This window comes from Salipiger sp. PrR007 (assembly GCF_010499845.1).
Taxonomy (GTDB): Bacteria; Pseudomonadota; Alphaproteobacteria; order Rhodobacterales; family Rhodobacteraceae; genus Salipiger; species Salipiger pacificus_A.
Genome location: NZ_JAAGOZ010000030.1, coordinates 1 through 54,903, shown reverse-complemented (window position 1 = coordinate 54,903; position 54,903 = coordinate 1). Strand labels below are relative to the sequence as shown.

General features: G+C 66.7%; 55 protein-coding genes and 1 pseudogene (1 of these 56 only partly in view). 23 read left to right on the top strand and 33 right to left on the bottom strand.

Annotated elements, in window-relative coordinates:
• The 3 genes from G0Q01_RS14685 to G0Q01_RS14675 form a co-directional block, all read left to right on the top strand.
• Positions 1-304, top strand: partial view of a TetR/AcrR family transcriptional regulator gene (locus G0Q01_RS14685; protein ID WP_164196171.1) — the 3' portion only. Its footprint begins 296 nt before the window's first position; only the last 304 of its 600 coding nucleotides appear in the window; its start codon lies off the left edge, out of view; its stop codon occupies positions 302-304.
• 29 nt (positions 305-333) lie between these two features.
• The gene (locus G0Q01_RS14680; protein ID WP_164196170.1) at positions 334-1,314 is read left to right on the top strand and encodes a zinc-binding dehydrogenase; all 981 of its coding nucleotides are present in this window, start codon (positions 334-336) and stop codon (positions 1,312-1,314) included.
• A 243-nt stretch (positions 1,315-1,557) separates the two neighbouring features.
• Positions 1,558-2,370 (top strand): sulfite exporter TauE/SafE family protein, encoded by an 813-nt coding sequence (locus G0Q01_RS14675; RefSeq protein ID WP_164213590.1) that lies wholly within the window; start codon positions 1,558-1,560, stop codon positions 2,368-2,370.
• A gap of 112 nt (positions 2,371-2,482) precedes the next feature.
• Here G0Q01_RS14675 and map read toward each other — a convergent pair whose 3' ends face one another.
• Positions 2,483-3,310, bottom strand: a complete 828-nt coding sequence (gene map / locus G0Q01_RS14670; protein WP_164196168.1) for a type I methionyl aminopeptidase — start codon at positions 3,308-3,310, stop codon at positions 2,483-2,485.
• A 239-nt stretch (positions 3,311-3,549) separates the two neighbouring features.
• On the opposite strand from map, the gene G0Q01_RS14665 reads away from it, so the two are divergent.
• Positions 3,550-4,446 (top strand): mechanosensitive ion channel family protein, encoded by an 897-nt coding sequence (locus G0Q01_RS14665; protein WP_164196167.1) that lies wholly within the window; start codon positions 3,550-3,552, stop codon positions 4,444-4,446.
• Between the two features lie 96 nt (positions 4,447-4,542).
• Here G0Q01_RS14665 and sfsA read toward each other — a convergent pair whose 3' ends face one another.
• Positions 4,543-5,250: a DNA/RNA nuclease SfsA gene (sfsA, locus tag G0Q01_RS14660; protein ID WP_164196166.1), complete on the bottom strand. Its 708-nt coding sequence runs from the start codon at positions 5,248-5,250 to the stop codon at positions 4,543-4,545.
• A gap of 42 nt (positions 5,251-5,292) precedes the next feature.
• The gene (locus G0Q01_RS14655) at positions 5,293-6,060 is read right to left on the bottom strand and encodes a DeoR/GlpR family DNA-binding transcription regulator (protein WP_164196165.1); all 768 of its coding nucleotides are present in this window, start codon (positions 6,058-6,060) and stop codon (positions 5,293-5,295) included.
• 233 nt (positions 6,061-6,293) lie between these two features.
• Here G0Q01_RS14655 and glpD point away from each other — a divergent pair, with 233 nt between their 5' ends.
• The 8 genes from glpD (at position 6,294) to glpK (ending at position 15,602) form a co-directional block, all read left to right on the top strand.
• On the top strand, positions 6,294-7,889 hold the full coding sequence (glpD, locus tag G0Q01_RS14650; protein WP_164196164.1) for a glycerol-3-phosphate dehydrogenase: 1,596 nt from the start codon (positions 6,294-6,296) through the stop codon (positions 7,887-7,889).
• A gap of 36 nt (positions 7,890-7,925) precedes the next feature.
• On the top strand, positions 7,926-9,014 hold the full coding sequence (locus G0Q01_RS14645; protein WP_164196163.1) for an ABC transporter ATP-binding protein: 1,089 nt from the start codon (positions 7,926-7,928) through the stop codon (positions 9,012-9,014).
• A 12-nt stretch (positions 9,015-9,026) separates the two neighbouring features.
• Positions 9,027-10,109 (top strand): ABC transporter ATP-binding protein, encoded by a 1,083-nt coding sequence (locus tag G0Q01_RS14640; protein WP_164196162.1) that lies wholly within the window; start codon positions 9,027-9,029, stop codon positions 10,107-10,109.
• Positions 10,109-10,978 carry a carbohydrate ABC transporter permease gene (locus G0Q01_RS14635; protein WP_164213589.1) on the top strand — a complete coding sequence of 290 codons (870 nt, stop codon included), beginning with the start codon at positions 10,109-10,111 and terminating at the stop codon, positions 10,976-10,978. The genes G0Q01_RS14640 and G0Q01_RS14635 overlap by 1 nt, the downstream gene beginning before the upstream one ends.
• Position 10,979: 1 nt before the next feature.
• Positions 10,980-11,831, top strand: coding sequence for a carbohydrate ABC transporter permease (locus G0Q01_RS14630; RefSeq protein WP_164196160.1), 852 nt, complete (start codon positions 10,980-10,982; stop codon positions 11,829-11,831).
• 12 nt (positions 11,832-11,843) lie between these two features.
• The gene (locus G0Q01_RS14625) at positions 11,844-12,116 is read left to right on the top strand and encodes a DUF2160 domain-containing protein (RefSeq protein ID WP_108969264.1); all 273 of its coding nucleotides are present in this window, start codon (positions 11,844-11,846) and stop codon (positions 12,114-12,116) included.
• A gap of 79 nt (positions 12,117-12,195) precedes the next feature.
• A complete protein-coding gene (locus tag G0Q01_RS14620; protein WP_164196159.1) occupies positions 12,196-13,899 on the top strand; it encodes an ABC transporter substrate-binding protein in 1,704 nt (567 codons plus the stop codon).
• 191 nt (positions 13,900-14,090) lie between these two features.
• The gene (gene glpK / locus G0Q01_RS14615; RefSeq protein WP_164196158.1) at positions 14,091-15,602 is read left to right on the top strand and encodes a glycerol kinase GlpK; all 1,512 of its coding nucleotides are present in this window, start codon (positions 14,091-14,093) and stop codon (positions 15,600-15,602) included.
• 16 nt (positions 15,603-15,618) lie between these two features.
• Here glpK and G0Q01_RS14610 read toward each other — a convergent pair whose 3' ends face one another.
• The 5 genes from G0Q01_RS14610 to G0Q01_RS14590 are packed head-to-tail and all read right to left on the bottom strand — an operon-like array spanning position 15,619 to position 20,429.
• The gene (locus G0Q01_RS14610; protein ID WP_108969269.1) at positions 15,619-16,374 is read right to left on the bottom strand and encodes an SDR family NAD(P)-dependent oxidoreductase; all 756 of its coding nucleotides are present in this window, start codon (positions 16,372-16,374) and stop codon (positions 15,619-15,621) included.
• 22 nt (positions 16,375-16,396) lie between these two features.
• The gene (locus G0Q01_RS14605; protein WP_164213588.1) at positions 16,397-17,203 is read right to left on the bottom strand and encodes an ABC transporter permease; all 807 of its coding nucleotides are present in this window, start codon (positions 17,201-17,203) and stop codon (positions 16,397-16,399) included.
• A gap of 16 nt (positions 17,204-17,219) precedes the next feature.
• Positions 17,220-18,077 (bottom strand): ABC transporter permease, encoded by an 858-nt coding sequence (locus G0Q01_RS14600; RefSeq protein ID WP_164196156.1) that lies wholly within the window; start codon positions 18,075-18,077, stop codon positions 17,220-17,222.
• Between the two features lie 22 nt (positions 18,078-18,099).
• Positions 18,100-19,254, bottom strand: a complete 1,155-nt coding sequence (locus G0Q01_RS14595) for a PotD/PotF family extracellular solute-binding protein (RefSeq protein WP_164213587.1) — start codon at positions 19,252-19,254, stop codon at positions 18,100-18,102.
• A 41-nt stretch (positions 19,255-19,295) separates the two neighbouring features.
• Positions 19,296-20,429 carry an ABC transporter ATP-binding protein gene (locus tag G0Q01_RS14590; protein WP_164196155.1) on the bottom strand — a complete coding sequence of 378 codons (1,134 nt, stop codon included), beginning with the start codon at positions 20,427-20,429 and terminating at the stop codon, positions 19,296-19,298.
• A 149-nt stretch (positions 20,430-20,578) separates the two neighbouring features.
• On the opposite strand from G0Q01_RS14590, the gene G0Q01_RS14585 reads away from it, so the two are divergent.
• Positions 20,579-21,379: a helix-turn-helix transcriptional regulator gene (locus G0Q01_RS14585; RefSeq protein ID WP_108969276.1), complete on the top strand. Its 801-nt coding sequence runs from the start codon at positions 20,579-20,581 to the stop codon at positions 21,377-21,379.
• Positions 21,380-21,483: 104 nt separating this feature from the next.
• Here G0Q01_RS14585 and G0Q01_RS14580 read toward each other — a convergent pair whose 3' ends face one another.
• From G0Q01_RS14580 to G0Q01_RS14530, 12 genes and pseudogenes are all read right to left on the bottom strand, one after another.
• The gene (locus tag G0Q01_RS14580; RefSeq protein ID WP_164196154.1) at positions 21,484-22,728 is read right to left on the bottom strand and encodes an MFS transporter; all 1,245 of its coding nucleotides are present in this window, start codon (positions 22,726-22,728) and stop codon (positions 21,484-21,486) included.
• A gap of 12 nt (positions 22,729-22,740) precedes the next feature.
• Entirely contained in the window at positions 22,741-23,055 is a 315-nt protein-coding gene (locus G0Q01_RS26600; protein ID WP_370526741.1) for a glutaredoxin domain-containing protein, read from the bottom strand.
• Positions 23,056-23,201: 146 nt separating this feature from the next.
• A pseudogene (locus tag G0Q01_RS14575) lies at positions 23,202-24,239 on the bottom strand (PLP-dependent cysteine synthase family protein); the annotation flags it as partial.
• A gap of 167 nt (positions 24,240-24,406) precedes the next feature.
• Positions 24,407-24,844, bottom strand: coding sequence for a globin domain-containing protein (locus G0Q01_RS14570; RefSeq protein ID WP_164196152.1), 438 nt, complete (start codon positions 24,842-24,844; stop codon positions 24,407-24,409).
• A 92-nt stretch (positions 24,845-24,936) separates the two neighbouring features.
• A complete protein-coding gene (locus G0Q01_RS14565; protein ID WP_164196151.1) occupies positions 24,937-25,635 on the bottom strand; it encodes a response regulator in 699 nt (232 codons plus the stop codon).
• Complete coding sequence (locus G0Q01_RS14560) at positions 25,632-27,539, bottom strand: ATP-binding protein (protein ID WP_164196150.1); 1,908 nt, start codon at positions 27,537-27,539, stop codon at positions 25,632-25,634. Before G0Q01_RS14560 ends, G0Q01_RS14565 begins: the two co-directional genes overlap by 4 nt.
• A 1-nt stretch (position 27,540) precedes the next feature.
• Positions 27,541-28,590 (bottom strand): adenylate/guanylate cyclase domain-containing protein, encoded by a 1,050-nt coding sequence (locus tag G0Q01_RS14555; protein ID WP_164196149.1) that lies wholly within the window; start codon positions 28,588-28,590, stop codon positions 27,541-27,543.
• Positions 28,591-28,594: 4 nt separating this feature from the next.
• Positions 28,595-28,951, bottom strand: a complete 357-nt coding sequence (locus tag G0Q01_RS14550) for a group 1 truncated hemoglobin (RefSeq protein ID WP_164196148.1) — start codon at positions 28,949-28,951, stop codon at positions 28,595-28,597.
• A 252-nt stretch (positions 28,952-29,203) separates the two neighbouring features.
• Positions 29,204-30,340 (bottom strand): NAD(P)/FAD-dependent oxidoreductase, encoded by a 1,137-nt coding sequence (locus tag G0Q01_RS14545; protein WP_164196147.1) that lies wholly within the window; start codon positions 30,338-30,340, stop codon positions 29,204-29,206.
• 16 nt (positions 30,341-30,356) lie between these two features.
• Positions 30,357-31,604 (bottom strand): NAD(P)/FAD-dependent oxidoreductase, encoded by a 1,248-nt coding sequence (locus tag G0Q01_RS14540; RefSeq protein ID WP_164196146.1) that lies wholly within the window; start codon positions 31,602-31,604, stop codon positions 30,357-30,359.
• A gap of 186 nt (positions 31,605-31,790) precedes the next feature.
• The gene (locus tag G0Q01_RS14535; protein ID WP_164196145.1) at positions 31,791-31,961 is read right to left on the bottom strand and encodes a hypothetical protein; all 171 of its coding nucleotides are present in this window, start codon (positions 31,959-31,961) and stop codon (positions 31,791-31,793) included.
• 97 nt (positions 31,962-32,058) lie between these two features.
• Entirely contained in the window at positions 32,059-32,637 is a 579-nt protein-coding gene (locus tag G0Q01_RS14530; protein WP_164196144.1) for an OsmC family protein, read from the bottom strand.
• 374 nt (positions 32,638-33,011) lie between these two features.
• Between G0Q01_RS14530 and G0Q01_RS14525 the strand changes: the two genes are divergently transcribed.
• Complete coding sequence (locus G0Q01_RS14525) at positions 33,012-33,305, top strand: DUF1330 domain-containing protein (protein WP_164196143.1); 294 nt, start codon at positions 33,012-33,014, stop codon at positions 33,303-33,305.
• A gap of 296 nt (positions 33,306-33,601) precedes the next feature.
• Here the strand turns inward: G0Q01_RS14525 and G0Q01_RS14520 are convergent, their stop codons facing one another.
• The gene (locus G0Q01_RS14520) at positions 33,602-34,447 is read right to left on the bottom strand and encodes an amidohydrolase (RefSeq protein ID WP_164196142.1); all 846 of its coding nucleotides are present in this window, start codon (positions 34,445-34,447) and stop codon (positions 33,602-33,604) included.
• Positions 34,448-34,485: 38 nt separating this feature from the next.
• Positions 34,486-35,283, bottom strand: coding sequence for an IclR family transcriptional regulator (locus G0Q01_RS14515; RefSeq protein ID WP_164196141.1), 798 nt, complete (start codon positions 35,281-35,283; stop codon positions 34,486-34,488).
• Between the two features lie 110 nt (positions 35,284-35,393).
• On the opposite strand from G0Q01_RS14515, the gene G0Q01_RS14510 reads away from it, so the two are divergent.
• Complete coding sequence (locus G0Q01_RS14510; RefSeq protein ID WP_203595031.1) at positions 35,394-35,906, top strand: dehydratase; 513 nt, start codon at positions 35,394-35,396, stop codon at positions 35,904-35,906.
• A 17-nt stretch (positions 35,907-35,923) separates the two neighbouring features.
• On the top strand, positions 35,924-37,195 hold the full coding sequence (locus G0Q01_RS14505) for an L-fuconate dehydratase (protein WP_164196140.1): 1,272 nt from the start codon (positions 35,924-35,926) through the stop codon (positions 37,193-37,195).
• Between the two features lie 205 nt (positions 37,196-37,400).
• Here G0Q01_RS14505 and G0Q01_RS14500 read toward each other — a convergent pair whose 3' ends face one another.
• The 3 genes from G0Q01_RS14500 to G0Q01_RS14490 form a co-directional block, all read right to left on the bottom strand.
• Complete coding sequence (locus tag G0Q01_RS14500; protein WP_164196139.1) at positions 37,401-38,525, bottom strand: aminotransferase class V-fold PLP-dependent enzyme; 1,125 nt, start codon at positions 38,523-38,525, stop codon at positions 37,401-37,403.
• 110 nt (positions 38,526-38,635) lie between these two features.
• Positions 38,636-39,091, bottom strand: coding sequence for an Lrp/AsnC family transcriptional regulator (locus G0Q01_RS14495; protein WP_108969306.1), 456 nt, complete (start codon positions 39,089-39,091; stop codon positions 38,636-38,638).
• Positions 39,088-39,543: an Lrp/AsnC family transcriptional regulator gene (locus G0Q01_RS14490; protein WP_164196138.1), complete on the bottom strand. Its 456-nt coding sequence runs from the start codon at positions 39,541-39,543 to the stop codon at positions 39,088-39,090. The genes G0Q01_RS14495 and G0Q01_RS14490 overlap by 4 nt, the downstream gene beginning before the upstream one ends.
• Before the next feature lie 177 nt (positions 39,544-39,720).
• Between G0Q01_RS14490 and ilvC the strand changes: the two genes are divergently transcribed.
• On the top strand, positions 39,721-40,743 hold the full coding sequence (gene ilvC / locus G0Q01_RS14485; RefSeq protein ID WP_164196137.1) for a ketol-acid reductoisomerase: 1,023 nt from the start codon (positions 39,721-39,723) through the stop codon (positions 40,741-40,743).
• A gap of 143 nt (positions 40,744-40,886) precedes the next feature.
• Here ilvC and G0Q01_RS26595 read toward each other — a convergent pair whose 3' ends face one another.
• The 5 genes from G0Q01_RS26595 to dctP form a co-directional block, all read right to left on the bottom strand.
• Positions 40,887-41,051 (bottom strand): hypothetical protein, encoded by a 165-nt coding sequence (locus G0Q01_RS26595; protein ID WP_193989074.1) that lies wholly within the window; start codon positions 41,049-41,051, stop codon positions 40,887-40,889.
• Between the two features lie 88 nt (positions 41,052-41,139).
• Positions 41,140-41,514 carry an OsmC family protein gene (locus G0Q01_RS14480; protein ID WP_164196136.1) on the bottom strand — a complete coding sequence of 125 codons (375 nt, stop codon included), beginning with the start codon at positions 41,512-41,514 and terminating at the stop codon, positions 41,140-41,142.
• 16 nt (positions 41,515-41,530) lie between these two features.
• Positions 41,531-42,820 (bottom strand): TRAP transporter large permease, encoded by a 1,290-nt coding sequence (locus tag G0Q01_RS14475; RefSeq protein WP_108969312.1) that lies wholly within the window; start codon positions 42,818-42,820, stop codon positions 41,531-41,533.
• Between the two features lie 29 nt (positions 42,821-42,849).
• Positions 42,850-43,368, bottom strand: a complete 519-nt coding sequence (locus tag G0Q01_RS14470; RefSeq protein ID WP_235940156.1) for a TRAP transporter small permease — start codon at positions 43,366-43,368, stop codon at positions 42,850-42,852.
• Positions 43,369-43,377: 9 nt separating this feature from the next.
• Positions 43,378-44,391 carry a TRAP transporter substrate-binding protein DctP gene (dctP, locus tag G0Q01_RS14465; protein WP_164196134.1) on the bottom strand — a complete coding sequence of 338 codons (1,014 nt, stop codon included), beginning with the start codon at positions 44,389-44,391 and terminating at the stop codon, positions 43,378-43,380.
• A gap of 185 nt (positions 44,392-44,576) precedes the next feature.
• Between dctP and G0Q01_RS14460 the strand changes: the two genes are divergently transcribed.
• Positions 44,577-45,866, top strand: coding sequence for a sorbosone dehydrogenase family protein (locus G0Q01_RS14460; protein WP_164196133.1), 1,290 nt, complete (start codon positions 44,577-44,579; stop codon positions 45,864-45,866).
• Positions 45,867-45,972: 106 nt separating this feature from the next.
• Here G0Q01_RS14460 and G0Q01_RS14455 read toward each other — a convergent pair whose 3' ends face one another.
• Entirely contained in the window at positions 45,973-47,799 is a 1,827-nt protein-coding gene (locus G0Q01_RS14455; protein ID WP_164196132.1) for a serine protease, read from the bottom strand.
• A gap of 199 nt (positions 47,800-47,998) precedes the next feature.
• Between G0Q01_RS14455 and G0Q01_RS14450 the strand changes: the two genes are divergently transcribed.
• Together G0Q01_RS14450 and G0Q01_RS14445 are read left to right on the top strand one after the other, a co-directional pair.
• Entirely contained in the window at positions 47,999-48,958 is a 960-nt protein-coding gene (locus G0Q01_RS14450) for a glycine--tRNA ligase subunit alpha (RefSeq protein WP_164196131.1), read from the top strand.
• A complete protein-coding gene (locus G0Q01_RS14445; RefSeq protein WP_164196130.1) occupies positions 48,955-49,467 on the top strand; it encodes a DUF6446 family protein in 513 nt (170 codons plus the stop codon). Before G0Q01_RS14450 ends, G0Q01_RS14445 begins: the two co-directional genes overlap by 4 nt.
• A 57-nt stretch (positions 49,468-49,524) precedes the next feature.
• Here G0Q01_RS14445 and hemC read toward each other — a convergent pair whose 3' ends face one another.
• Positions 49,525-50,499 carry a hydroxymethylbilane synthase gene (hemC, locus tag G0Q01_RS14440; protein WP_164196129.1) on the bottom strand — a complete coding sequence of 325 codons (975 nt, stop codon included), beginning with the start codon at positions 50,497-50,499 and terminating at the stop codon, positions 49,525-49,527.
• Between the two features lie 107 nt (positions 50,500-50,606).
• On the opposite strand from hemC, the gene hemE reads away from it, so the two are divergent.
• Positions 50,607-51,644, top strand: coding sequence for a uroporphyrinogen decarboxylase (gene hemE / locus G0Q01_RS14435; protein ID WP_164196128.1), 1,038 nt, complete (start codon positions 50,607-50,609; stop codon positions 51,642-51,644).
• A gap of 7 nt (positions 51,645-51,651) precedes the next feature.
• On the opposite strand, the gene G0Q01_RS14430 is transcribed toward hemE, so the two are convergent.
• Positions 51,652-52,656 carry a DMT family transporter gene (locus tag G0Q01_RS14430; RefSeq protein ID WP_164213586.1) on the bottom strand — a complete coding sequence of 335 codons (1,005 nt, stop codon included), beginning with the start codon at positions 52,654-52,656 and terminating at the stop codon, positions 51,652-51,654.
• Positions 52,657-52,891: 235 nt separating this feature from the next.
• On the opposite strand from G0Q01_RS14430, the gene G0Q01_RS14425 reads away from it, so the two are divergent.
• Both G0Q01_RS14425 and G0Q01_RS14420 read left to right on the top strand, forming a co-directional pair.
• Positions 52,892-53,824 (top strand): ABC transporter ATP-binding protein, encoded by a 933-nt coding sequence (locus tag G0Q01_RS14425; protein WP_164196126.1) that lies wholly within the window; start codon positions 52,892-52,894, stop codon positions 53,822-53,824.
• The gene (locus G0Q01_RS14420; protein ID WP_164196125.1) at positions 53,821-54,582 is read left to right on the top strand and encodes an ABC transporter permease; all 762 of its coding nucleotides are present in this window, start codon (positions 53,821-53,823) and stop codon (positions 54,580-54,582) included. Before G0Q01_RS14425 ends, G0Q01_RS14420 begins: the two co-directional genes overlap by 4 nt.
• Positions 54,583-54,903: the final 321 nt, after the last annotated feature.

Sequence of the window (54,903 nt, the reverse complement as noted above, 5' to 3'; positions counted from 1 at the left end):
GGCGGGACTGGCGTCACGCTGCCTTGTGGTCAAGCTCGCCGCCGAGATCGCCGATCTCTCGGACGACATGCGCCGGGTGCTCGACGACGGGGTCTCTGACCTTGTTGCGCGCCTCGCCGCGCTGCTGATTGAAGGCGCCGAGGACGGCTCGCTGCGGCCGCTGCCCGACCCCGAGGGCGCGGCGGGCGGAGCCTACGCGCAATGGCTTGGCGCGGCGATCCTTGCCAAGCTCTCGCAAAGCGACGCGCCCCTTCGGCAGGCCCGCGCCGACACCGTGCGCCGCCTCTTCCCCGACACTCCCTGACCCCTGTTTTTGACACGAAGGACCCCGACATGCGTGCTGCATATCACGACGTTTTTGGCGACCCCGCCGATGTGATGCTCTTTGGCGAGATGGAGACGCCCAAGCCCGGTCCGGGCGAGGTGCTGATCAAGACCATCCTGTCGCCGATCCACAATCACGACCTGTGGACGATCCGCGGCCAATACGGCTACGTCCCCGAGCTGCCCGGCGAGATCGGCGGCTCCGAGGCGGTCGGCATGGTCGCCGCCCTTGGCGAGGGCGTCGACAAGGCGTTGCTCGGCCAGCGCGTTTCGGTCGGCGGCGTGCACGGCAGCTGGGCCGAATTCTTCGTCGCCAAGGCGGCGACGCTCGTGCAGCTGCCCCAGAGCATCCGGGACGAGGACGCGGCGCAGCTCATCGCCATGCCGTTCAGCGCCATCGCCCTGCTCGACTCGCTCAAGGCCGGCGAAGGCGACTGGCTTGTGCAGACCGCGGCCAATGGCGCTGTCGGCAAGATCATGGTGAGCCTTGCGAAGGCGCGCGGCATCAAGCTGTTGAACCTCGTGCGCCGCGCCGATGCAGTCGAGGAGATGAAGGCGCTCGGCGCCGAACACGTCCTGTCCACCGCCGACGAAGGCTGGCTCGACACCGCCAAGGCGCTGATCGGTCCCGCGGGCGCGGTCTCGGCCATCGACTCCGTCGGCGCCGAGCTGGGCATGGCGCTGGCCGCGCTGCTGGGCAAGGACGGGGAATACGTGGTCTTCGGCACGGCGACCGGCGCACCGCTTCAGCTGCCGAGCGGTGAGATGATCACCAAGCACTTGGCCGTTCGCGGCTTCTGGGCCTCGCGCGTGTTCGGCGAGATGAGCAGCGAGACGCAGGTGCGCCTGCTGACCGAATTGGTGACCCTGGCGGCGCAAGGCAAGCTGGCGCTCGACGTGGGCGGCGTTTTCGACCTGGCGCAGGTCACCGAGGCGATGCACGCAGCCCAGACGCCCGCCCGCAGCGGCAAGATCCTGCTGCGGGCCTGACCCGCGGCGCTTCCCCTGATACAAGGCCCCTCGCCCGGACCGGCGGGGGGTCTTTTTCTGTGACGCGCCGCTCGGCCCTGCCTGGCGCGGGGCGCGGCATTCGGAGCGCAGTCGCCGCGTGATCCCCGAGGCGCGCACCGCTTCCCCTTGACCTTCGCCCCGGCGCCGCGTTTCTCCGGCAGGCGGCCTCCGCGCCGCCGGGTCCACGCCCCGCCGCATCCGCCGCACAGCAGAAAGAGCCCCATGGATTACGTCACGCTATTCGCCGTCATCGCCGCCGCCGGCGCGGTGGCCGGAATCATCTCGGGTCTTCTGGGCGTGGGCGGGGGGATCATCCTCGTGCCGGCCTTCTATTACGTCTTCATCGGCCTCGGTTATCACCCCGAGCAGCTGATGCAGATCTGCGTCGCCACCTCGACCGGCACGATCATCGTGACCTCGCTGCGCTCGGTCACCTCGCATCACAAGCGGGGCGCGGTGAGCCTCGAGTTGATCAAGGGCTGGGGGCCGTTCATCGCCATGGGCTCGGTGCTGGGCGTTCTGGCAGCGACCGTGCTGCACAGCGACCAGCTGCTGCTGGTCTTCGGCGTGATCGGCGTCTGCCTCGGGCTTTACATGTTGCTCGGCAAGAAGACCTGGCGGATCTCCGAGACCCTGCCGGGGCGCGGGCTGAGCGCGCTCTACGGCGGCATCATCGGCTTCTTCTCGGCGCTGATGGGCATTGGCGGAGGCAGCTTCACAGTGCCGCTACTAACCGCCTACAACGTGCCGCCGCACCGTGCCGTTGGCACCTCACCCGGCTTCGGGCTGCTTATCTCGATCCCCGGGTTCATCGCTTTCCTGCTGACCGGCTGGGGGATCACCGGCAAGCCGCCGGGGACCGTGGGCTACGTCAATTTGCCCGCCGTTCTGCTGATCATGGTGACCTCGCTGCTCACCGTGCCGATCGGTGTGAAGCTGGCGCACAGCCTGAGCCCGGCCCGGCTCCGGCTGGTCTTTGCGATCACCGTGTTGGTGCTGGCCGGGAACATGCTCCGCAAGGCGCTGATGGGCTGAGCCTGTCGGGCCGACGCCTCATCCCTCGGCGAGGCGCTGGACCAGCCAGGCATCCAGACAGCGCTGAGGCTGGCGGACTGCCCCTCGCCCGAGGTCGCGCCCGGCCAGCCCTTTAGCCCCAGGTCGGGTGGAACTTACCGCCCGGAGAGAGGGTGAAGATCTCGGCCCCGTCGGCGGTCACGCCAACCGAATGCTCGAACTGCGCCGAGAGCGACTTGTCGCGGGTCACGGCGGTCCAGTCGTCGGCGAGCACCTTTGTCTCGGGACGGCCGAGGTTCACCATCGGCTCGATGGTGAAGAACATGCCTTCCTCGAGCATCGGCCCGGTTCCGGCTCGGCCATAGTGCAGCACGTTGGGCGCGGCGTGGAATACCTGGCCGAGACCGTGACCGCAGAAATCGCGCACCACCGACATGCGCTGCGATTCGACATAGCTCTGGATGGCATGGCCGATGTCGCCGAAGGTGTTGCCCGGCTTCACCGCCTCGATGCCCATCATGAGCGAGTCATGGGTCACCTGGATCAGCCGCTCGGCCTTGCGCGAGAGCTTGCCGGCCACGTACATGCGGCTGGTGTCGCCGTACCAGCCGTCGACGATCACCGTGACATCGACGTTAAGGATGTCGCCATCCTTCAGCTTCTTGTCGCCGGGGATGCCGTGGCAGACCACGTGGTTGATCGAGATGCAGCTGGCGTGCTGATAGCCCTTGTAGCCGATCGTGGCCGAGACCGCGCCCGCCTCTTCGACCGCACCGCGGATGAAGTCGTCGATCTCGGCCGTGGTGCGACCGGGCTCGACCAGCGGCGCGAGGTCGTCGAGGATCTTCGCAGCCAGCGCGCCGGCCTTCTGCATGCCGGCAAAATCGGCGGTTTCGTGAATGCGGATGCCGTCGCGGGTGAGACGGCCGCTCGTGTCATTTCGCAAGACGGGGCGCTCCATGGGTCTCTTCCCTTCAATACTTAATGCGTATTGCGCTCCATTGCCAGAGGATGGCAGGGGAACGCAATGGCATGTCCCGGAGTTAAATCCCGCGATGCGGGCCGCGGCGCCGATCCTGCCAGCCAGGGCATCGCCCGAAGACCGCCTGAAGGGGATCAGGCAGACCCGACCCAAAGACGTGCCGGACGCAGCGGCGCGCAAGAAAGCCGCAAGGCGCAGAAAAGGACCGACGAGGGACAATGGACAGTATCAACGAAGTCATGAACACCGAGATCTACAACGGCACGTCGCTTTCCGACGTGTTTACGCTGGACTTCATGGCCAGCGTTCTCGGCAACGTGGTGGCAGCCATCGTGCTGCTGCTGGTGGGGCTTTTCATCGGCCGCTGGGTCAAGGGCCGGATCACCGCGATGTCGGCGCGCAGCGCCCGGCTCGATGACACGCTCTTCAACTTCCTCGGAAATATCGCGCGCTACGTGGTGTTGATCTTCACCATCCTTGTTGTGCTCAACACGTTCGGCGTGCAGACCACCTCGATCATCGCGGCGCTCGGCGCTGCCGGCCTTGCCGTCGGGCTCGCGCTGCAGGGCACCCTGTCGAACGTCGCAGCGGGGGTGATGATCATCATCTTCCGCCCGATCAAGCTGGGCGATTTCGTTTCGGTCGCCGGGGTCTCGGGAACGGTCAAGGACATCACCCTCAACACCACCGAGCTTGCCAGCCTCGGCAACACGCAGATCATCGTGCCGAATTCCGAAGTCTGGGGCAACGTCATCGAGAACTATTCGATCTACAAGACTCGCCGCGCGGAATGGACCTTCGGCGTCGGTTACGGTGCAAACCTCGCCACTGCCGAGCGGGTGATCCGCGAGACCATCATGGCCGATCCGCGCTCGCTGAACGATCCCGAACCCTTCATCCAGGTCAACGCGCTCAACGACAGCTCGGTCGATTTCCTTGTGCGCGTCTGGGTCGGGAGCGGCGACTATTTCGCCTATCAGGCCGACATGAAGCGCAAGGTCAAGGAAGCGCTGGACGCCAATGGCGTAGACATCCCCTTCCCCACCCGCACGCTGCACCTCTCGCGCGACGGAGATGCCGAGGTGGCCGCGGAACCGCGTTCGCGACTGGCCTGAGGCCCTTGAGGGCATCCACGGATGGGGGCTTCGCCCCCGTCCGCTTTGGAAGACTCCCGCGGGACGTTTGAACCTAGCGGGGCCGCGCCGGACGCTTCAGGGCGCGCGGAACGGCAGTGGCGCGCCGAGGGTGATTTCCTCGGGCGTGATCCGGCAGCCGAGCGCGAGCACCTCGACCCCCGCCGCGCGCGCGCTGGCGAAAGCCGCGGCATAGGCGGGATCGATGTCGGAGGCGAGCGTGACCACCTCGGCATCGGTGCGCTGCACCAGATAGAGCATCACGGCGCGGTGGCCCTGCCGGACCATCGCGGCGAGCTCCGCGAGATGCTTGGCCCCGCGCGCCGTGACGCTGTCAGGGAATTCGGCCAGACCCGGGCTGCGCGAAAGGGTCACCGATTTCACCTCCACGTAGCAGTCCCGGCGGGCCGCCCCGGTGAGCAGGAAGTCGATGCGGCTCTTCTCGCCATATTTCACCTCGGGGCGGACGGTCTCGTAGCCCTCCAGTCCCCCCACCTGCCCGGCCTCGAGCGCGGCGCGCAGCACGCGGTTGGGCACGCCGGTGTCGACGCCGATGAAGGCGCCGCCCTCGTGCTCGATCAGCCGCCACGCGTATTTCAGCTTCCGCTTCGGATCCTCGTTTGGCTCGAGCCAGATCCGGCTCTCGGGCTCGGCCATGCCAAGCATACTGCCCGGATTGGCAACATGGGCAGTGATCTCTGAGCCATCCTCGAGCCGGCAATCGGCGAGGAAACGCTTGTAGCGGCGCAGCAGGCGGGCGGGGATGAGCGGGGTCTCGAAACGCATGGGCGTGCTATAGCGGGACCGGTGACGGGCGCAAGCCGACGGTCAAGTCCGCGCGGCCACCACCACCTCGCAGCCCCAATCGGCGCAGGCCGCGGCGAGGCCGGGCTCGAGCGGGGCGTCGGTGAGGAACTTGTCTATCTCCGCCAGCGAGGCAATGCGCGCCGGGGCGCTGCGCTTGAACTTCGACTGGTCGGCCACAAGGTAGGTGCGGCGCGACTGTCGCAGGATGGCGCGGCTGACGCCGACTTCCTGCAGGTCGAAGTCGAGGATGTCGCCCTCGGCGTCCAGCGCCGAGCAGCCGATCACCGCGAGGTCGAACTTGAACTGGCGGATGCTCTCGGTCGCCAGCGCGCCGATGAGCCCACCGTCGGTGCGGCGCAGGCTGCCGCCGCTGACCAGCACCTCGCAATCGGGATTGGCGACGAGGATATTGGCGACGTTCATATTGTTGGTCACCACCATCAGCCCCTTGTGATGCAAGAGTTCGCGCGCCACCGCCTCGGTGCTGGTGCCGATGTTGAGGAACAGCGAGATGCCGTGCGGGATGCGCGCGGCGCAGGCACGGGCGATGCCGGTCTTTGCCTCCATGTTGAGATGGCGCCGTTCCTCATAGCCGATGTTCATCGTACCCGAGGGCAGCACCGCCCCGCCGTGCACCCGGTCGAGCCGCCCGGCGTCCGCCAGATCGCTCAGGTCGCGGCGGATGGTCTGCAGCGTGACGCCAAAGTGCTGCGCCAGCCCCTCGACGGTGACCTTGCCGTCGCGGCGGGCGATCTCGAGAATCTCCGGGTGGCGCAGGGACTGGGACATGGGTGTTCGGTTTCTTTCGCTTTATCCTGACTCGGGCAGAAAAACCGCAAATCTGCGCCGGTTCCAGAGGATTCGTTTCTGCATCTGCATGGTCTGAACCAAAGATTTCGGCAGAAGTACACGATAATAATAGAAAATCTCCGCGCGCTCTCGAACGAAAAAAAACGAAAACAAATTCCTTGCGTGAATGCGCGCTCCAGGTTTAGCCTGCCCACAACGTGAAAGAGGCTCCCGTGCGCAAGACCACCCCCGATACCCCTGCAGATCTTTTCGTCATCGGCGGCGGCATCAACGGATGCGGCATCGCCCGGGACGCGGCCGGGCGCGGCGCTTCCGTGCTGCTGGCCGAGATGGGCGATCTCGCCTCGGCGACCTCCTCGGCCTCGACCAAACTGTTCCACGGCGGGCTGCGCTATCTCGAGTATCTCGAGGTGCGGCTGGTGCGCGAGGCACTGGTCGAGCGCGAGGTTCTGCTGCGCGCCATGCCGCACATAAGCTGGCCGATGCGTTTCGTGCTGCCCTACCACAGGGACATGCGCTTCGAGAGCGAGACGCCGATCTCCAAGATGCTCGGGCTGGCGATGCCCTGGATGAAGGGGCGCCGTCCGGCGTGGCTCATCCGCATGGGGCTGTTCATGTACGACCACCTCGGGGGAAGGAAGATCCTACCCGGCACGGCGACACTCTCGCTGAAGGGCACCAAGGAGGGCGCGCCGCTGCAGCCGCGGTTCGAGCGCGCCTATGAATATTCCGATTGCTGGGTCGAGGATTCGCGGCTGGTGGTGCTCAACGCGCGCGACGCCGAAGCGCGCGGCGCGACGATCATGACCCGAACCAAGGTCACCCACGCACAGCGCGACGGCGCGCTCTGGCGGATCGAGACCAAGGACGCCGAAACCGGCGCGAAAGCGACGCATTACGCGAAGATGCTCATCAACGCGGGCGGTCCCTGGGTCGGCGACGTGATCCATGACAAGATTGACCTGCCATCGCGCGAGGGCGTCCGGCTGGTCCGAGGCAGCCATATCGTGACCCGACGGCTCTACGACCACGACAAGTGCTACTTTTTCCAGGGCACCGACGGGCGGATCATCTTCGCGATTCCCTACGAGCGCGATTTCACCCTGATCGGCACCACGGATGCCGAGCATAAAGATCCGGATCGCCGCCCGGTCTGCACCCCCGAGGAACAGGCGTATCTGATCAATTTCGCCAACCAGTATTTCGCGCAGTCGATCTCGGATAAGGACGTGGTCTGGACCTATTCCGGCGTGCGCCCGCTCTATGACGACGGCGCCTCCAGCGCCACGGCGGCGACGCGGGATTACACGCTGAAAGTGGACGCGGAGGGCGGCGCACCGGTGCTGAATGTCTTCGGCGGCAAGATCACCACCTATCGGCGGCTGGCGGAAAGCGCGCTCGAGAAGATCGGCGAACATGTTACCTTGAAGTCTGGCCCCTGGACTGCGGGCGTTGCGATGCCCGGCGGGGATTTCCCGGTCGACGGCTTCGACGCTCTTGTGCAAGCTCTGACCGAGAAATATCCTTTTCTCGGAGAGGTTTGGGCGCGCCGGCTCGCGCGCGCCTACGGCACCGAGGCAGAAACCCTCTTGGGGGAGGCAAGAAGCGCCGCGGATCTTGGGAGGGCATTCGGCGCGACGCTCACCGAGGCGGAAGTGATCTGGCTGATGCGGCAGGAGTTTGCCCGCACGGCCGAGGACGTGGTGTGGCGACGCACCAAGCTCGGGCTGCGCCTGAGCGAGGAGGAGATATCGGCGCTGGACGGCTGGATGACATCCCGCCGCGAAAGGGCCGACGCCGCCGAATAGCACGGCGGAGACATACGGCGCGGGGAGGAGGACCTTATGTCGCTGGAACTGAAGGGCGTTTCAAAGATCGTCGAGGGGCAGACCCATATCGCCCCCACCGATCTGACGCTCGCGAATGGCACGATGAACGTGCTGCTGGGCCCGACCCTGTCGGGCAAGACGTCGCTGATGCGGCTGATGGCGGGACTTGATGCGCCCTCTACCGGCAAGATTTTCTGGGAAGGCAAGGACGTCACCGGCATGCGGGTACAGGACCGCAAGGTGGCGATGGTCTACCAGCAGTTCATCAACTACCCCTCGATGACCGTCTACCAGAACATCGCCTCTCCGATGAAGCTGATGGGTGTCGACAAGGCCGAGATCGACCGCCGGGTGCGCGAGAGCGCCGAGCTGATGAAGCTGACCCCCTTCCTCGAGCGCAAGCCTTTGGAACTGTCGGGCGGCCAGCAGCAGCGCTGCGCGCTGGCGCGGGCGCTGGTGAAGAACGCCGGACTGGTGCTTCTGGACGAGCCGCTGGCCAACCTCGACTACAAGCTGCGCGAAGAGCTTAGGGTGGAAATCCCAAAGATATTCGAGGCTTCCGGCTCGATCTTCGTCTACGCCACAACCGAACCCGAGGAAGCGCTCCTGCTCGGCGGGCACACCGCGACTCTTTGGGAGGGGCGCGTGACGCAGTTCGGCCCGACGCCGCAGGTCTACCGCCAGCCGCTGGACGCGACCACCGCGCGCGTCTTCAGCGACCCGCCGATGAACTTCCTGCAGATCTCCAAGACCGGCGATCGGCTCATGTTCGGCGAGGGCCAGAGCGCGCCAGCCACCGGCAAGCTCAAGGATTTGCCCGACGGGCGCTACATGGCGGGCTTCCGGCCCAACCACCTGGAGATCCGGCAACACGATCCCGACGCGCTGCACTTCCGCACCGAGCTGCAGGTCAGCGAGCTCACGGGCTCCGAGACCTTTGTCCACCTCGACCACCACGGCGAGCGCTGGGTGGGGCTGGTGGGCGGCGTGCACGACCTGCCGCTCGGCAAGCCGCTGGATGTCTGGCTGTCGCCCCGGCACGTCTACGTCTTCGGCGAGAACGGCGATCTGGTCGCCCCCGCCGCCTATGCGCAAGCTGCCTGAGGAGGAGGCGATATGGCCAAGATAACGCTAGACAATCTCGCTCACTCCTACATGGCGACCCCGCGCGGAGAAGAGGATTTCGCGCTCAAGCAGATGACCCATGATTGGGACGATGGCGGCGCCTATGCGCTGCTCGGCTCCTCGGGCTGCGGCAAATCCACGTTGCTCAACATCATCTCCGGGCTGCTGATTCCCTCGCAGGGCCGCGTGCTCTTTGATGGGCAGGACGTGACCCATGCCCCGACCGCCGAGCGCAACATCGCGCAGGTGTTCCAGTTCCCGGTGGTCTACGACACGATGACCGTGCGCGACAATCTGGCCTTCCCGCTGCGCAACCGCGGCCGCGACGAGGCCTATGTCGCCGAGCGGGTGCAGGAGATCGCGCGAATGATCGGCATGGAGGACCAGCTGCGCCGCAAGTGCAGCGGGCTGACCGCCGATGCCAAGCAGAAGATCAGCCTCGGGCGCGGCATGGTACGCAAGGATGTGAACGCGCTGCTCTTCGACGAGCCGCTGACGGTGATCGACCCGCACATGAAGTGGGAACTGCGCACCCAGCTCAAGAAGCTGCATCATGATTTCGGCCACACGATGATCTACGTCACCCACGACCAGACCGAGGCGCTGACCTTCGCTGACAAGGTGGTGGTGATGTACGACGGCCGCGTGGTGCAAATCGGCACGCCCGAGGAGCTCTTCGAGCGGCCCGAGCACACTTTCGTCGGCTATTTCATCGGCTCGCCGGGGATGAACGTGATCCCCGCCAAGGTCGAGGGCAGCCGCGGCTACATCAACGGTTCGAACTTCGACCTCGGCGCCGGCTATCGGGCGATGGACGGCAAGGTCGAGATCGGCGTGCGCCCCGAGTTTGCCCGGCTGAGCGCCACCGAGGGGCTCCCGGTCAAGATCCGCCGCGTCGAGGACGCCGGGCGGCACAAGATCATCCGCGCCGAGTTCTTCGGCCATGACATCAACATCGTCGCCGGCGAGGACGAGAGCATCGGGCCCGACATGACCCGCGTGCGCTTCGATCCCGCCCACGTCAACGTCTACCGCGACGACTGGCGCGTCGCACCCTCGGGGGAGGCTGCCTGATGAACAAGACCGTCAATCACAAGGCATGGTTCCTGGTGCTGCCAGTGCTGGTGCTGGTGGCCTTCTCGGCGGTGATCCCGCTGATGACCGTGGTCAACTATTCGGTGCAGGACACCTTCGGGAACAACCAGTTCTTCTGGGCCGGGCTCGAATGGTTCGACGAGATGCTGCATTCGGACCGGATGTGGAATGCGCTCGGTCGGCAGCTCATGTTCTCTGGGATCATCCTCGCCATCGAGGTCCCCTTGGGCATCTTCGTCGCGCTCAACATGCCGAAGTCGGGCTTCTGGGCGTCGTTCTGCCTTGTGCTGATGTCGCTGCCGCTGCTCATCCCGTGGAACGTGGTGGGCACCATCTGGCAAGTCTTCGGACGGGTCGACATCGGCCTGCTGGGCCGAACGCTGGCGTCGATGGGCATCGACTACAACTACACCCAGAGCACGCTGGCCGCCTGGATCACCATCGTCGTCATGGACGTCTGGCACTGGACCTCGCTGGTGGCGCTGCTGGCCTATGCGGGCCTCAAGTCGATCCCCGACGCCTATTACCAGGCGGCCAAGATCGACCAGGCCAGCCGCTGGAAGGTGTTCCGCTACATCGAGCTGCCGAAGATGGCCGGCGTGCTGATGATCGCCATCCTGCTGCGCTTTATGGACAGTTTCATGATCTACACCGAGCCCTTCGTGGTCACCGGCGGGGGTCCGGGCAATGCCACCACGCTGCTGTCGATCGACCTCGTGAAGATGGCGCTTGGGCAGTTCGACCTTGGCCTGGCGGCGGCCTTCTCGATCATGTACTTCCTGGTGATCCTGCTGATTTCCTGGGTGTTCTATACCGTGATGACCAACCTCGACAAAAAGGGGATGTGAGATGACCGACACCACCCTCGCCCCCGCCGCCAGCCGGTCGCGCAGCCTGCCGCGGATCAACGGGCGCGCCATCGTCATGACGCTCTACCTGCTCTTCCTGCTCTTGCCGATCTACTGGCTGCTCAACATGAGCCTGAAGACCAACACCGAGATCCTCGGCAGCTTCACGCTCTGGCCGCGCAACCTGACCTTCGCCAACTACGCGACGATCCTCACCGATCCCAGCTGGTACTCGGGCTACATCAACTCGCTGATCTACGTGGTGATGAACACGGTGATCTCGCTCTCCGTGGCGCTGCCGGCGGCCTACGCCTTCTCGCGCTATCACTTCATGGGCGACAAGCACCTTTTCTTCTGGCTGCTGACCAACCGCATGGCGCCGCCGGCGGTGTTCGCCCTGCCGTTCTTTCAGCTCTACAGCTCGATCGGGCTCTTCGACACGCATATCGCCGTGGCGCTGGCGCATTGCCTGTTCAACGTGCCGCTGGCGGTCTGGATCCTCGAGGGCTTCATGCGCGGCGTGCCCAAGGAAATCGATGAGACCGCCTATATCGACGGCTATAGCTTTGGCGGCTTCTTCGTGAAGATCTTCATGCCGCTGATCTCGTCCGGCATCGGCGTCGCCGCATTCTTCTGCTTCATGTTCTCCTGGGTCGAGCTGCTGCTGTCGCGCACGCTGACCACGGTGGATGCAAAACCCATCGCCGCCACGATGACCCGCACCGTCTCGGCCTCGGGGCTCGACTGGGGCGTGCTCGCGGCGGCGGGTGTGCTGACCATCATCCCGGGGGCTCTCGTGATCTGGTTCGTCCGCAACTACATCGCCAAGGGCTTTGCCCTGGGCCGGGTCTGAGAGGAGATCGACATGGACTGGATGGCATGGACCTGGCCCACAGCGGCCTTCTTTCTGACCATCGCGGCGCTGCTGGTGATCTTCACCGTGCTGGCGATCCGCTTCCCCGAGACCCCGCAGCGCGGGATCCTCGGGATCGAGACCACGCGCGGGGACCGGCTTTTCATCACGCTGCTGGGCTCGGCCTTCATCAATCTCGCCTGGCTCGGCCTTGTCGGCCAGGCGCAGCCGGCGGCGCTTGTCGTCTGCCTGATCTACGCGGCGGCAGTGTTCCGCTGGGTCTGAGACCCGGCAGAGCGCCGGCCCGGGCTGGAGGTGCCCGGACCGCCGAAAGAGAATAAATGGTTCAATAAGGGAGGAAACCATGAACCTTAAGAGATCAACCGCCATGGCGCTTGCGCTCGGCCTGCTGAGCGGGCCGGCCTTCGCCGACATGGAGGCGGCCACGGCCTTCCTCGACGCGGAGATCGGCGATCTGTCGACCCTCTCGCGCGCCGACCAGGAAGCCGAGATGCGGTGGTACATCGACGCGGCCCAGCCGTTCCAGGGCATGGAGATCAAGGTGGTCTCGGAAACGATCACCACCCACGAGTACGAAAGCCAAGTGCTCGCCCCGGCCTTCGAAAAGATCACCGGCATCAAGATCACCCATGACCTCATCGGCGAGGGGGACGTGGTCGAGAAGCTGCAGACCCAGATGCAGTCGGGCGAGAACATCTACGACGCCTATGTCAACGACAGCGATCTCATCGGCACCCACTGGCGCTATCAGCAGGTGCGCAACCTGACCGACTGGATGGCGAACGAGGGCGCGGACGTCACCAGCCCGACGCTGGATCTGGACGATTTCATCGGCACCCAGTTCACCACTGCCCCCGACGGCAAGCTCTACCAGCTGCCCGACCAGCAGTTCGCCAACCTCTACTGGTTCCGCTACGACTGGTTCACCGATCCCGACATCATGGCCGAGTTCAAGGAAAAGTACGGCTACGAGCTGGGCGTTCCGGTCAACTGGTCGGCCTATGAGGACATCGCCGAGTTCTTCACCGGTCGCAATATCGACGGGCAGGACATCTTCGGCTCGATGGACTACGGCAAGAAGGACCCCTCGCTCGGCTGGCGCTACACCGACGCGTGGATGTCGATGGCCGGCATGGGCGACAAGGGCGAGCCGAACGGCCTGCCGGTCGACGAATGGGGCATCCGGGTGAACGACAAGTCGCAGCCCGTGGGCGCCTGCATGGCGCGCGGCGGCGCGGCCAACAGCCCGGCAGCGGTCTATGCCGTGGACAAGGCGATCGAGTGGCTCAACAAGTACTCGCCGCCCTCGGCCATGGGCATGACCTTCTCCGAGGCCGGCCCGGTCCCGGCGCAGGGCAACATCGCCCAGCAGATGTTCATGTACACCACCTTCGTTGCCTCGCTGGTCGAGCCCGGCCTGCCGGTGATGAACGAGGACGGCACGCCGAAGTGGCGCCTCGCCCCCTCGCCGCATGGCGTCTACTGGGAAGACGGGATGAAGGTCGGCTACCAGGACGTGGGCTCCTGGACGCTGATGAAGTCCACCCCCGAGGACCGCGCCAAGGCCGCCTGGCTCTACGCGCAGTTCGTCACCTCGAAAACCGTGGACGTGAAGAAGAGCCACGTTGGCCTCACCTTCATCCGCGAGAGCACCATCCAGGACGAGAGCTTCACCGACCGCGCGCCGAACCTCGGCGGTCTCGTGGAATTCTACCGCTCGCCTGACCGCGTGCGCTGGTCGCCCACCGGCACCAACGTGCCGGACTACCCCAAGCTCGCGCAGCTCTGGTGGCAGAACATCGGTGACGCCATGTCGGGTGCCAAGTCCGCGCAGGACGCGCTCGACAGCCTCTGCTCGGACATGGAAAAGGTCATGGAGCGCCTCGAGCGCGCCGGCATCCAGGGCGATCTGGGCCCGGTGATGAACGAGGAGAAGGACCCGCAGGAGTGGCTCGACACCGCAGGCTCGCCGAAGCCGAAAATCGAGAACGAGCGCGAGGAGCCGAAGACCGTCGCCTACGACGAGCTCGTCGCCTCCTGGAACTGAGCTAACTGCGCGGGGGCGGGCCATGGCCTGCCCCCGCTTTCTCGTCTCCGCCATGGCCAAGGGGGGCCATCGCCGATACGAGTCGGGCAAGACACTGATCCCGGACGCAAAACTCCGGGACGACGATCGCGCAGGCCGAGCCCCGCGCGTCCAAACGGGACTGACGACACACAGGAAGGCCGAAGACAGACATGACCCTCATCCTCGCCATCGACCAGGGCACCACCTCCTCGCGCGCGATCCTCTTTGATGACAAGCTGCAGGTCGTCGCCTCGGCGCAGGAGGAGTTTCCGCAGCACTTCCCGCAAAGCGGCTGGGTCGAGCACGATCCGCTCGACCTCTGGTCCACCACCGCTGCCACCTGCCGCGCCGTCGTGGAAAAGGCGGGCGTCGGCGCCGATGACATCGCCGCCATCGGCATCACCAACCAGCGCGAGACCACCGTGGTCTGGGACAAGACAACCGGCAAGCCGATCCACAACGCCATCGTCTGGCAGGACCGCCGCACCTCCGAGATGTGCCGGGGCCTGCGCGACGAGGGCTTCGAGGAAACGGTGACCGAAAAGACCGGCCTGCTGCTCGACCCCTATTTCTCGGCAACCAAGCTGGCGTGGATCCTCGACAACACCCCCGGCGCGCGCGAAAAGGCCGAGGCCGGCGAGCTGCTCTTCGGCACGGTCGACAGCTGGCTCGTCTGGAAGCTGACCGGCGGCGCGGTGCATGCCACCGACGCCACCAACGCCGCCCGCACCATGCTCTACAACATCCGCGAAGGCCGTTGGTCGGAAGCCATCTGCAAGCGCCTGAATATCCCGACCAACATGCTCCCCGAGGTGCGCGACTGCGACGCCAACTTCGGCGACTGCCGGGCTGATCTCTTCGGCCGCCCGATCCCCATCCTCGGCATCGCGGGCGACCAGCAGGCGGCGACCATCGGTCAGGCCTGCTTCACACCCGGCATGGTGAAATCCACCTATGGCACTGGCTGCTTTGCGCTGCTCAACACCGGCGAGACCCCCGTTGTCTCGCAGAACCGGCTGCTGACCACCATCGCCTACCGCATCGACGGCAAGACCACCTATGCGCTCGAAGGCTCGATCTTTGTCGCCGGCGCGGTGATCCAATGGCTGCGCGACGGGCTCAAGGTGATCCGCGACGCGGCGGAAAGCCAGCCGCTGGCCGAGGCCGCCGACGAGGCGCAGGAACTCGTTCTGGTCCCCGCCTTCACCGGTCTCGGCGCGCCCTATTGGAACGCCGACTGCCGGGGGGCCATCTACGGACTCACCCGCAACTCCGGCCCCGCCGAATTCGCCCGCGCCGCGCTGGAAAGCGTCGGCTACCAGACCCGCGACCTCATCGAGGCGATGAAGGCCGACTGGGGTGCCGAACATGGCGACGCCGAGATGGCGGCGCTGCGCGTGGATGGCGGGCTCAGTGCCTCGGACTGGGGGATGCAGTACCTGTCGGACATCCTCGACGCGCCGGTCGAGCGGCCCACGGTGCTCGAAACCACCGCCATGGGCGCGGCGTGGCTCGCCGGTCAGAAGGCCGGGATCATGCCGGGGATGGAGGAGTTTGCCGACGCCTGGGCCCGCGATGCGCGCTTCGAGCCGAAGATGGACCCCGCCGTGCGCGAGCGCAAATACGCGGCCTGGAAACGCGCGGTCGAGGCGACCATCGGTTTCGGCTCCCCAAACGGCTGAGCCGCGCCGGGCGAGATCAGAGGATCTCGCCCCCGTCGATCACCAGCGCCAGCCCGGTGACAAAGGCCGAGCGGTCCGAGGCGAGGTAGAGGATCCCCTCGGCGATTTCCTCGGTGCTGGCCCAGCGGCCCATCGGGATGGTGTCGGCGACATAGCTCTCGAGCGCCGCGCGCCCGCCCATCTGCTTCTCGAAACCGAGGTTGAAGGGCGTGTCCACGAACCCCGGGCAGAGCGCGTTGAAGCGGATCCTCTCGCGCGCGTAATCCACCGCCATCTGCTTCACCATGGCCACGGCGGCGTGCTTGGTGGTGGCGTAAGAGACCATGCCCCGGTCATACTGGCAGCCCGAGTTCGACGCGGTGATGATCACCGACCCGCCCCCCTGCGCCCGCATGTGCGGGATCACCGCCCGCGAGGCGACAAAATGCGCCCGCACGTTCAGCGCCCAGGCGGCATCCATCTGCGCCGGGGTGACCTCTTCGACCTTGCCCTCGATCTGGATGCCCGCGTGGCTGTGCAGCACGTCGAGCCTTCCGTGATCCTTTGCGACCCGCTCGATCAGCCCCTCGACCGCCGCATCGTCGCGCACATCAAGGCCCTGCGCCATGCCGCGACCGCCCGCGGCGTCGATCTCGGCCAGCGTCTCGGCGGCGAGATCCTCGCGCAGATCGGTCACCACCACATAGGCCCCCTCGCGGGCCATGGCCACGGCCCCGGCGCGGCCGATCCCGGATCCGGCGGCGGTCACCAGCGCGACACGGTCTTTCAGCATGGGTCTCTCCTGAAGTCTTGAGTTAGCGGCGCGCGTGCGCCTGAGAGCGCCGCAGCAGAAGCTGCGCGCTGATCAGCATGAGCAGCGAAGCAGCCATCACCATGGTGCCGATCGCGTTGATCTCGGGGGTGACGCCGCGGCGGATCGACGAGAAGACGTAGATCGGCAGCGTCGTCTCGGCGCCCGCGACGAAGAAGGCGATGATGAAATCGTCGAAGCTGAAGGTGAAGGCGAGCAGGAAACCCGCGAGGATCGCCGGCAGGATCTGCGGAAAGGTCACCTGCCAGAAGGTGCCCATGGGCGTGGCGCCAAGATCGCTCGACGCCTCGATCAGCGCCCCGTCCAGCGTCTCCATCCGCCCGCGCACCAGCAGCACCACCAGCGACATGGTGAAGAGACCATACGCGCCGATCAGCGAGCCGGTGCCGAGCGAGAGCTTCCAGCCGGTCAGCGCCTCGAGCCAGGGGTTCACCAGATCGAAGACCGACACCAGCGCGATGAGGGTCGCGATGCCGATGACGATGCCGGGGATCATCACCGCAATCTGCACCAGCAGGTCAAAGACCTTGCGGGCGCGTCCGCGCATCCCGGTCAGCGCCAGCGCCGCCATGGTGCCCACCACCGTCGCCAGCACCGCCGACAGGAAGGCGACACGCACCGAGGTCCAGAGCGCCTCCATCACGAAGGGATTGTTCAGCGCGCGCCCGTACCATTGCAGCGAGAAGCCCTGCATCTGCGAGGCCGAGCGCCCCGCCGAGAAGGAGAACAGCGCGATGATGCCGATCGGCAGGTAGAGAAAGGCGTAGACCGCCCAGGCGTAAAGTCTCATGGGTGCCTCCGGAGGATTACATCAGGCCGACATCGTCGCGGCTGGCGCCGAAGCGCTTCACGAGGCGGGTGTAGATGCCGACGGTGATCAGCATGATGACCACCAACGCCACCGCCACCGCCGAGCCGAAGGCCCAGTTGCGCGATTGCAGAAAGAGATCGACCAGCGCATTGCCGACGAAGAAGACCTTGCCGCCGCCAAGGATCGCGGGGATCAGGAACTCGCCCATCAGCAGGATGAACACCAGCATCGAGCCGGTCAGCACGCCGGGCATCGACAGCGGCAGGGTGATCTGCAGGAAGGCGCGCCAAGGCGGCGTTCCAAGGTCGGCGGCGGCCTCCAAAAGCCGCTTGTCGAGCTTTTCGAGCGCCACGTAGATCGGGAAGACCATCAGCGGCAGGTAACCATAGACGATGCCCACCAGCACCGCGAAGGGCGTGTTGAGCAGCCGCACGTCATCGAGGCCGATGGTCTCGAGCAGCGCCGGGATACCCTTGCCGCCGAGCAGGAAGATCCACGCGTAGGAGCGGATGAGGATCGAGGTCCAGAACGGCACGATCACCAGCACCAGCAGCATGGTCTTCCACTTGGGGCTGACCTTCACCGCCAGAAAATAGGCCAGCGGATAGGCGATGAGCAGCGCCGCGATGGTGCCCACCGGCGCCAGCGTCAGCGTGTTGCGAAAGGCCGCGAAGCGCGCCGGAAGGTTGGCGTATTGCTCGAAGGTGAAGCCGGGCGCGTAGCCGCCGATGGCGCTGCGCTCGCCGAAGGAGAAGATCAGGACGACGGCCAGCGGCAGCAGCAGCATCGCCGCGTACCACAGCCCTGCCGGTGTCAGCAGCAGCGCCCGCGCCCGTGATTGGGTCATGGCCATCGTCCTGTCTCCGTCTTCTGTCTTACGCCGACTTGAAGCGCGCCATCAGCTCGGCGCGGTTCGGGTCGGTCAGGGTCACCGCCGCGCCGAACTCCAGCGGGCTGAGCGCTTCGGCAGCCGGGTAGATGATCGGATCGTTCAGCAGCTCTTCGGGGAGCAGCGCGTTGGTGCGGCTGTCGGCCACCGGGTAGCCGTGGGCGAGCGCCTCCTTGGCGTTCACCTCCGACGACAGCAGGAAGTTGATCAGCGCGTAGGCGGCCTCCTTGTGCGGCGCGTCCTTGGGGATGGCGTAATAGTCCGACCAGATCTCGCCGCCCTCCTTGCCGAGCGCGAAGCCGATCTCGGGCATGTCGGTGTTCATCTGCTTGCCGTCACCGGTCCAGCACATGGTCAGCCAGGCATCGCCGTTGCGCATCGCCGGCTGGTAGTCGGACGAGATCGCGTAGAGGTGCGGCTTGACGTCGATCAGCAGCTTCTCGGCCTGAGCCAGTTCCTCGGGGTCTACCGAGTTGAACGAGAAGCCGTGGTAGCACAGTGCATTGCCGATGGTGGTGAGCTGATAGTCATGCACCATCACGCGGCCGTCCCACTTGTCGCGCGCCCCGTCGAAGAAGGCCTTCCAGCTGTCCACAACGCCGCCGGTCTTGTCGGAGTTGAAGGCGATGCCGGTGGTGCCCCAGTTCTTCGGCACGCCGTAGACCACGCCGTCGATGGTGCCCGCGTCCGAGAAGCGCTTCTCAAAAGCCGCCGCGTCGAAGTTCGGGATCTTGCTCAGGTCGAGCGGCTCGATCAGGTCGGCCTCGACATAGGTCGGGATGGCGTAGTTGGTGGGCACGAAGACGTCCCAGCCCGAGCCGCCGGCTTGGATCTTCGCCAGCATTTCCTCGTTCGAGCCGAAGACGTTGACCTGCGTATAGGCGCCGGTCTCGTCGGTGAAGGCATCGAAGTTGGCCGGATCGTGGTAGTTCGGCCAGGTCGCCAGCACCACGCGGTCGCCGATGTCCTGGGCACGGGCGCGGGTTGGCAGCAGGCCCGGCATGGCGCCGCCCATCACCGCCGCAGCGGTGCCGAGGCCGGTCACCCCGAGGAAGTGGCGACGGGTCACGGAGCCTTTCTGGAAGCGCCGCAGCTCTTCCATGAACGCCTTGCGCGAGATCGGCGTGTTGTCGTCTTTCATTTCGATTTTCCCTTGGTGGACTTTGACTTATGTGGATGTCTTCAGTCGTCGGCGGCGAGAACGAGACCCGTTCCCTCCGGCCAGAGCACGTGGACAGAGGCGCCCACGTCATGTCCGCCCAGGGCTCTTTCGGCCTGTCGCGGGATATTCACCTGAAGCGGTCCGATTCCTTCGGCCGTCAGCAGGTATTCGGAGTGGCTTCCCAGGAAGGTTCGGTGGGTGATGCGCGCGGGGACAGCCGCTGTCCCCGCGGGGACAGCACTTTCGCGCAGCGCGAGAGCCAGCGCTTCGGGGCGCACGGCGATCTCGGCCGAGGTGCGCGCGTCGCCGGGCTCGTCGCGCAGCACCACCTTGACGCCGTTGCCCAGAACCGCCTGCGCCATGCCGCCCTGACGGCCGGTGATCTGCCCCGAGACGATGTTGGCCTTACCGACGAAATCGGCGACGTAGCGGCTGCGCGGGCGGTCGTAGAGCTCCTGCGGGGTGCCCACCTGCGCGATCCGGCCCTTGCCCATGATGCAGATGCGGTCGGACATCGCGAGCGCCTCCTCCTGATCGTGGGTGACCAGCACGAAGGTGATCCCGAGGCTGCGCTGCAATTCCAAGAGCTCGCGCTGCATCTCGCCGCGCAGCTTGGCGTCAAGCGCGGCCATGGGTTCGTCGAGCAGCAGGATCTGCGGCTCGTTGACGATGGCCCGCGCCAGTGCCACGCGCTGCTGCTGGCCGCCCGACATCTCCCAGATCCGGCGCGGGCCGAAATCGGTCAGCCGCACCGTGGCGAGCGCCTTGGCGACCTTGATCTCGATCTCGCGCTTCGGCAGGCGCGGGCGGCGCTGGCGCAGCCCGTAGCCGACGTTCTGCGCCACGGTCATATGCGGAAAGAGCGCGTAGTGCTGGAAGACCATGTTGACCGGGCGCTTGTGCGCAGGAACCGCCGAGACATCGCGCCCATCGATCAGCACCTCGCCCTCGGTCGGGCTTTCGAAGCCCGCCAGCATGCGCAGCGCCGTCGTCTTGCCGCAGCCCGAGGGACCAAGGAACGACAGGAACTCGCCGCGCCGGATGCGCAGATCGATGCGGTCGGCAGCCAGTACCTCGCCGAAGCGCTTGGTCGCGCCGACGAATTCCGCCACGGCCTCCGGCGCGCGGACGTGAGTGGTGGTGGCGTCGGTCATGTGCGGTTCCTGAATCATCGTGCTCCCCGGCCCGGCTTATCCCCTCTTGCCCGGCATGGCTGTTTCCCCTTGCGCCGAGCGGCATATGCCGTAATTTTCAAAAAAGGTACAAAAACGGTAAATGGTTGTATATACCACAAAGGGCATAGATGGCTGGGAAATTTGACGTAGAAGGCTGGGTCGCGGCGAGTACAGAGGTCGTCTCTGCCATTGGCACCCCGCGCTTTCCGAAGGCGCTGACCGCGGCGATGCGCGCTGTCGTGCCCTTCGAGTTCACCGTCACCTTCGCCTATTATAAGGACCGCCGACCTATTGATATCTATGACGATTTTCCCAGCGCCAAGCGGCGGGTCATGGTCGATGACTACCAGGAAGGCCCCTATCTTCTGGACCCGTTCTACCTCCACTCCGCCGCTCCCACGACGTCCCGGCTGGTGCGCCTGCGCGAGCTTGCGCCCGACCGCTTCTACCAAGCCGAATACTTCCGGAACTACTATGTGCAGACCGGGCTTGCCGAAGAAATAGGCTTTATCGTTGACGTTGGTGACGATGTAAGCGTCGTGATATCGGCGATGCGCGAGCTGAAGGCGTTTTCGGCGCGGGAATTCCGCGACTTCCAGACGATCTTTCCCTTCGTCGAAGCCTGCGCGAAGCGCCATTGGGCGGGGCTGATCGAGGACTTCGCTGGGCAGCCGAGCAGCGAGGGGCCGCGCCTGCCCAAGCTGATCGACGATGCCTTCCAGAGTTTCGGGCGCAACCTGCTGACCCCGCGCGAGGCGGAGATCGTCGAATACACGCTCAAGGGCCATTCCGCCGAGGCCACCGGCCACGCGCTGGGGATCGCCCCCGGCACGGTGCGCATCCACCGGCGCAATATCTACGGCAAGCTGGGGGTAAGCTCGCAGGGCGAGCTTTTCTCGCAGTTCATGGCCTCGCTCGAGGACCTCTGAAGGGGGACGCGAGGTCGCGCGCTGCGGGATGGCGTGTAGTCCGGCGGTCCGGGGGAAGGCGCCCTGCCCCTCGTGGCCCTGCCGCGGTCTCCCGTGCGGAAACCTCAGGCCGTTCGGGCCAACGCCTGTTGCGAGGGCGGCCCGGACTTGCCGCGCACCACCAGTGCCCCGAGGGCCAAAAGCAGTGCGAGGTTCACCAGCCCGGCCATCGCGGCCACGCCGAAGGTCAGATCGTAGCTGCCGGTGCGGTCGAAGAACAGACCCCCGAGCCATCCGCCCAGCCCGTGACCGCCCCAGGCGAAGGCGATGACGATGCCGCTTGCGCTGGCGCGGAACCGGGCCGGGATCAGCGCGCGGAGGGTGGTCAGCACCCCGGTCATCACCCCGGCATAGCCGAAGCCGTAGATGGGCGCGAAAAGGTAGAAGAGCCCGATGTCGTCGATCTGGATAAAAAGATAGACCAGCGCCGTCTGCCAAACGCTTGCCGCCAGATAGGCCGGCAGCGCGCCGATCATGTCTGCAAGCTTGCCGAAGGCGACACGGCCGGCGATGGCGGTCAGCATCATGACGAAAAGCACGCCCCCGGCTTCGGGGCCGGTCGCGCCGCAAAGCTCGACCAGCGGCGCGAGATGCATCAGCGGCACCGACATCAATGCGCAGCAGAAGATGACAGCAAGGCTCATCAGCACCACCACCACAGCGGGGTGGACGGCGGGCGCGTCTTTCTCGGCCTGAGCGCCGGCACCTTCCGAGGCGCTCGGCGCGCGGGCCAGCAGGGCAAGCGGCACCATGATGGCGAGCGAGGCGAGGCCGATGGCGACGAAGGCACCGCGCCAGCCGAAGGCGTCGATCAGCATGGCGTTGGCGAGCGGGATGCCGCCCTGCCCCATGGCCTGCCCGGCCGAGACGATGCCGATCGCCAGCCCCGCACCGGTTCGGAACCAGCTGCCGACAAGGGCGAAGAGCGGCGCGAACAGCGCCCCGCCGCCAAGCGCGCCCGCCACGAAAAAGAGCGCATAGAGCTGCCAGAGCGTGCTGGCAAAACCCGCCGCGGTCACGCAGAGCCCGGTGACGATGGTCCCGGCCAGCACCACCTTGCGAGTCTCGATCCGGTCGGCCAGCCAGCCCATCGCGATGCCACCGATGGCAAGACCGATCAGCCCCGCCGAGTTGATCAGGGCGATGTCGCCGCGGCTCCAGCCTTCGCTCTGCTCGAGCGGGGTGAAGAAGGCCGAGAGCCCATTGACGAGCTGCCCCATGGCCACCGCCAGCACCACCGAGGCGGCGCCCACGATGACCCAGCGGTAGCGGCCCGGCTGCGCGGGGGTGTCCTTGCAGATCTCTTGCATCGTTTCGCCTCCTCAGGCGGTGGCCGGCGTGCGCGGGTGCAGCCAGGCAGGCAAGAAGCCATAGGCATAGCCGATGCCCTCGGTATGCACCTCTCGGCCCTCGGTGGCCAGCATCTGTTGCAGCGCACCGCTGTTGAAGGCATCGAAGGTCTCGGTGGCGCCTCCGACGTGCCTGCCGCCGATGAAGATCTGCGGAATGGTCACCGCGCCGGTCTTCTCGGCCAGCGCCCGGCGCAGCGCGCCGCCGCGATCGCCCTCGCGGTAGGCCGCCCCGTCGAGATCCACGGAGAGGTATTCGATCCCCGCCGCGGCGAAGAGCTTGCGCACCGACCAGCAGAACTCGCACCACTCCAGCGCGAAAAAACCACCGGCTGCGCCGGGTCCGAGATCAGCGCCTCCAGCTCGGCCTTGGCCTTTCCGCTCGCCGCCACCGGCGCGGATTGCGGCGCCGGGGTGCTGGCGCCCGCGTCGAAGCGGAAGCGCGGGGTGGAGGCGGCGATGTCCAGCTCCTGCGCATTCATCACCTCCTCGATCTCGGCAAAGAGCGGGGTCGAGAGGTACCGCTCGCCGGTGTCGGGCAGCATGGCGAGGATGCGCGCGCCCTTCGGCGCGTGCCGTGCCACCTCGAGCGCGGCGGCAAAAGTCGCGCCGCCCGAGGTGCCGCAGAGGATGCCCTCGTGGCGCGCGAGCTCCTGCGCGCACCTCATCGCGTCGGCGCCGGCGACCGGCTGCAGCGCGTCGATCCATTCCTCGCGCAGCACGTCATCGACCAGCTTCGGCACGAAGTCCGGCGACCAGCCCTGCATCAGGTGCGGGCGAAACGCGGGATGGCTGGCGGCGGGCGAGCCGTCGGCGTTGTAGGGCTGGCACCACCCCGAGGCGAGCAGCGCGGAATTGTCCGGCTCGGCGGCGACGATCCGCGTGCCGGGGCTTTCGGCCTTCAGCCGCCGCGCCACGCCCTTGAGCGTGCCGCCGGTTCCGAAACCGCTCACCCAATAGTCGAGCGGCGCGTCTTCGAAGCAATCGAGGATTTCCTGCGCCGTGGTGCGCGAGTGGAAGTCAGGCCCGGCCTCGTTCTCGAACTGCCGGGCAAGGAACCAGCCGTGCTTCTCGGCCAACTCGCGCGCCTTGGCGATCATGCCGGAGCCCTTTTCCGAGGCCGGGGTCAGGATGACCTTGGCGCCAAGAAAGCGCATCAGCTTGCGGCGCTCGATGCTGAAGCTCTCGGCCATGGTGACCACCAGCGGGTAGCCCTTGGCGGCGCAGACCATGGCAAGGCCGATGCCGGTATTTCCACTCGTCGCCTCGACGACCGTCTGGCCGGGCCCGAGCGAGCCGTCGCGTTCCGCGGCCTCGATGATGCCCAGGGCCAGCCGGTCCTTGACCGAGCCCATTGGATTGAAGGCCTCGAGTTTGACGTAAAGCTCGACGCCCTCGGGCGCGAGCTTTCTGATGCGGACGATGGGCGTACGGCCGACAGTCTGCAGGATGTTCTGGAAAGCTCTGGTCATGAGAAAATCCCTTTGTGTAGAGCGCTCAGAGAAGCGGGAGAAGGCAATGGACGAAGACCCCGAGAGCCGAGGCCAGCGCCCCGGCGACAAGGCGCCTGCGCGGCCCCGCCGCCGTCAGTGCGGCGGGCGAAATCGAGGGAGCGGGCGCAGCGGGCATGGCGATCACCTCAGGCACGCGCGCGCCGGGTGGCCGTCTCGGCTCCGGCCATCATCGTTCCGGCCACGGCCCCGTAGGCGGTGAGCCATGCGTCACGGACCTCGGGCGTGAAGGCCCCCTGCATCTGCGCTTCCATGGTCTCGATCAGCGCGCCGCCGACGGTGGTGTAGTCGCGGGTCTTCACACCGTAGCCCAAGTGGCGGGCGCCAAGCTCCGCGAGCGGGCCGAGCACGGGCGAAAGATCGTCGGCATGGCGCACGACGAGCGCGATCGCCGTGATCAGCTTTCGGCGCTGCGCGGGCAGATCGGTGCTGGCAAAGAGGGGCCTGAGGTCCGGATCGCGGCGGAACAGGCGGTGGTAGAAGCCCGATGCGAAGCCGTCAGCGTCGCTGGCCAGCACCTGCCAGCTGAGGCGGATGTCGGTGATGTGCTGCGGGGTCAGGGTCATGGCGCTCTCCATTGTGTCGGATGATGCAGCCAGTCTGTCCGGTCGGTGTTTCGCGCGCGTGTCCGGAAGGCGGCGCGCGTGTTTCAATTCTGTCAGCCCGGATCGTAGATGTACCCTACGCCGCGCACCGTGCGGATCACCTCGGGCTTCGCCGGGTTGACCTCGATCTTCTTGCGAAGGCGCGAAATGCGGATGTCGATCGACCGGTCAAAGGGATCCCACGACCGGTCGTGCGCCCCTTCGAGGATCTGGTCACGATTGAGCACGCGCCCCCGATTGCGGGCGAAGAGCTTGAGAAGGTTGAATTCCATCGCGGTGAGCGGCAGCTCGATGCCCGCCTCGTCGAAGAGCTTCGCCGCGTCGAGGTCGAGCCAGGTCTTGCCGAACCGGAAGCGGGTGCGTGCGCGCGGCGCCGCCTCGGGGGCCGTGGTCTGGCGGCGCAGCACCGCCTTGATCCGCGAGGCAAGCTCGCGCAGGTCCACGGGTTTGGCAAGGTAATCATCTGCCCCCATCTCGAGGCCGACCACGCGGTCGATCACCTCGCCGGCGGCGGTCAGCATGATGACCATGGGCGCCTCGGGCCCCTGCAGGCTGCGCAGCACGGAAAGCCCGTCCTCGCCGGGCATGTTGATGTCGAGAAGGATGAGATCGGGCCGCTCCTGCGCCAGCTTCTCGCGCAGCTCCGCGGCGCCGCCCGCCAGCGTCGTGCGGTAGCCGCGCTTGCCGAGGTATTCGCCAACCATCTCGCGCAGGTCCTGCTCGTCGTCGCAGATGAGCACGTGATCACTCATGCGCCGCCCTCCAGCATGGCGCGGGCGAGGCGGCGGAGCTCTTCGGGGGAAATGGGCTTTTCGAGGAAGGGCCGACCGGCACCGTCAAGGAAGCCGCGCGCCTGCGGGCTCATCGTGTCGCCGGTGACAAAGCCCATGCGGCGGGCCATCGCAGGGCGGTCGCGCAGGAGCCGCTCGTAAAAGCCGCGACCGCCAAGCCCGGGCATGTTGAGATCTGTGAGGATCAGCGCGAAGTCCTGCGCCGTCAGCAGCGCGAGCGCCGCCTCGGCCGAGTTCGCCACGGTCACCTCGAAGCCGTCGCGCAGGAGGATCTCGCGGATGAGGTCCGACACATCCTCCTCGTCGTCGACCACAAGCACCGCGCCGCGCCCGGCAGGCTTTTCTGACGGCGCCCTGCCGGGGGCAGGCGCGGAGTCCACCTCGGTGGTTGGCAGGCGCACCACCAGTGTGGCGCCCGGCCCGCCCTCGGCGAGGGCGATGGTGCCGGAATGGGCGGTGACGATGCGGTGGCAGAGCGCCAGCCCGATGCCGGTGCCCGCACCGACGGGCTTGGTGGTGAAGAGCGGGTCGAAGATGCGGCTGCGAATGTGCTTGGGGATGCCCGGACCGTCGTCGGCGACACGAAGCTCGACCAGCTGCGCCTCGGGGTGGTGGGTCAGCGAAACGTCGATCCGGCCTCCGGTGCCGCTTTCGGCGATGGCCTGATCGGCATTGGTCACGAGGTTGATGACCACCTGCGCGATCTGATGGGCGTCGCCGCGCACCGGCGGCAGGTCGGCGGCAATGTCCAGAGAGACCTCAGCCGCCAGCCCCTCGGCGCTCTGCGAGAGCGCCCCCACGGCGGTCTCGACGGTCTCGGCGATGTCCATGGGCACCAGCCGCGCCGGCTGCTGGCGGGCCATGGCGAGAAAGGACTTCACGATCCGGGCGCAGCGTTCGGCGGCATCCGAGATCTTTTCGACCCGGCGCAGCACCTCGTCAGAGATTTCCTCGTCGCGCAGCATCAGCGCATGACCAACCACCACCGAGAGCGGGTTGTTCAGCTCATGCGCCACACCGGCCAGAAGCTCGCCGAGGGCCGACATTTTCTCGGCCTGGAAAATCTGCTCGCGCTGCGCGGCAAGGCGGCGGCGCAGGTCCACCTCCTTTGAGACATCGACGGTGGACGAGACCAGCACATCCTCGCCCCGGTACTGGATCAGCCGTGCCGACACGAGGCTCGGAAAGCGCCGCCCGTCGGCACGGATGCCGGTGACCGGCATGTCGTCAACCCGCCCGTCGGGCAGCACGGCGGTGATGAAATCGGCTCGCTCGGCGCGCGAGGCGAAATGCGCGTGGGTGTGCTCGGCGCTGCCAAGAAGCTCGGTGGCGGCGGGTGAGCGATAGATCACCTCGCCGTCGCCGACGCGGGACATGATGATATTGGCCGGGCAGCTTTCCAGCACCTTGCGCACAAGCTGGTCGGCGGCGCGCTCGGTCTCCTCGAAGGCGCGGCGCTCGGTGATGTCGGTCTGCACCAGCACGAAGCCACCCGCCGCGGTGCTGCGCAGCAGGATTTCGGTGACGCGGTCGCCGGCCTCGATCTCGAGCGGGGTGACCATCCAATCGCCGCCCGCGAGCCGCGCTTCCATGAAGCTGAGCCGCTCGGCGTCCGACGCGCTCAGACCTCCCCGCAGGACCCATTCACGCAGCAGGAGCGACCAGCCCAGCCCTTCGGCCAGAAGGTTCGCCACCGACGGGTTCATCTCGGCAAAGCCGCGGTTGAAGCGCAGCAACCCTGCATTCTCGTCGAAGATCGCGAGACCCTCGGACAGCGCATCGATCACCTCGGCCAGCATGTCGGCGGGACGCCGCGCCGCGCCCTCCGCCGGTTCCGGCACCGAAGGGTCGAAGCGCACCGCCATCTCAGCGCTCCTGCGGCGCGCGCATCTCGGCGGCGATGCGGAAAACCGTCTCTTCGCTGCCGTCCGAGCGCGTGATGCTGCCCGCCTCGGCGGCGGTGAACGCATCACCGAGCCGCTCGACCACCGCGCGGTTGCCGGAAATGGTCATCGGCTCAGCCTTGTAGCGCAGCTGTCCGGCGGTGATCACCGCCGGTCCGAAGACGTCGTAGATGTATTTCTGCACGCCGACCACCGAGCCGACCACCGCCCCCGCGGCGATGCCGACGCGGCATGACCATTGGATCGGGTGACTGCCGTTGCGCTGGTTCAGGTATCGCATGAAGCGGATGGCGGCATTGGCAGCGGCCTGCGCGTGGTCCTCGGTGGGATCGGGCAAGCCGGCGACGCCGATGTAGAGATCCCCCACCGCCCGGATCCGCGCGCAGCCGAACTGCTCGCCGATGCGGTCGAAGGCGGTGTAGATGTCGTTGAGCTCCGAGACGATCACCCCCGGCTCATGCGCGCTGACCATCTCGGAAAAGCCGACGAAGTCGATGCAGACCACCGAGACCGGATCGTAGAGCCGCGGGGTGACGATGCCGAAGGTCTTGTATTCCTCGTAGACCGAGCGCGGCATCATGTTGAGCAGCAGCTTCTCGACCTGCTCCTTCTCGCGCTTGATCTCGCGGGTGTTGCGCTCGACCATCATGGAGTAGCTGTCGATCATCGACTCCAGCTCCTTGATGCGCGAGATGTTCTGGCACACCAGCACCGCGATCGGCTCGTCCTCGTCGAGCGCGCGGTTGAAATCCATCGCCACGGTCATCGTGCGGCGGCGCAGCCGAAAGGTCGTCTCGGTGGTGTAGCGCCCCTCGGCGGCGAGCTCGGCACGCAGCGCCTCGGTGTCGAAATCCTGGAACTGCTCGAGCAGCTTCGAACCCACCTCGATTTCGCCGAACCAGCCGCGGAAGGTGTCGTTGCAGAAGCGCAGGCGCAGGCTCTGCAGATCGAGCAGCGCCACCCCGACCCCGATCGCCCTCAGCAGCTGCTCGTTGATCGCGGCGATGGTCATGGCGCTACTCCGTCACCAGGTCGCGCCGCGCCTCGAAGGCGGCAAGGATCGCAGCCTGATCCTCGGGGGCGACGCCGTGATCCGCGAGCGTCGCGCGCAGCAAGCTTTGCAGCTTGTCGAAATGCCGCTGATGAATCTCGAGGTGGGCGTGCATCTTGCGGATCTGGTCATCGGTATAGGAGGCCGGGCCGCCCATCAGCGACGAGACGAACTTGGTCTGGTGATCGACGATGCGGGCCATGTCGATCTCGTCGAAGAACGGGCCGACGTCATCGTCGTCGAGCAGCCGGTCGTAGAGGTCGAGGACGATCTTGCTGACGACGGAAAAGCCGCCGTACTTGTCGAACAGGGACTTCTCCATGGCCATCTCCCCCGGAGCGCGCGGCTTTTCGCTATAGAAATCTGCTGATCTGAAATGTCCTACAAACATGCGGGATCTTGCACCTCTGTGGCAAGGTTTTCGTCCGGCGGGGAACCCCCAGCCTCAGCGCCCCCCGTTTCAGCCGCGTGTCTTGGCGGGGACGGATTTGTTTCGAGTGTTTCAGCGCAGCGGCGATCGGGCCGAGAGGTGCACTGCGCGGAAGGGATGGCCTCACTGGGCCATCCCCGCTGCTCAGGCGACGCGCCGCACCTCGTCGCGCTCCCCGGCAATCCATGCCTGGTTCGCCTTCATCGCGCGGTTCAGCTGCTTGTGCAGATCGGCCAGTTCATCCAGCCTCCAGTCGAGGCTGGCGATACGGTCGGAAAGCTCGAAGATCGGCAACGAGAGCTGATCCCGCCGGGCCTCGTAGCTGCCCAGGGTGCCCGATTTCACGGCCTCCGCCAGCAGCTCGGAATCCCGGAAGGCGTCGGTGATGCCATGGGCGGTGATCGGGTCGCGGAACCAGCTGGCGTCGCCCACCAGAGCCCAGCCCGGGCCAGCGCAGCGGCGCATGTAGCCCTTGAGCCCCGCGAAGATCACCCGCGCCTCGGCGGGCTCGGCCCCGGCCATGTCCTCGGCCATCCGCGGCATGTGGCGCGCCGCAAGCGCCTGCACCGGAGCGCTGCGCAGCGCGGCGTGGGAGTCTTCCGGGAGCGCGACGAAGGCACAGCTTCCGCCGTCATTGGTCGGGATAATCCCGCCCGCGGCGCCGTTGGTGAAATGCCAGCGGAAGCCACGGTTGGGCAGTCCCGAGAAATATTGGTAGGCGCAGGCCACCGTATGGCGCGCCTGCCGCGTGACCTCGGCCCCCGCGAGCCGCGCCACGCGCGAACGCTTGCCGTCGGCACCGATGACCAGCCCGGCCGAGACCTCGCGCGGGGTGCCATCGGCCAGGGCCAGCCGCGCGCCGGTGACCCGGCCTTGCGGGTCATGGATCAGCGCCGCGCAGCGCGTCTCATAGCGCAGCTCCGCGCCCGCCTCGGCAGCGGCCTCGGCCAGCATACGGTCGAGCAGGTGGCGGCGCGGCGCCATCAGGGTCTTGACGCCGTGCTCGGGGCGGAGCGCGATGTCGAAGGTCTCGGCGCCATAGATGAAACTCGTGCGCGCGATCTGCGGGGTTCCCGCCGCGCGGAGTGGTTCGGCGAGACCCCAGCGCTCCAGCAACATGACCGCCCCGCGCATCAGCGCATGGGTGGACATTGTGTCGGTGCCGGCACGGGCACCGTCGATCAGCAGGACCCGGGCGCCGCTCCGCGCGAGCTGCAGGGCCGTGGCCGCGCCAGCGCAGCGGGCGCCCACGATGAGGACGTCGTAAGTTGCTGTGGTCATGTGGATATTCCTTTTGTCAGGCGGCAAGTTGACTGCCCCGGCACAAGCCGGCGGCGATGATCGGGGCGAGGTCTTCGGCATCGCGTCCAACCCCATGGATGAAGGCCGAGGCCCGGTGGCGGAGGAACGGCAGTCCGAGCGCGTAGAGCCCGGGCACGGCGGCGATCCCTCGGTCGGTGTCCAGCTCGCCCGCGGCGTTCAGCACCGGCAGGTGCAGCCACGGGTAGCTGCGGCGGAAACCGGTCGCCCAGACGACCGTGCGGATGCCCTGCGCCGAGAGGTCGAGACTCTGTGGCCCGGCGCGCGGGAGATCGGGCGCCCGCCAGGCTTCCGGATCGGCGGGCAACAGGCTCCCGGTCGCGACGAGATGGGTCTCGAGCTGGGTCAGCAGCTTGCGCCGCCGCCGCTCGCCCGCGTCGATCTCGGCTCCGAGGTCAGGGTCGAACTGCAGCACGGATCCCTCCGCCCGCAGCGCCCGCCCCACCAGCCGCACGCCCATGGCCCGCAGGTGGTCGAGACCGAGTGCCCCGCCACCGCCGGAACCGGTGAGCTGCAGCGAGGGCAGCGCCATCAGATGGGCAGGGTCGGCTTCCTCGGGACGCGAGGCACCGAGAAAGCCACTCTGCGAGAGCAGCTCGAAGAGCTCGCGACCCCGGTACCGGCGCGGCGCGCGGACATGGCGGCCCACCGCCAGCGTCACCGGGCGCCCGGAGGCTTGAATCTCGGCGGCCAGTTGCACCCCGGTGGCCGAGGCACCGACGACCAGCACGCCGCCCTCGGGCAGAGCCTCGGCGCCTCGGTAGCGCGTCGGCACGACCTGGGTGATCTCCTGCGGCAAGCCCTCGGCCCAGACCGGGACCGCCGGCAGGTCGCAGGCGCCGGTGGCGATGACCACCGCCCGGGAGAACCACGGCCGCCCACCCGCGACAATCCGGAAGCGGCCGTTCTCGCGCGTCACCGACTGCACCTCGCAGCCCGTGACCACCGGGGCCGAGATCGCCGCGCGGTAGCTCTCGAGGCGGGCGGCAAACGCGGCGGCGGACATGAAGCCCTCGGGGGCATCCTCGGACCAGGGACCCGGCAGGCGGTTCATCCAGTTGGGTGTCAGCAGGTGCAGCCCCGGCCAACGCTCGGAATGCCAGCGTTCGCCAACCCGTCCGCGCTCGAGCAAGATGTGGTCGATACCGCGGCGCGACAGGGACCAGCTGAGGGCGAGACCGGCCTGGCCGGCGCCGAGGATCAGGACGTTGGTGGCAGTGCTCATCGGGTTTCTCCGTTGCGGTTTTCCGAAGACTGCCCGCCCCGCGTTTCGCCCATGCCTCGCGAAAGGGGGTTCGACGTTTCGACTGTTTCAGCGCGCGCTGCCCCGCCGCAAAGCAAAGGCCCGCAGCGCAGAGCGGCGGGCCGTCAGGGAGGATTGAGGGAGGCGAGGAAGGGGGCTCTGCAGGGCTCAGGCAGCCATCGGCATCGAACTCTCCTTCGACGGGATCATCGGCGCGTGGGCGAGCAGGCAACTCCGGTCCCACCAAGTGCGGAAGTCGTCGATGGTGTCGCGCAGGGCGACGTGGTCGAAGCCGGAGCCGTAACCGGGCTTGGCGGCGGGGGCGTTGAATCGGGGCATGGGTCGCTCCATTAGAGGCAGGGTTGAAAGCGCTGGCCCGCGCCCCGGATGGCGCGGGCGGTCTGTCACAGGGGCGTCACGGGGGCGTCGCGAGGGCTCAGGCGGCCATCTCGACCGAGACCGGCACACCGTTGCTCAGCACGTCAAAGACTGCGGAGCGGGCGACCGACTGCTCGACGATCTCGCGCAGTGTCTCCTGCGGAGCATCGCCGCGGATGGAGACCGCCATGCGGACGCCGGTGAAGCCGTTGCGGGCGGACTTGTCGAGGCCGAGGATGCCGTTGAGGTTGATGTCGCCCTCGATCTTCGTCTCGACTGCGTGCAGCTTCACCTGGCGGATCGAGGCGATATTGCCGATGCCCGCGGTGATGCAGGAAGCCAGCGCGGCAAGCAGCAGTTCGACCGGGGTCACGCCGTTGTCGGCCCCGCAGAGCACCTGCGGGTGATCGCATTCGACGGCGTAGTCACGGCGATGCTGCATATCCTGCATGGCGCCGTGAAATCCGGTGAAGGCAGTGCGGCTGTGGGTCCCCGAGAGCCACTCTCCGTCGGCGCGGAACGTGAACTTTGCAATCTCGGGGGTCTCGCCGACCACGCCGAGCGTGGCCAGGAATGTGGGAACGTCGACGCCGTTCATGGCGGTCTTCGCGGGCTTCTCGAGGGTCTGGGTGGTCATGTCTGAACTCCTGTCCATTTGGGGTCTGGTGAACTCGTTGGGCGCTGAGCCCTTCCGATGGACAGAAGTTCTGACGGCCGCGCGTTTCAGGCCGATTGCGCGGGCTGTTTCATTCGTTTCACGCCGCAAACATCGCGCCGATCAGGTTGCGGAGGCCTGCGCCGGCCGGACGCAGAGCAGCTGACCTGAAGCGGGCTCGCCCCGGGCCTCGCGATGACCGCCCGCCGGGGGGTGACGATTGGCCGGATGCCCGAAGACACGCTGCGGATGCGTAAGGTCACTGTCTGCGCCCTCCTGGCGCCCGGCCCTTCCCGCGCGGGACCCGCCGCGCTAGACCTGCCGCGACACGATCCGACCAGGGAAGGATGACCCCGATGAAAGGCTATTGGCTGGTGCTCGGCACCGACGTGACCGACGCCGACGCGCAGGCGGACTACGGGCGCCTCTGGGCGTCCATCGCGGCAAGATACGGCGCCAGGGTGCGCCGCGGCGACGACGCGCCCGCGCTGGTCGAGGCCGGGGACAAATCGCGCATCCTGCTGGTGGAGTTCGAGAGCCTCGCCCTGGCCAAGGCCTGCTACGACGACCCCGAGTACCAGGCTGCACGCGCCTTCGCCCTGAGGGCGGCGACGCGCGAGCTGGTGGTCTTCGCAGGTGATCTGGGCTGACAGGGCCTTCTGAACGCAGTCCGCACGCGGGTACCGGAAATGGGGTCCACGTGCGTTCCTATGAGCCCCCCGCCATCGGGCCGGACGCACCTAGAGCGACGCAGTCAGTCTTATGCGAGGATAAATCTCCCCGAAAGAATGAGCGCCAGGTGACCGCGAGCCCGTGCCCCCGCCACCATGGCCACACGCCGTTCCGGCAGGAAGGCTCGGAGCGCATCAATGGCGCTCTGAAGCATGGAAGGGTCGAGGCCGCCAGAGACGACCTCGACAAGCTCTTCGCCGTGACCTTCCGAGGCTCAGAGTTTCCAGATACGCGCCGCGTTCCCGGCATAGAGCGCGGCACGCTCCTCGGCGCTGCAGCCGGCAAAGATCGCGCGGGTGGCGGCCACCCAGGTGGAGAGCCCGCCGCCCAGCGTGTTCACCGGCCAGTCGCCGCCCCAGCAGAGGCGCTCGGGACCGAAGGTCTCGGCGGTGTAGCTGACCCAGCGGGCAAGTTCGTCCAGCGTCCAGCCCGCGCCGCCATAGGCGACGACACCCGAGATCTTGGCCGACACGTTGGCTCGTTTGGCGATCTCGGCGAGATCGCGCGCCCAGGTGTCCCATTGTCCGCCCGCGATATCCGGCACGCCGCAATGGTCGAGCACGAAGCGGGTGTTGGGCGCGGCGTCCACCAGCTCGATCGCCAGTGGCAGTTGCCGTGCGAGCACGCAGAGATCGAAGGGCAGATCGGGACCAGAGAGCAGGCGGAGGTTCTGCCGGAAGAGCTCGCCCTGCGAGACATCGTCGGGCACCACGTGCAGCACGCGGCGGAAGCCGACAACCAGCGCACGCGCGGCCGAGCGTTCGAGGTAAGCCGGGAAGTCCGGCGCCTCGGGACGGCACGCTGCAATCGCGCCGCGGATCGGGAAGGTGCCGCTGGCGGCGAGCTCTCCGATCCAGGCGGTCTCGTCTTCGAGGCGCGCGTCGGCGACATCCACCTCCATGTGGATCGCGCCGCCGATTCCGATGCGCCGGGCCTCCTCGGCGTAGGTCTCGAGCAGCCAATCCCGGTCGAGCGCCGGGGCACCGGACAGCCACGGGTAATCGAGCCGGTCCCGGCGCACGAGGTGAAGGTGGCTGTCCAGAATGGCGGGGTCTTGCATCTGCTCCTCCGTGAGCGAGTCATTCACTCAAGAATGGATCATTCAGATGCAAATGTCTCCCCCTCCACCCCATATCCGGCAAATCGCGACAGTTCAGCCGTTGTCTCGACCAGCGCCTCGGTTGCCCGCTCGGGGCTGGGCGCGGATTCGCGGTCGACCAGAGGCAGGTAGGGAATGGTGACGGCAGCGATGGCCTCGCCGCTCGGCGCCAGCACCGGGGCCGAGAGGTTGGTGACTCCCACTGTCTGCGCCGAGGGTTTCACCTCGTACCCGCGGGCGCGAACGATCTCGAAGCGGGCCTCCAGTTCGGCGGGGATCTCGCGGGCCGGGGCGCCGGTGTCGCTGTTCTCGGCCACCATGGCCCGCCTCCGCTCGGGGCTGGCAAAGGCCAGCAGCACGTTGCCCGAGCCAGTGTCAAAAAGACTCAAGTGGCTGCCAACGCGGATCGAGATGCCCCAGTAGCCCGGCGCCTCCTGCTGGGCGATGACCACGGCGCTGCCGCGATCAAAGACAACGAGCTGGTTCGCCTGACGCGTGCGGGCAGCCAGATCGCGCAGCAGCGGTGTCGCGAGGGACGCCAACCGCCGGGTCGGTGCGTGGAACTGCGCCATGCCGAACATCTTGAGGGTCAGCGCATAGCGGTCCCCCTCGACCCGGGCGACATAGCCGCGACGGGCGAGCCGCTCGAGCATCCGGTAGAACTCGTTTGGCGAACGGCCGAGCGCCTTGGCGATCTCGGCCTGGGTGAGCCCCACCTCGATCCCGGCAAGCAGCTCGAGAATATCGAGCCCCTTGTCCAGCGCCGGTGCGCGGTAGCGGTCATTGGTGTCGGTCATGCTGCTCTCTGTGAATTGGATCATTCATATAAGAATACGGCCTGCGTCTCCAGCGGAATTCCTTGACAGGTAGCGCCCGTTCTATTTGTATATGAATAGAATACCCATAAGTGAGTGATTACCTCTCGCGGATTTTCTGGAAGGAGAACCATGGACGATCTGACGACCGCTTCAGCGGAGGTCCTTGCCGCGCGAAGCGCCGCCAACGCCGGTTTGGAGAGATCGGGTTCTGCGAAGTCCACGAGGGCTGTGGCCACACGATCCCCGAGACCGGTTTCGCCGTCCGAGCCGGGCGGATCGCCGATTTCTTCTCGCATCACACGGATGCCCAGTCCGTGGCGACATCAGAATTCGGTGGCCGTGTCTGTCGTGGCGAGATGATCTTCTCCATCTCCGTCAGGTCGACAGCGACAGAGATCAACCTGCTCGCCTTCTCCTTCGGTCACGACCCGCTGCGCTTCGTCCGCCCCGCCATCGCCAATCCCACCCGGACCTGCGTCGCCGCCGCGCGCGCGCAGGATGACCCTGGGCCCCCGCAGTCCGGCAAGCGCTATGAGACCGTGGAGGGGGACAACCCGTGGGGCGCGTTGCTGCTGGCCCGAGACCACATCCACAACGTTTAGAAAAAGGAGGCTGCGGCATGACACGTATTACCGGCCTGAAAACATGGGACCTGCGGTTCCCCTCGGAAGGCGGCCTCGACGGCTCCGATGCGATGAACCCCGATCCCGTCTATTCGGCGGCCTACGTGACGCTTGAGACAGACGGCGGGCACGAGGGTCACGGGCTGACTTTCACCATCGGGCGCGGCAACGAGCTTTGCGTGGCGGCGATCCAGGCGCTGAAGGGTCAGGTGATCGGGCGCGACACCGACGACATCCGCGCCGACCCCGGTGCCTTCTGGCGCGAGATCACCGGCGACAGCCAGCTGCGCTGGGTCGGCCCGGAGAAGGGCGTCATCCACCTCGCAACCGGGGCGCTGGTCAACGCGGTCTGGGACCTCATGGCGCGCGAGGCGGGAAAGCCCGTCTGGCGCTTTGTCTCCGAGATGAGCCCCGAAGAGCTCGCGCGCATCCCCGACTACCGCTACATGACCGACTTTCTCGACCGCGCGCAGGCGCTGGAGCTGTTGCAGGAAGCCGCGCGCGGCAAGCCCGACCGCATCGCCACGCTGCTCGACGAGGGCTACCCGTGCTACACCACTTCGGCCGGCTGGCTCGGCTACCCCGACGACAAGCTGCGGCGGCTCTGCCGCGAGGCGGGGGCACAGGGCTTCACGCATGTGAAGATGAAGGTCGGCCGCGATCTCGACGACGACATCCGACGGCTGACCATCTTCCGCGAAGAGCTCGGCCCCGACGCCACGCTGATGATCGACGCCAATCAGGTCTGGGAGGTCGGCGAGGCCATAGACTGGGTGAACCGCCTGTCCTTCGCCAAGCCGTGGTTCATCGAGGAGCCGACCTCGCCCGATGACATCCTCGGCCACAAGGCGATCCGCGAGGGCGTTGCCCCCATCAAGGTCGCAACCGGCGAGATGTGCCAGAACCGCGTGATGTTCAAGCAGCTCATCGCCTCGGGCGCGATCGACGTGGTGCAGATCGATGCCTGCCGGCTCGGCGGGCTCAACGAGGTCTTTGCCGTGCAGCTGATGGCCGCCAAGGCCGGGCTGCCGGTCTGGCCGCACGCGGGCGGCGTCGGGCTTTGCGAATACGTCCAGCACCTGAGCATGATCGACTATGTCGCCATCTGCGGCGAAAAGGACGACCGGCGCACCGAGTACGTCGACCACCTGCACACGCATTTCACCGATCCCTGCGTGGTGCGGAACGGGGCCTACCTGGCCCCCTCTGCCCCGGGCTTCTCGATCGAGATCAAGGAACGCACGCGCCGCGATTTCGCCCTGGGCTGAGCCGCCGCATGTGATGCGCGGCGGCGCGATCCCTGCGCCGCCGTCGCTGATCGGTTTTCGGAACGAGCCAGGAACCATTTTGAGCCGGGCACTGCCCCGGCGGCCCAACGGCGCCGCGCCGGAGATAAGCTTGCCCGACTGCCGAGACCCCACCGGCACTACGGCCTGTAAACGGGATGCGCCCAAGGGCGCATCCCGGCGCATCTCAGAGAACTTCGCCGAGCACCTTGTCGAGCCGCGCGACGGTGGCGTCGACGTCCTTGAGCTTGTCGAGGCCGAAAAGACCGAGGCGGAAAGTCGAGAAGCCCGCGGGCTCGTCCACCTGCAGGGGCACGCCGGCGGCGATCTGCGTACCCCTCTCGGCAAAGGCGCGGCCCGACTGCACCTCGGGGTCGGAGGTGTAGCTGACCACCACCCCCGGCGCGCCAAAGCCCTCGGCGGCCACCGAGACCACGCCCTTCGACGCCAGCAGCTCGCGCACCTTGCGGCCCAACTCGACCTGCGCGGCCTTGGCCTCGGCAAAGCCGAACTCCCGCGTTTCCTCCATCGCGTCACGGAACATGCGCAGGCCATCGGTGGGCATGGTGGCGTGATAGGCATGGCCGCCCGCCTCGTAGGCCGCGGTGATCTGGCGCCACTTCTTCAGATCGAGCGCAAAACTGTCCGAGGTGGTCTCGTCCAGACGCGCCAGCGCGCGCTCGGACATCATCACGAGGCCCGCGCAAGGGGTCGAACTCCAGCCCTTCTGCGGCGCGGAAAGCAGCACATCGACGCCGGTTGCCTTCATGTCGACCCAGACGCAGCCCGAGGCGATGCAGTCGAGCACCATCAGCGCGCCGACCTCATGCGCGGCCGCAGCGAGGGCGGTGACGTAGTCGTCGGGCAGGATGATCCCGGCGGCAGTCTCCACATGCGGGGCGAAGACGATGTCGGGCTGCTCTTCGCGGATCCTGGCGGTGACCTCTTCAATCGGCGCCGGGGCGAAGGGCGTCTGTGCGCCGTTGCCGGTGGCCCGGGCCTTCATCACGGTGACCTCACCGCCGAAGCCGCCGGCCTCGAAGATCTGGCTCCAACGGAAGGAGAACCAGCCGTTGCGCACCACCAGCGCCTTGGCGCCGCGTCCGAACTGGCGGGCGACGGCCTCCATGCCGTAGGTGCCGCCGCCGGGTACGATCGCCACCCCGTCGGCACCATAGACCTCGCGCAGCCCTGCCGTGATGTCGCGCATCACCTGCTGAAAGGCCCCCGACATGTGGTTGAGCGAGCGATCCGTAAAGACCACCGAGAATTCGTCGAGACCGCTGGGGTCCACATCCTTGCGCAGCGCCATGGGCATACTCCTTTGCTGTTGCGCAAGGGGTTAGCGCGTTGCGCAGCGATTGGCAAAACCTCCGATGGTCGCGGGACCCAGAGCAGACACGGAGCAGACCTAGCGCGGGATCAGAGCGGCCCGGGCCGCCGCTCCTCGGTCAGCACCACATTTGCCTCGACCCGCCCTACCCCGGGCAGGGTCATGATCCGCCGCCGCAGCACCCGCTCGAAATCGGGAATGTCGCGCGCCACCACCCGCAGGCGGTAGTCGAAGGCGCCCAGCACGTGCTCGACGATCTGCACTTCGGGAATGGCCGAAACAGCCCGCTCGAAGTCCTCGAGGCTGACCCGCCCCTTCGTGGCGAGCTTCACGCCGAGAAAGACCGTCACGCCGAACCCCAGCGCCTCGAGGTCGAGATCGAGCCGCGGCTTGCGGAACACGCCCGCCTCGCGCAGGCGCTGGATGCGCCGCCAACAGGCGGGCTGCGAGAGACCAAGCTCGCGCCCCAGCGCGCCTGCGCTCGCGCCCGCATCCTTGGCCAGCGCCAGCACCAGCGCGCGGTCGGTATCGTCCATGTCGATCATAGCGGAACCGTTTCGTCGGATTTGACCAGCGCCACGTGCATCAGCGCCTCGATATCCGAGATATGCGGCAAGGTGAGGATCCTGCCCCTGTAGAGCTGCTGGTAGTGGGTCAGGTCCCGCGCGATCACCGCGAGGCGGACGTCAATCGAGCCGAGAAAGGTCTGGATCTCGATCACCTCGGGCACCTGCCGCGCCGCCGCGAGGAACTCGTCAAAGGCGCTGGCGACGGTCTTGTCGAGCTCCACGCGCAGCGACACCTCGAGCTCGTAGCCAAGCGCCGGCCAGTGGATCACCCCGCGCGTGCCGCGCAGAACGCCCTTCTCACGCATGGCCGCCAGCCGCCGCGCCAGCGTCGAGGGCGTGACCCCTGCCCGCTCGGCCAGTTCGGCGCCGGGCAGGTCAGGTGCCGCCTGGAACTGGCGGAGGATACGCCGGTCTGTGTCGTCGAGCATGATTTCTCCGTTAATTAGTCATTCCGAGAATGATCTTTCATCTTTCCGCGAAATACTCAAGAAAAATGCAAGCCGTATCGCTGCGGGCTACGTAAATTGCGCCTCATAACCACGCGGCGCAACAAACCGCCCGCACCAAGACCCGCAGCAAGGCTGCACCAAGGAAGGAAAAGACCCATGCGCGTCTATTATGATCGCGATTGCGACATCAACCTGATCAAGGACAAGAAAGTGGCCATCCTGGGCTACGGCTCCCAGGGCCACGCCCACGCGCTGAACCTGCGCGACTCGGGTGCCAAGAACCTCGTCGTCGCCCTGCGCGAAGGCTCGCCCTCGGCCAAGAAGGCCGAAGCCGAAGGCCTGCAGGTCATGGGCATCGCGGAAGCTGCGGCCTGGTGCGACCTGATCATGTTCACCATGCCCGACGAACTGCAGGCAGAGACCTACAAGAAATACGTGCATGACAACCTGAAGGAAGGCTCCGCCATCGCCTTCGCCCACGGCCTCAACGTGCACTTCGGCCTGATCGAGCCGAAAGAAGGCGTCGACGTCATCATGATGGCGCCGAAGGGCCCGGGCCACACCGTGCGCGGCGAATACACCAAGGGCGGCGGCGTGCCCTGCCTCGTGGCGGTTCACAACGACGCCTCGGGCAAGGCGCTCGAGATCGGCCTGTCCTACTGCTCGGCCATCGGCGGCGGCCGCTCGGGCATCATCGAGACCAACTTCCGCGAAGAGTGCGAGACCGACCTCTTCGGCGAGCAGGCCGTGCTCTGCGGCGGCCTTGTCGAGCTGATCCGCTGCGGCTTCGAGACGCTGGTGGAAGCCGGCTACGCGCCGGAAATGGCCTACTTCGAGTGCCTGCACGAAGTGAAGCTGATCGTCGATCTGATCTATGAAGGCGGCATCGCCAACATGGACTACTCGATCTCGAACACCGCCGAGTACGGCCAGTATGTCACCGGCCCGCGCATCCTGCCCTACGAGCAGACCAAGAAGGCGATGAAGGAAGTCCTCACCGACATCCAGCAGGGCAAGTTCGTCCGCGACTTCATGCTCGAGAACGCCGTGGGTCAGCCGACCCTCAAGGCCTCGCGCCGTGCCAACGACGAGCACGAGATCGAAGCCACCGGCGCCAAGCTGCGCGGCATGATGCCCTGGATCTCGGCCGGCAAGATGGTCGACAAGGCAAAGAACTGATCGGGGCCTCCCGAACAGACGAAAGGCGCGGGATTTCCCGCGCCTTTTTCTTTTGAGGTCCGGCAATGTGAGTCGCGCGAGACGCGCGCGCTTTGGGCCGCGCCCGGACTTCCCCCGAACCGCCCCGGGACCGCCCTGAAGGGTCAGTCCTTCTTTTTTGCCGCGTTCTGTGCCTTCATGCGCGCGAGGAGTTCTTCCTTGCTGGCCTTGCCGCCAGTGCCGGCCTTGCCCTCGCGCTTGAGGTCTTCCGCACTGAACTTGGGCTTGTTCGAGCCCGGGCGTCCGCCGCCCATCTTGCTGTAGTCCATGACACGATCCTTTCCGTTGCCACGAAGATGATGTCACATGCCCCATCCGGCAAGGCTTCACAAGCCGCGCCGGGGGCACATGGCGGCCTCACTCGAGGGTGATCTTGCAGTTCAGCGTGTTGCTGACGGTGCACATGGACTTGGCCTCGCGCAGCATCTCGGCGTCGAGGTCGCCCTCGATGCGGCAGACCATGGATTGCAGGCGCCCCGGCGCGTCGATGGCCTTCTCGGCGGTCACGGTGATTGCATAGGCGGGCAGAGCCACCTCGTCGCGCTTGGCGACGATACGCAGCGATTCCACGAGACAATGCGCCACCGAGGCCATCAGGGTCAGCACCGGCTTGTCATAGGGCGGATGGGGCAGCGGCTCACCGCCCTCGCCCGAGACGAAGCGCACCGGCCCCTCGGGGTCGAAGAGCACCGAGACCGGGCCGAAGCGCTTGGGACGGAGTTTCAGGGCCATGGGAGAAAACCTTTCCTCAGAACAACAGGTTGGGCAGGTAGAGCGCGATGACCGGGAAGATCGTCAGCACCACCAGCGCGAAAAGATGAATGAGCCAGTAGGGCACGGTCGCCGTCGCCACCCGGCCAAGGCTGATCTCGTTCTTGGTCAGGCTCGACAGCACCGAGAGGTTGAGCCCCACCGGCGGCGTCACCTGGCCGATCTCGATGACGATGGTGATCAGCACGCCGACCCAGATCGGATCATAGCCCAGCCCGGTCAGCAGCGGGAAGACCACCGGCAGCGTCATGATCATCAGCGACAGCCCGTCGAAGAAACAGCCGAGCAGCAGGTAAATCAGCACCACGATCATGAGGATGCTGTACTGCCCCAACCCGCTCTCCGCGACAGCGCTCAGAATCTTCTGCGGGATGCCGAGGATACTGACCGACTGCGCGAGGATCGTCGCCCCAAGCACGACAAAGCCGATCGCGGCGAAAAGCAGCGTCGAATGGAAGATCGCGTCAAGCAGCTTGCGCAGCGTGAGGTCGCCCCAAAGGAAGGAGATGACCGTCGCCAGCACCACGCCGAGCCCCGCGGCCTCGGTCGGGGTGGCGATGCCGCCGATGATGCTGCCTATTACCGCGAAGATCAGGATCAGCAGCGGCCAGACCTGGCTGAAGCCGCGCAGGATGTCGCGCAAAGGCAGCCCGCTCTCGTCGCGCGGAGCGATCTGTGGATGGCGCAGCGCCTTGACGAGGATGTAGCCCATGAACATGAGCCCGATCATCAGCCCCGGCAGGATGCCCGCCATGAAGAGCCGCCCGATCGAGGTCTCGGTGAGCGCGCCATAGATCAGGAACGACAGGCTCGGCGGGATCAGCAGCCCCAGCGTGCCACCCCCCGCGAGGCTGCCGACGATGACGTCCTTGTCATAACCGCGCCGGACCATTTCGGGATAGGCGACAGACCCCACGGCGGCGGCGGTCGACATGCTCGAGCCGCTGACCGCGCCGAAAAGCGTGCAAACCGCGATATTGGTGTGCAGCAGCCCGCCGGGCACACGGCGGAACAGTGGCGCAAAAGCGGAATAGGCGCGGTTGCTCACCCCGCTGTGCAGCAAGATTTCCCCCAGCAGAATGAACAGCGGCACGGCGCTGAGGGTGAAGGAGTTGAAAACGCTCCAGATCGCATCCACCGCCAAAGAGGTCGCACCGTTGGAATAGACATGCAGGAGCACCAGCCCGGTGAGGCCGAGCGCCGCGCCAAGCGCGACTCCGGTCGAGGCGCAGAACACCATGACGCCGATCAGCGTGGTCCAGAACATGGGTTACCTGTCCTTTGCGGGGGGCTTGGTCACTGCAACTCCTCCGGGGCGTGCGGCCGTTCCGGCGCAAGCACGCCGAGCAGCCGCCCGGCGAAGATCACCCATGTCACCGCCACCGACAGCGGCAGCGCCGCCATCCACGGGTAGAGCAGCACGCGCGCGGTCTCGGACTTGAGGGTCCGTTTCCAGGCGAATTCGAACCACGGGATCGACTCGAGTAGGATCCAGCCGAAAAAGAGCACCCCCACCAGCATAGCGGCGATGCGCAGCAGCCTCGGGATGCGGCTCTGCAGGGCATCGGCCACGATCGAGACACGCACGTGTTCGGCTCTCAGGGTCACCAGCGGCAGGGCGAGAAAGAGCATGGCGCTCAGCATCAGCCCCACCATGTCCTCGGTGATATGCACCGGGCTGTTGAAGAACCGCCGCATGATGACGCTGGTGGTGATAATCCCGACGATCCCCACCATGGCCACGGCGGCCAGCAGCGCCATGGCGAGGGCCAGAAGCTCCAGCCCCCGCGACAGCATGTGTCTCAGCGCCCCCATCGCTGCGGATCAGCGGCCAAGCGCTTCGAGCACGCGGGCGCGATAGTCCATGGCGTTGCCGCCGGCTTCCTCGGCCAGCATCTGCCAGGTCTCGGACACGGCCTCCATGAACTGCGCGCGGTCTTCCTCGGGGAAGTCCTCACCCCAGGTCACGCCCATCTCGCCGAGCTTTTCGCGCGCGGCCATCTCGGCCTCGGCATCCTTGTCGTACTGGTTGGTGCGCTCCCAGAGCGCATCCGCCGCCGTGGTGATCGCCGTCTGGATCTCGGGGTCGGTGGACTCCCAGGTGTCGGTCGCAACCCCCAGCGTGTAGGGCGCCGAGGCCATCGGGTAGAGGAAAGAGGCGTAGTTCGTCACCTCCTGCAGCGAGATCGTGCTGGCGTAGAGCGCCGGGTAGAGCGCGCAATCCACAACGCCGGTCTTCAGCGCCACATAGGTCTCTTCCTGCGGGATGATCTGCGCGGCGACGCCGAGCTTGGTGAAGGTCTCGACCTGCTCGCGCGCCCAGACCCGCAGCTTGACGCCCTTGAGGTCCTCGAGCGTGTGGATCGGCTCGTCGCGGCAGAAGACCGAAACCGAGAGCGTCGGGATCGCCACGAAGCCGACGGTGGTCACGCCCCAATCGGTGTATTCTTCCTCGTAGATCTCCTGCGCCACCGGCAGCACCGCTTTCAGCTCGTCAACGGTGCTGATCGCGCCCTGCACGAAGACCGAGCTCAGCGCCGGCGCGTCGCGGCCGAGGTAGTTCGACCACATCAGGCTCATTTCCACCGCACCGCGCGGCAGCACGCGCAGAAGATCGGTGTTCTTGAGGCCCAGCGAACCGCCGCTATAGACCGTCAGTTTGAAGTCTCGGTCTGCGAGCGCCGTGTTCACCTCGTCGGCGAATTGCTCGATCTGCGCGGTCTCCGGCCGGGTTTCGGGCAGGAAGTTGTTGAGGCGCCATTCCTCGGCCATGGTCGAGGTCGCGGCAAGGCCGGCAAGGACGGTGCCCAGAAGCGCGGTGCGGATGCGGTTGGTCATTGGCGTCTCTCCTCTCGGCCGATTACAGGGCCGCTCGTTAAAGAAAATGACGGCGCATACAATGGCCGCAAATGGTTGACCCTAGGGAATACTTCCCCAGTGCGGGTGCGTGCAAACGTCGCGGGACCCCTTTGCCCTTTGCCCTGCCTGCGCTATGTTCGCGCAAACATTGACTGGGGGCTGACATGGATTTCATGGCACGCGTGACCGCGATGATCGGCGGCACGATGGTTCTACTTCGGCGCGCAAGCGCGCCGGGCACACAGGCATTCGGCTCAAATCCTAGCATACCGGAGGCCAAGAAACAGGGAATCATGACCCTCAAGATGCCGACCGCGAAAGGCTGGGAGCCGGGTCACACGCCCACGCCCGCGCCAGGGTTGAAGGTCAACGCCTTTGCCTCGGAGCTGCTGCACCCGCGCTGGATCGAGGTTTTGCCCAACGGCGACGTGCTGGTCGCCGAGGCGATGCAGCAGGGCCGCCCACCTAAGACGCTCTTCGACCGCGCCATGCATGCCACCATGCGCCGCGCCCGGGCGCTCGGCACCAGCGCCAACCGGATCACGCTCTGGCGCGATGCGGATGGCGACGGCGTTGCCGAACAGCGGGAAATCTTCCTCGAGAACCAGAACCAGCCCTTCGGCATGGCCCTGGTAGACGGCACCTTTTACGTCGGCAACACCGACGGCATCGTCGCCTTCCCCTACGAGGAGGGCGCGGTCCGGCTCACCGGCGAAGGCCGCAAGCTGGTCGATTTCAAGCCGCACGGCCACTGGACCCGCAGCTTGATCGTCTCACCCGACCGGACGAAGATTTACGCCGGCGTCGGCTCGCTCAGCAACATCGCCGACGAGGGCATGGAGGCCGAGGAAGGCCGTGCCGCGATCTGGGAGCTGGACCTGGCCACCGGCGAGTCCCGTGTCTTTGCCTCGGGCTTGCGCAATCCCGTGGGCATGGCGTGGGAGCCGACGACGGGCGCGCTCTGGACCGTGGTGAACGAGCGCGACGGGCTCGGCGACGAGACGCCGCCGGACTATCTCACCTCGGTGCAGGACGGCGGCTTCTACGGCTGGCCCTTCTGCTACTGGGGGCAGATCGTCGACGACCGCGTGCCGCAGGATGCGGCGCTGGTGGCCCGCGCGATCCAGCCCGACTACGCGCTTGGGGGGCACACCGCCTCGCTGGGCCTGTGTTGGATGCCCGAGGGCACCCTGCCCGGCTTCCCGGACGGCATGGTGATCGGCCAGCATGGCTCGTGGAACCGCTCGACGCTGAGCGGCTACAAGCTGGTCTTCGTGCCCTTCGAGAACGGCAAGCCCTCGGGGCCGGCGCGCGACATCCTCTCGGGCTTCCTGGCCGAGGACGAAAGCGTTTCCTATGGTCGGCCGGTCGGGGTCTGCATCGGGCCGGACGGCAAGTCGCTGCTGATGGCCGACGACGTGGGCGACATCATCTGGCGGGTGACCGCGGCCTGAAGCGCGGGCCAGTTTTCGGAAAGAAAAAGAGGGGGGCGCCACCCCCCTCTTCGCATTCCGCAGGCATGTTTGCGGGAAACTGCCCTCGGGCAGACGCCCGCCCCGATCATTCCCAGCAGTTGACCGCCACGGTCATGTCGCGAGCGGCGGCGGTGAGATCTTCGGGCGCCATGATCCCCTCGCCCTGCGAGGCGGTGCCGGGGATGCCAGCGCCCTGCAGGAAGGCCAGAAGCGCCGAAGCCTCGGTGGCGAAGGCCACGTTCTCGGGCAGCTGCTTGGCCCCCGCGTCGCGCGGCATCAGCACACCGACAACCGCCCCGCCCCCATCGAGCACCGGCCCGCCCGCGTCTCCCGGCGTCGTCTCGACCGCCAGCCGCGCCAGAGTCTCCTCGCCGCCAAGGCCCTTGCTGTCCTCCAGCGCCCCGAAGGTGAGCGTCGGCGCACTGAGCACGCCGCCGTAGGGGAAGCCCGCGACAGCGACCTCGGAGTTGATCCGGGGCATGTCGGTGCGCAGTCGGGCGACACCGCGCGGCGCGAGTGCTGCCGTCGGTCGCAGCAGCGCCACGCCGAGCCCCGCATCGCTTTGGAGGAGTTGCGCGTCATAGCTGCCGTCGAGGGTGAGCCGGCCGCAGCCTGCCACGGCGGCGGCAGAGGTCAGCACCGTGCCGCGCGCGTCGACGAAGAAGCCCGCCACGGTCTCGCGCGGCTTGCGGATCGGCAGGCCGGAGACCAGGTCGAGCGATTGGCCGTCATCGCTGACAGAGGCCGGGTCAAGCACGCCTTGCGTGACGCGGAAGCTGGTCTTCATCACGTTGACGACGCGCTCGAAGCGGGCGTCGTCGCCAGCCGGCCAGACCAGCGTCCAGCCCTTGATCTGCCCGTCCTGCAACACCGCTTCGGTGTGGCTGGTGATCCGCGCATTCTCGCCGGTGAGCGTGAAGCCGTCGCGGCGCAGGCTGCGCGCGCCATTCACCGGGACGATCGCCAGCGTCTGCAGGATCTCGTAGAGCCCGTTCAGCGCTTTCCGGTCGCCGGGCTGGCTGATCAGCAAAGCCTGTGCACCCTCGAGCGCGCCGTTGCCCTTGTAGATGGCGAAAGGCGCCTCGTGGCGGTCGAACTCCAGCATGCCCATCGGCAGCTCGATGGCGATGCCGGCGCGGGCATCGCTGACCTGCTGCATGCCGGTGCCCTCGAGCACCGCGTTGTATTCGCCCAGAAGGTCGGCGCGCTGGCGGGTGGTGAGGATGCCGGTGGCCTCGTAGCCGTTGTCGCGCTGCCAGGCACCCATGGCCATGCGGGTGCCATTGCCGAAGGCACCGTCGATGGCGCTGTCGTAATGGCCCGACCAGCGCAGGGCGACCTGCAGCTGCTGGCGCTCGGCGGCGCTGAGCTGCGCTTCGCTGCGGCGCGCCTCCGAGACGGTCTCCTCGGGAATCTCGGGCGCTGGCGTGGGGGCGGCCGCGGCCTCCTGAGGCGCCTCGTCGAGGTCCTGCGCGAGCGCATCCGCGAGCGCGGCGGTCTGCTCCGCACTCGCCTGCGCGGTCGGCGCCGGATCGAGCGGCGCGGCGGTAACCGCCGGCTGGTTGGCGCTGCCGGAGATACCGGCGCCAACCGGCCAGAACTGCCGACCGTATTCGCCGGCAGCGGCAAGATAGGAATCGCGCGGGATGAGTCCCGCGGCGCGCAGGTTGCGCAGCTGCTCGGCGGCGTCCTCGGGATCATAGGGTCCGAGCGCAATGCCGTACCAGCCGCCACCCAGCGAGAAGCCGTTCACATCGCGCAGCCCGCCCGCGTAGTCGCGCAGGCGCGCCTCGGCCTCGTTCAGGCTGGGCTGGGCCTCGATCTGGATATAGACCACGTCGCCCTGCTGCGCCGCAACGCCCTGCGCCAGCATGATGGCCGCAGTGCCTGCTAATAGAATGGATCTGAACATGGCTTCACTCGCTCCTCGGGCCCCGGTCTTGTGATCGTCTCTTGTTTTCTGCGAGGACTCTGTAACAGACCCCCCGCTCGCGTCATCTCAAAAGATGGTCAGGCTGGCGCATTGACGCTTGACCGTTGCACGCATAATCAGGCAGCCGACCATTGGACGACGGGCGCCCGCACAGGCGGCGCGCAAGGGGAAAGATGCCATGAGCGAGATCCGCAGCGACAGCAGCAAGCCGCGCAGTTTCCAGGAGATCATCCTGCGGCTGCAGACCTATTGGGCCGCCAAGGGCTGCGCCGTGCTGCAGCCCTACGACATGGAGGTGGGCGCCGGCACCTTCCACCCGGCCACCACGCTGCGCGCGCTCGGCTCGAAGCCCTGGGCCGCGGCCTATGTGCAGCCCTCGCGCCGCCCCACCGACGGGCGCTACGGCGAGAACCCGAACCGGCTGCAGCACTACTACCAGTACCAGGTGCTGATCAAACCCAGCCCGCCGGATCTGCAGGCACTCTACCTCGGCTCTCTCGAGGCGATCGGCATCGACATGGCGCTGCACGACATCCGCTTCGTCGAGGACGACTGGGAAAGCCCGACGCTGGGCGCCTGGGGCCTTGGTTGGGAGGTCTGGTGCGACGGCATGGAAGTCTCGCAGTTCACCTATTTCCAGCAGGTCGGCGGTCATGACTGCCACCCGGTGTCGGGCGAACTGACTTACGGGCTTGAGCGTCTGGCGATGTACGTGCTCGGGATCGACCACGTGATGGAGATGCCGTTCAACGACCCGGATGCGCCCATCGCGCTGAAATACGGCGATGTCTTCCGCCAGACCGAGGAAGAGTACTCGCGCTGGAACTTCGACGTGGCCAACACCGAGGTGCTGCTGCGCCACTTCGAGGAGGCCGAAGCCGAGTGCGAAGCGATCCTCGCGCGGACCCATGACGATCCCAAGACCGGCAAGCGCATCGTCATGGCGCACCCGGCCTACGACCAGTGCATCAAGGCGTCGCATCTGTTCAACCTGCTCGACGCGCGGGGGGTGATCTCGGTCACCGAGCGTCAGGCCTATATCGGCCGGGTGCGCACGCTGGCGAAGAAATGCGCCGACGCCTTCGTCAGCACCGAGGCGGGCGGCTGGACCCCCGAGGCCGCGGAGAGCGCCGCGTGAGCGGCAAGATCCTTGGCATTTTCATCGTCGCGGCCGCGCTGATATTCGGCGCGGTCGTCTACTACGCGCAGGTCTATTACTTTTATGATCCCCTGCCCGAGACCGAGGCGCGCGTGGTGCTGACGCCGCTCGACCGAGGCGCGCCGCGCGACATCCCCTTCACCGATTTCGAGGGCATCGACGCGGACTCCTCGCCGATCCGCTACCGCGCCTGCTTCACCACGTCCGAGCGGCCGGACACGCTCGACCCGGTGTTCGAACGCTACGAGGGCGCCGAGCCACGCAATGCGCCCGACTGGTTCGGCTGCTTTGACGCAGAGGCGATCGGCGCGCAGATCGCCGCGGGCACGGCGCATGTCTACACCTCGCGGCGCAACATCGAGTTCGGCATCGACCGGGTTGTGGCGATCACCGAGGACGGCCGCGGCTACATCTGGGAAGAGATCAACGAATGCGGCGACAAGGCCTATGACGGCACGCCGCTCGGCGAGGACTGCCCGGAGAGATAAGCGAGAGACAAGAGACTGGGCGCAAACCGCATCCGGCCCGCGCCCAGTCTGATCCTGTCAGCCCGCCTTCCAGTCGAAAAACCCTTCGCCCGCCCGCTCCAGCAGTTCGCGCGCTAGATCGGCCCCCATGCGCACGCCCTCGGTGATCGGACCGCGGCGCTCGCCCGACAGGGCCTCGCTGCCGTCGGGGCGCAGGATCTCGCCGCGCAGCCAGAGCGTCTCGCCGTCGAGCAGCGCCAGCCCCGCGATCGGCGTCTCGCAGCTGCCGTCGAGAGTGCGCAGGAAAGACCGCTCGGCGTCAAGCCGGAACTGGGTCGGCCGGTCGTGGATCGCGTTCAGCATCTCGGCCACCCGCGCATCGTCGGTGCGCCGCTCGATACCGATGGCGCCCTGCGCCACGGCGGGCAGCATATCCTCGGGGGCGATGGGCGTCATGTGCGCGCCGGCCATGTTCATCCGGTTGAGCCCTGCCATGGCAAGGAAGCTGCAGGCGGCGACGCCGTCTTCGAGCTTTTTGAGCCGGGTCTGCACGTTGCCGCGGAACTCCACCACCTGCAGGTCGGGACGGCGGCTCAGCAGCTGCGCCCGGCGGCGCAGCGACGAGGTGCCGACAACCGTCCCCTCGGGCAGCTCGGCGATGGCAGAATGCGAGGGCGAGATGAAGCAGTCGCGCACGTCCTCGCGCGGAAGGTAGCAATCGAGGATCAGCCCCTCGGGCTGCTCGGTCGGCATGTCCTTCATTGAATGCACAGCGATGTCGATGCCGCCGGACATCAGCTGCTCCTCGATCTCTTTCGTGAACAGCCCCTTGTTGCCGATCTCCTTCAGAGGCCGGTCCGCGGCGATCATCGCGCGGTCGTCGCCGGTAGTCTTGATCACGACGATTTCGAAGGCCTCGGCGGGCAGGTCGAAATGCGCGGCCAGCCGGTCGCGGGTCTCATGCGCCTGCGCCAGCGCCAGCGGCGAGCCGCGGGTGCCGATCTTGAGGGGGGCGTCGGGCGAAGGCAGGGCGATGGGGGTCTCGATTGTCATGGGCCGAGCTTTATGTCGCGGGAGGAGCTGTGGCAATGGGGGCCGTTTTGACATATTGCCGCCCCCAAGAGAGAGACTTGAATGACACGAGACAGTCGGGGGTTCCCATGACCAAGACGATCCTGCGCGCGCTGGCCGGCGAAACGCTGCCCACCCCGCCGGTCTGGATGATGCGCCAGGCCGGACGCTACCTGCCCGAGTACCGCGCCACCCGCGCCCAGGCCGGGGACTTCCTGTCGCTGTGCTACAACCCCGAGCTTGCCGCCGAGGTGACGCTGCAGCCGATCCGCCGCTACAACTTCGACGCGGCGATCCTCTTTGCCGACATCCTGCTGCTGCCGCAGGCGCTGGGGCTCGACCTGTGGTTCGTCACCGGCGAGGGTCCGCGGCTCTCGACCATCCAGACCGACGCCGATCTCGCCGCGCTGAAGCCTGTGGGCGCGATCCATGACACCCTCAACCCGGTCTACGAGACGGTGAAGATCCTCTCGCGCGAGCTCCCGTCCGAGACCACGCTGATCGGCTTTGCCGGGGCGCCCTGGACCGTCGCCACCTACATGATCGCCGGGCGCGGCACCAAGGACCAGGGCCCGGCGCATGCGCTGAAGGCCGAGAACCGCAAGCTCTTTGAGGGCATCCTCGACGTGCTGACGCAGGGCACCATCGAGTATTTGACCAAGCAGGTCGAGGCAGGCGCCGAAGTTGTGAAGCTCTTCGACAGCTGGGCGGGCTCGCTCGAGGGGGATGATTTCCGCAAGTACGCGCTGGAGCCCGCCCGCATCATCACCCAGGAAATGAAAACGCGCTTCCCCGGCCTGCCGGTCATCGCCTTCCCGCGCCAGGCGGGCGAAGGCTACATCGGCTTCCATCAGGCCACCGGCGCCGATTGCGTCGCGGTCGACGACAGTGTGACCCCCGAATGGGCCGCCGAGCACGTGCAAGTCGCGGGCTGCGTGCAGGGCAACCTTGCCTCGTCGCACATGGTCACCGGCGGCGACGCGCTGGTGCGCGAGACGCAGCGGGTGGTGAAGGCCTTCTCGAAGGGACCGCACATCTTCAATCTCGGCCACGGCATCACGCCCGACGCCGACCCCGAGAACGTTCAACTGATGATCGACACCGTGCGCAGCACGGTGACGGCCTGATCTGACCTCAGCGCCGGACGGCGGTGCTTCGGCGCCGCCGTCCCGGTTGCGGACGGGCCCGAGCCCGCTCGCGCAGGAAGACCACAAGCCCCGCCCCGACGATCAGCGCGCAGCCGATCCAGGTCGCGGAAACCGGCCATTCGCCGAACATCGCCCAGCCCCAGAAAATCGCCAGCGGCAGCCCGACGTATTCGAAGGGCGCGATGACCGCCGCGTCGGCCATCCGGTAGGAGGCACTCAGCGCGTAGCCGACAAAGCCCGAAATGCAGCCAAGTGTCAGAAAGACAAGCGCGTCGCTTGCGCTCGGCAGCACCCAGGGGCGCAGCAGGAAGCGGGCGGCCTCGCTCTCGAAGGCGTCCATGTAGCGCCCGTCGCCCGCCACGAGGTAGAACCCCGCCGAAACCACCAGGAACATCAGCTGCAGGTGCACCGCCAGCGCCGAAGCCCGGGTGGTGACACCAAGCTTGCGCGTGAGCACCTGAAGAAGCGCATAGAGCAGCGCCGAGATCACCGGCAGCAAAAGCACCAGCCGCGAAGCCTCGGGCCCCGCCGGCGCCTCTGCCCAGGGTTGCTGCATGACCACCACGCCAAGAAAACCGACAAACACCGCGCCGAGCCGCCACGGCCCCACCTTCTCGCCCAAGATCGGCACCGAGAGCAGCGTGATGAAGAGCGGCGCCACGAAGAAGAGCGCCGTCGCCTGCCCCAGCGGGATGATCGCCACCGAGGCGTAGAAGCTCATGTTGGCGAGCACCACCAGAACACCGCGCGCCAGGTGCAGCAGCGGCGTATCGCTGCGCAGGAGTTTCCAGCCGCCCTCGAGCTTGAGCATGACGAGGATGATGCACAGGCCGACCGCTGCACGGGTCGCGACGATCTGGTGCAGAGGATAGCCGCCCGAGAGCAGCTTGATCAGCATGTCGTTGATCGAGATCCCCGCAACGCCCGCGCAGATCAGCGCGATTCCAAGGCCGGGGCGGTGAAGGCTGGTGGGTGATGCGGCGAGTGTCATGCCACGGCTCTAGCGCGGCCCGCGCGCGAGCGCCATATGCAACCTCACAACACTATTGCCCTTTTAAGGACTTGGCGAATTGAGGACGTGGCACACCTCTTCGACAGGGCCTTGCCGCTGATCCTGACGAAAACAGGCAGCAGGCCTCTGCCGCACAGCCATCCCTGCGGTATCGCACGTTGCGCTTTGCGCTGGCGGACCTAGGTTTGCGCTCACATCACGCGGAGATCATCCCATGCCCATGGTCGAGGTGGCACAGGTCACAAAGAAATACGACGGCGGTTTCGAGGCCCTGAAGGGCGTCGACCTGGCCATCGAGGAAGGCGAAATCCTCGCGCTCCTTGGCCCCAACGGCGCGGGCAAGACGACGCTGATCTCGATCATCTGCGGGCTGGTCACCCCCACCGGCGGGCACATCCAGGTCGGCGGGCACGACGTGATCACCGACTACCGCGAGACGCGCAGGCTGGTCGGCCTGGTGCCGCAGGAAATCAACCTCGAACCCTTCGAGAAGGTGATCAATACCGTGCGCTTCTCACGCGGGCTCTTCGGGCTGAAGCGCGACGACGCGCTGATCGAGGACGTGCTGCGCCGCCTCTCGCTCTGGGACAAGAAGGACACGCCGATCCGCGCGCTCTCGGGCGGGATGAAACGCCGCGTGCTGATTGCCAAGGCGCTGGCGCATGAGCCCAGGGTGCTGTTCCTCGACGAGCCCACCGCGGGCGTCGATGTCGAGCTGCGGCGGGACATGTGGGAAATCGTCGCCGGTCTCAAGGCGCAGGGCACCACGATTATCCTGACCACCCACTATATCGAGGAAGCCGAAGCCATCGCCGACCGCATCGGGGTGATCAACCACGGCAGCATCCTGCTGGTCGAGGAAAAGCAGAGCCTGATGACACGGCTCGGCCGCAAGGAGCTGCGCATCTCGCTCGATGCGCCGCTCAGCGCGCTGCCGCCGGTGCTGCAAGGCCGCGGGCTCGATCTGGAGGAGCAGGGCCACATGCTGGTGCACAGCTACGACAGCACCGCCGAGCGCAGCGGCATCGCCCGGCTCATGGCCGATCTCGCCGCCGAGGGCATCGCCGTGCGCGATGTCTCGACCCGGCAGAGCTCGCTCGAGGAGATCTTCGTCAGCATGGTCCACAAAGAGGAGTCTGAGGCATGAACCTCTATGGTGTCTGGGCCATCTACCGCTACGAGATGACCCGCTTCTTCCGCACCCTGCTGCAAAGCTTCATCTCGCCGGTGATCTCGACGTCTCTCTATTTCGTGGTCTTCGGCGCCGCCATCGGCTCGCGCATCGACGAGGTCGAAGGCGTCAGCTACGGCGCCTTCATCGTGCCCGGGCTGGTGATGCTCTCGGTCATCACCCAGGCGATTTCCAATGCCAGCTTCGGCATCTACTTTCCGAAGTTCATCGGCACGATCTACGAGCTGCTCTCGGCCCCGGTGAACTTTCTCGAGATCGTCATCGGGTATGTCGGGGCGGCGGCGACCAAGGCGCTGTTCATCGGCGTGGTGATCCTCGCCACGGCCAACCTTTTCGTCGATCTTCACGTGGCGCACCCGCTGGCCATGGTCGCCTTCCTGCTGCTCACCTGCATCAGCTTCTCGCTGCTCGGCTTCATCATCGGCATCTGGGCGGGCAACTTCGAGCAGCTGCAACTGGTGCCGCTGCTTGTGGTCACGCCCCTGATCTTCCTTGGGGGCAGCTTCTACTCGATCTCCATGCTCCCGCCGATCTGGCAGACGATCACGCTGTTCAACCCGGTGGTCTACCTTATTTCGGGCTTCCGCTGGGCCTTCTTCGGGACGGCCGACGTGCCGATTGGCCTGAGCCTGCTGGCCATCGCCGCCTTCACCGGGCTCTGTCTCGCGGTGATCTGGTGGATATTCCGCACCGGCTGGCGCCTGCGCAGCTGAGCTCGGTCTTTGAGGCCCTCCAGGGCTTTTCCAGGTAAGCGCGCTCTCAAGCGCGGCTTGCCCGGGACGAAAGCCTAACCTGCACAGCAAAGGCCGCACGCGTGTTGATTGTCGCAGTGTCGGGCCTTGAAGCACGGGCGGAAACAGGGCGCCAAAGCGCCCACACGACCTTCCGCTTCGAGCGGCTGGGGAGCTTCTACAGATCAAAGGATTATGGCGCGCCTAAGCGGAGAAAGTTCGAACATGTTGATTTCCACCCAGAACTGACCCGGGGTTTCCATCGAGAAGTGACCCACCTTGGATTATGCTGAGCGGGTCATG

Bases quoted from the DNA above. Each gene is read 5' to 3' on its own strand.
- G0Q01_RS14680 (WP_164196170.1), top strand. From the start codon at position 334: ATGCGTGCTGCATATCACGACGTTTTTGGCGACCCCGCCGATGTGATG.
- G0Q01_RS14675 (WP_164213590.1), top strand. From the start codon at position 1,558: ATGGATTACGTCACGCTATTCGCCGTCATCGCCGCCGCCGGCGCGGTG.
- map (WP_164196168.1), bottom strand. From the start codon at position 3,310: ATGGAGCGCCCCGTCTTGCGAAATGACACGAGCGGCCGTCTCACCCGC.
- G0Q01_RS14665 (WP_164196167.1), top strand. From the start codon at position 3,550: ATGGACAGTATCAACGAAGTCATGAACACCGAGATCTACAACGGCACG.
- sfsA (WP_164196166.1), bottom strand. From the start codon at position 5,250: ATGCGTTTCGAGACCCCGCTCATCCCCGCCCGCCTGCTGCGCCGCTAC.
- G0Q01_RS14655 (WP_164196165.1), bottom strand. From the start codon at position 6,060: ATGTCCCAGTCCCTGCGCCACCCGGAGATTCTCGAGATCGCCCGCCGC.
- G0Q01_RS14645 (WP_164196163.1), top strand. From the start codon at position 7,926: ATGTCGCTGGAACTGAAGGGCGTTTCAAAGATCGTCGAGGGGCAGACC.
- G0Q01_RS14640 (WP_164196162.1), top strand. From the start codon at position 9,027: ATGGCCAAGATAACGCTAGACAATCTCGCTCACTCCTACATGGCGACC.
- G0Q01_RS14635 (WP_164213589.1), top strand. From the start codon at position 10,109: ATGAACAAGACCGTCAATCACAAGGCATGGTTCCTGGTGCTGCCAGTG.
- G0Q01_RS14630 (WP_164196160.1), top strand. From the start codon at position 10,980: ATGACCGACACCACCCTCGCCCCCGCCGCCAGCCGGTCGCGCAGCCTG.
- G0Q01_RS14625 (WP_108969264.1), top strand. From the start codon at position 11,844: ATGGACTGGATGGCATGGACCTGGCCCACAGCGGCCTTCTTTCTGACC.
- G0Q01_RS14620 (WP_164196159.1), top strand. From the start codon at position 12,196: ATGAACCTTAAGAGATCAACCGCCATGGCGCTTGCGCTCGGCCTGCTG.
- glpK (WP_164196158.1), top strand. From the start codon at position 14,091: ATGACCCTCATCCTCGCCATCGACCAGGGCACCACCTCCTCGCGCGCG.
- G0Q01_RS14610 (WP_108969269.1), bottom strand. From the start codon at position 16,374: ATGCTGAAAGACCGTGTCGCGCTGGTGACCGCCGCCGGATCCGGGATC.
- G0Q01_RS14605 (WP_164213588.1), bottom strand. From the start codon at position 17,203: ATGAGACTTTACGCCTGGGCGGTCTACGCCTTTCTCTACCTGCCGATC.
- G0Q01_RS14600 (WP_164196156.1), bottom strand. From the start codon at position 18,077: ATGGCCATGACCCAATCACGGGCGCGGGCGCTGCTGCTGACACCGGCA.
- G0Q01_RS14595 (WP_164213587.1), bottom strand. From the start codon at position 19,254: ATGAAAGACGACAACACGCCGATCTCGCGCAAGGCGTTCATGGAAGAG.
- G0Q01_RS14590 (WP_164196155.1), bottom strand. From the start codon at position 20,429: ATGACCGACGCCACCACCACTCACGTCCGCGCGCCGGAGGCCGTGGCG.
- G0Q01_RS14585 (WP_108969276.1), top strand. From the start codon at position 20,579: ATGGCTGGGAAATTTGACGTAGAAGGCTGGGTCGCGGCGAGTACAGAG.
- G0Q01_RS14580 (WP_164196154.1), bottom strand. From the start codon at position 22,728: ATGCAAGAGATCTGCAAGGACACCCCCGCGCAGCCGGGCCGCTACCGC.
- G0Q01_RS14570 (WP_164196152.1), bottom strand. From the start codon at position 24,844: ATGACCCTGACCCCGCAGCACATCACCGACATCCGCCTCAGCTGGCAG.
- G0Q01_RS14565 (WP_164196151.1), bottom strand. From the start codon at position 25,635: ATGAGTGATCACGTGCTCATCTGCGACGACGAGCAGGACCTGCGCGAG.
- G0Q01_RS14560 (WP_164196150.1), bottom strand. From the start codon at position 27,539: ATGGCGGTGCGCTTCGACCCTTCGGTGCCGGAACCGGCGGAGGGCGCG.
- G0Q01_RS14555 (WP_164196149.1), bottom strand. From the start codon at position 28,590: ATGACCATCGCCGCGATCAACGAGCAGCTGCTGAGGGCGATCGGGGTC.
- G0Q01_RS14550 (WP_164196148.1), bottom strand. From the start codon at position 28,951: ATGGAGAAGTCCCTGTTCGACAAGTACGGCGGCTTTTCCGTCGTCAGC.
- G0Q01_RS14545 (WP_164196147.1), bottom strand. From the start codon at position 30,340: ATGACCACAGCAACTTACGACGTCCTCATCGTGGGCGCCCGCTGCGCT.
- G0Q01_RS14540 (WP_164196146.1), bottom strand. From the start codon at position 31,604: ATGAGCACTGCCACCAACGTCCTGATCCTCGGCGCCGGCCAGGCCGGT.
- G0Q01_RS14535 (WP_164196145.1), bottom strand. From the start codon at position 31,961: ATGCCCCGATTCAACGCCCCCGCCGCCAAGCCCGGTTACGGCTCCGGC.
- G0Q01_RS14530 (WP_164196144.1), bottom strand. From the start codon at position 32,637: ATGACCACCCAGACCCTCGAGAAGCCCGCGAAGACCGCCATGAACGGC.
- G0Q01_RS14525 (WP_164196143.1), top strand. From the start codon at position 33,012: ATGAAAGGCTATTGGCTGGTGCTCGGCACCGACGTGACCGACGCCGAC.
- G0Q01_RS14520 (WP_164196142.1), bottom strand. From the start codon at position 34,447: ATGCAAGACCCCGCCATTCTGGACAGCCACCTTCACCTCGTGCGCCGG.
- G0Q01_RS14515 (WP_164196141.1), bottom strand. From the start codon at position 35,283: ATGACCGACACCAATGACCGCTACCGCGCACCGGCGCTGGACAAGGGG.
- G0Q01_RS14505 (WP_164196140.1), top strand. From the start codon at position 35,924: ATGACACGTATTACCGGCCTGAAAACATGGGACCTGCGGTTCCCCTCG.
- G0Q01_RS14500 (WP_164196139.1), bottom strand. From the start codon at position 38,525: ATGGCGCTGCGCAAGGATGTGGACCCCAGCGGTCTCGACGAATTCTCG.
- G0Q01_RS14495 (WP_108969306.1), bottom strand. From the start codon at position 39,091: ATGATCGACATGGACGATACCGACCGCGCGCTGGTGCTGGCGCTGGCC.
- G0Q01_RS14490 (WP_164196138.1), bottom strand. From the start codon at position 39,543: ATGCTCGACGACACAGACCGGCGTATCCTCCGCCAGTTCCAGGCGGCA.
- ilvC (WP_164196137.1), top strand. From the start codon at position 39,721: ATGCGCGTCTATTATGATCGCGATTGCGACATCAACCTGATCAAGGAC.
- G0Q01_RS26595 (WP_193989074.1), bottom strand. From the start codon at position 41,051: ATGGACTACAGCAAGATGGGCGGCGGACGCCCGGGCTCGAACAAGCCC.
- G0Q01_RS14480 (WP_164196136.1), bottom strand. From the start codon at position 41,514: ATGGCCCTGAAACTCCGTCCCAAGCGCTTCGGCCCGGTCTCGGTGCTC.
- G0Q01_RS14475 (WP_108969312.1), bottom strand. From the start codon at position 42,820: ATGTTCTGGACCACGCTGATCGGCGTCATGGTGTTCTGCGCCTCGACC.
- G0Q01_RS14470 (WP_235940156.1), bottom strand. From the start codon at position 43,368: ATGGGGGCGCTGAGACACATGCTGTCGCGGGGGCTGGAGCTTCTGGCC.
- dctP (WP_164196134.1), bottom strand. From the start codon at position 44,391: ATGACCAACCGCATCCGCACCGCGCTTCTGGGCACCGTCCTTGCCGGC.
- G0Q01_RS14460 (WP_164196133.1), top strand. From the start codon at position 44,577: ATGGATTTCATGGCACGCGTGACCGCGATGATCGGCGGCACGATGGTT.
- G0Q01_RS14455 (WP_164196132.1), bottom strand. From the start codon at position 47,799: ATGTTCAGATCCATTCTATTAGCAGGCACTGCGGCCATCATGCTGGCG.
- G0Q01_RS14450 (WP_164196131.1), top strand. From the start codon at position 47,999: ATGAGCGAGATCCGCAGCGACAGCAGCAAGCCGCGCAGTTTCCAGGAG.
- hemC (WP_164196129.1), bottom strand. From the start codon at position 50,499: ATGACAATCGAGACCCCCATCGCCCTGCCTTCGCCCGACGCCCCCCTC.
- hemE (WP_164196128.1), top strand. From the start codon at position 50,607: ATGACCAAGACGATCCTGCGCGCGCTGGCCGGCGAAACGCTGCCCACC.
- G0Q01_RS14430 (WP_164213586.1), bottom strand. From the start codon at position 52,656: ATGACACTCGCCGCATCACCCACCAGCCTTCACCGCCCCGGCCTTGGA.
- G0Q01_RS14425 (WP_164196126.1), top strand. From the start codon at position 52,892: ATGCCCATGGTCGAGGTGGCACAGGTCACAAAGAAATACGACGGCGGT.
- G0Q01_RS14420 (WP_164196125.1), top strand. From the start codon at position 53,821: ATGAACCTCTATGGTGTCTGGGCCATCTACCGCTACGAGATGACCCGC.